General features: G+C 49.1%; 58 protein-coding genes (2 of these 58 cut by a window edge). 29 read left to right on the plus strand and 29 right to left on the minus strand.

All coding sequences use genetic code 11. From position 1 onward, the window contains the following. The 6 genes from NX722_RS23435 to NX722_RS23460 form a co-directional block, all read right to left on the minus strand. Positions 1–4,160 carry the 5' portion of a JAB domain-containing protein gene (locus NX722_RS23435; protein ID WP_262565272.1) on the minus strand. Its footprint begins 2,599 nt before the window's first position, so the window shows 4,160 of its 6,759 coding nt (coding positions 1–4,160); the start codon lies at positions 4,158–4,160; its stop codon lies off the left edge, out of view. Next, positions 4,157–5,260 carry a hypothetical protein gene (locus NX722_RS23440; RefSeq protein WP_262565273.1) on the minus strand — a complete coding sequence of 368 codons (1,104 nt, stop codon included), beginning with the start codon at positions 5,258–5,260 and terminating at the stop codon, positions 4,157–4,159. The genes NX722_RS23435 and NX722_RS23440 overlap by 4 nt, the downstream gene beginning before the upstream one ends. Then, on the minus strand, positions 5,260–5,820 hold the full coding sequence (locus tag NX722_RS23445; protein WP_262565274.1) for a hypothetical protein: 561 nt from the start codon (positions 5,818–5,820) through the stop codon (positions 5,260–5,262). Before NX722_RS23445 ends, NX722_RS23440 begins: the two co-directional genes overlap by 1 nt. After that, the gene (locus NX722_RS23450; protein WP_262565275.1) at positions 5,795–6,244 is read right to left on the minus strand and encodes a hypothetical protein; all 450 of its coding nucleotides are present in this window, start codon (positions 6,242–6,244) and stop codon (positions 5,795–5,797) included. The genes NX722_RS23445 and NX722_RS23450 overlap by 26 nt, the downstream gene beginning before the upstream one ends. 1 nt (position 6,245) lies before the next feature. Continuing rightward, positions 6,246–6,755, minus strand: coding sequence for a hypothetical protein (locus NX722_RS23455; protein WP_262565276.1), 510 nt, complete (start codon positions 6,753–6,755; stop codon positions 6,246–6,248). A 77-nt stretch (positions 6,756–6,832) separates the two neighbouring features. Next, positions 6,833–7,054, minus strand: coding sequence for a hypothetical protein (locus NX722_RS23460; RefSeq protein WP_262565277.1), 222 nt, complete (start codon positions 7,052–7,054; stop codon positions 6,833–6,835). A 458-nt stretch (positions 7,055–7,512) separates the two neighbouring features. Between NX722_RS23460 and NX722_RS23465 the strand changes: the two genes are divergently transcribed. Beyond that, positions 7,513–8,874: an IS110 family RNA-guided transposase gene (locus NX722_RS23465; RefSeq protein ID WP_262563664.1), complete on the plus strand. Its 1,362-nt coding sequence runs from the start codon at positions 7,513–7,515 to the stop codon at positions 8,872–8,874. Positions 8,875–8,903: 29 nt separating this feature from the next. On the opposite strand, the gene NX722_RS23470 is transcribed toward NX722_RS23465, so the two are convergent. The 19 genes from NX722_RS23470 to NX722_RS23560 all read right to left on the minus strand — a co-directional run bounded on the left by NX722_RS23470 (position 8,904) and on the right by NX722_RS23560 (position 28,043). Further along, a complete protein-coding gene (locus NX722_RS23470; RefSeq protein WP_262565278.1) occupies positions 8,904–9,314 on the minus strand; it encodes a phage baseplate protein in 411 nt (136 codons plus the stop codon). Between the two features lie 2 nt (positions 9,315–9,316). Continuing rightward, positions 9,317–10,696, minus strand: coding sequence for a hypothetical protein (locus NX722_RS23475; RefSeq protein WP_262565279.1), 1,380 nt, complete (start codon positions 10,694–10,696; stop codon positions 9,317–9,319). After that, complete coding sequence (locus NX722_RS23480; RefSeq protein WP_262565280.1) at positions 10,696–11,067, minus strand: hypothetical protein; 372 nt, start codon at positions 11,065–11,067, stop codon at positions 10,696–10,698. The genes NX722_RS23475 and NX722_RS23480 overlap by 1 nt, the downstream gene beginning before the upstream one ends. Before the next feature lie 5 nt (positions 11,068–11,072). Next, positions 11,073–12,515 (minus strand): phage head spike fiber domain-containing protein, encoded by a 1,443-nt coding sequence (locus tag NX722_RS23485; RefSeq protein ID WP_262565281.1) that lies wholly within the window; start codon positions 12,513–12,515, stop codon positions 11,073–11,075. A gap of 24 nt (positions 12,516–12,539) precedes the next feature. Continuing rightward, the gene (locus NX722_RS23490; RefSeq protein ID WP_262565282.1) at positions 12,540–13,526 is read right to left on the minus strand and encodes a hypothetical protein; all 987 of its coding nucleotides are present in this window, start codon (positions 13,524–13,526) and stop codon (positions 12,540–12,542) included. Continuing rightward, on the minus strand, positions 13,523–14,365 hold the full coding sequence (locus NX722_RS23495) for a phage adaptor protein (protein WP_262565283.1): 843 nt from the start codon (positions 14,363–14,365) through the stop codon (positions 13,523–13,525). Before NX722_RS23495 ends, NX722_RS23490 begins: the two co-directional genes overlap by 4 nt. Positions 14,366–14,448: 83 nt before the next feature. Further along, positions 14,449–15,450 carry a phage major capsid protein gene (locus NX722_RS23500; RefSeq protein ID WP_262565284.1) on the minus strand — a complete coding sequence of 334 codons (1,002 nt, stop codon included), beginning with the start codon at positions 15,448–15,450 and terminating at the stop codon, positions 14,449–14,451. A 5-nt stretch (positions 15,451–15,455) separates the two neighbouring features. After that, on the minus strand, positions 15,456–16,499 hold the full coding sequence (locus NX722_RS23505; protein WP_262565285.1) for a prolipoprotein diacylglyceryl transferase: 1,044 nt from the start codon (positions 16,497–16,499) through the stop codon (positions 15,456–15,458). Between the two features lie 88 nt (positions 16,500–16,587). Next, positions 16,588–18,426, minus strand: coding sequence for a portal protein (locus tag NX722_RS23510; RefSeq protein ID WP_262565286.1), 1,839 nt, complete (start codon positions 18,424–18,426; stop codon positions 16,588–16,590). After that, the gene (locus NX722_RS23515; protein ID WP_262565287.1) at positions 18,423–18,722 is read right to left on the minus strand and encodes a hypothetical protein; all 300 of its coding nucleotides are present in this window, start codon (positions 18,720–18,722) and stop codon (positions 18,423–18,425) included. Before NX722_RS23515 ends, NX722_RS23510 begins: the two co-directional genes overlap by 4 nt. Positions 18,723–18,736: 14 nt before the next feature. Continuing rightward, positions 18,737–19,216 carry a hypothetical protein gene (locus tag NX722_RS23520; protein WP_262565288.1) on the minus strand — a complete coding sequence of 160 codons (480 nt, stop codon included), beginning with the start codon at positions 19,214–19,216 and terminating at the stop codon, positions 18,737–18,739. After that, positions 19,213–19,794, minus strand: a complete 582-nt coding sequence (locus tag NX722_RS23525) for a transglycosylase SLT domain-containing protein (protein WP_262565289.1) — start codon at positions 19,792–19,794, stop codon at positions 19,213–19,215. The genes NX722_RS23520 and NX722_RS23525 overlap by 4 nt, the downstream gene beginning before the upstream one ends. Further along, positions 19,791–21,575: a hypothetical protein gene (locus NX722_RS23530; RefSeq protein WP_262565290.1), complete on the minus strand. Its 1,785-nt coding sequence runs from the start codon at positions 21,573–21,575 to the stop codon at positions 19,791–19,793. Before NX722_RS23530 ends, NX722_RS23525 begins: the two co-directional genes overlap by 4 nt. Further along, a complete protein-coding gene (locus NX722_RS23535; protein ID WP_262565291.1) occupies positions 21,575–22,216 on the minus strand; it encodes a hypothetical protein in 642 nt (213 codons plus the stop codon). Before NX722_RS23535 ends, NX722_RS23530 begins: the two co-directional genes overlap by 1 nt. A 642-nt stretch (positions 22,217–22,858) precedes the next feature. After that, positions 22,859–23,416 (minus strand): 3'-5' exonuclease, encoded by a 558-nt coding sequence (locus tag NX722_RS23540; RefSeq protein WP_262565292.1) that lies wholly within the window; start codon positions 23,414–23,416, stop codon positions 22,859–22,861. After that, entirely contained in the window at positions 23,409–23,627 is a 219-nt protein-coding gene (locus NX722_RS23545) for a hypothetical protein (RefSeq protein WP_262565293.1), read from the minus strand. The genes NX722_RS23540 and NX722_RS23545 overlap by 8 nt, the downstream gene beginning before the upstream one ends. Before the next feature lie 28 nt (positions 23,628–23,655). Further along, positions 23,656–24,567 carry a VanZ family protein gene (locus NX722_RS23550; protein WP_262565294.1) on the minus strand — a complete coding sequence of 304 codons (912 nt, stop codon included), beginning with the start codon at positions 24,565–24,567 and terminating at the stop codon, positions 23,656–23,658. Positions 24,568–24,591: 24 nt separating this feature from the next. After that, the gene (locus NX722_RS23555) at positions 24,592–27,810 is read right to left on the minus strand and encodes a DUF927 domain-containing protein (RefSeq protein WP_262565295.1); all 3,219 of its coding nucleotides are present in this window, start codon (positions 27,808–27,810) and stop codon (positions 24,592–24,594) included. After that, on the minus strand, positions 27,807–28,043 hold the full coding sequence (locus NX722_RS23560) for a hypothetical protein (RefSeq protein WP_262565296.1): 237 nt from the start codon (positions 28,041–28,043) through the stop codon (positions 27,807–27,809). Before NX722_RS23560 ends, NX722_RS23555 begins: the two co-directional genes overlap by 4 nt. Here NX722_RS23560 and NX722_RS23565 point away from each other — a divergent pair. The 17 genes from NX722_RS23565 (at position 28,036) to NX722_RS23645 (ending at position 42,280) form a co-directional block, all read left to right on the plus strand. Beyond that, positions 28,036–28,500: a helix-turn-helix domain-containing protein gene (locus tag NX722_RS23565; protein WP_262565297.1), complete on the plus strand. Its 465-nt coding sequence runs from the start codon at positions 28,036–28,038 to the stop codon at positions 28,498–28,500. The genes NX722_RS23560 and NX722_RS23565 overlap by 8 nt on opposite strands. 182 nt (positions 28,501–28,682) lie before the next feature. Beyond that, a complete protein-coding gene (locus NX722_RS23570) occupies positions 28,683–29,030 on the plus strand; it encodes an excisionase family DNA-binding protein (protein WP_262568716.1) in 348 nt (115 codons plus the stop codon). Continuing rightward, positions 29,030–30,202, plus strand: coding sequence for a tyrosine-type recombinase/integrase (locus tag NX722_RS23575; RefSeq protein WP_262565298.1), 1,173 nt, complete (start codon positions 29,030–29,032; stop codon positions 30,200–30,202). Before NX722_RS23570 ends, NX722_RS23575 begins: the two co-directional genes overlap by 1 nt. Continuing rightward, positions 30,121–30,654: a hypothetical protein gene (locus NX722_RS23580; protein WP_262565299.1), complete on the plus strand. Its 534-nt coding sequence runs from the start codon at positions 30,121–30,123 to the stop codon at positions 30,652–30,654. The genes NX722_RS23575 and NX722_RS23580 overlap by 82 nt, the downstream gene beginning before the upstream one ends. 17 nt (positions 30,655–30,671) lie before the next feature. Then, complete coding sequence (locus NX722_RS23585; RefSeq protein WP_262565300.1) at positions 30,672–30,890, plus strand: hypothetical protein; 219 nt, start codon at positions 30,672–30,674, stop codon at positions 30,888–30,890. Continuing rightward, entirely contained in the window at positions 30,887–31,093 is a 207-nt protein-coding gene (locus NX722_RS23590; RefSeq protein ID WP_262565301.1) for a hypothetical protein, read from the plus strand. Before NX722_RS23585 ends, NX722_RS23590 begins: the two co-directional genes overlap by 4 nt. 12 nt (positions 31,094–31,105) lie before the next feature. Next, a complete protein-coding gene (locus NX722_RS23595) occupies positions 31,106–31,660 on the plus strand; it encodes a hypothetical protein (RefSeq protein ID WP_262565302.1) in 555 nt (184 codons plus the stop codon). Positions 31,661–31,673: 13 nt separating this feature from the next. Further along, positions 31,674–31,946 (plus strand): hypothetical protein, encoded by a 273-nt coding sequence (locus NX722_RS23600; RefSeq protein ID WP_262565303.1) that lies wholly within the window; start codon positions 31,674–31,676, stop codon positions 31,944–31,946. Next, the gene (locus NX722_RS23605) at positions 31,939–32,184 is read left to right on the plus strand and encodes a hypothetical protein (RefSeq protein WP_262565304.1); all 246 of its coding nucleotides are present in this window, start codon (positions 31,939–31,941) and stop codon (positions 32,182–32,184) included. The genes NX722_RS23600 and NX722_RS23605 overlap by 8 nt, the downstream gene beginning before the upstream one ends. Before the next feature lie 3 nt (positions 32,185–32,187). Beyond that, the gene (locus tag NX722_RS23610; RefSeq protein WP_262565305.1) at positions 32,188–32,466 is read left to right on the plus strand and encodes a hypothetical protein; all 279 of its coding nucleotides are present in this window, start codon (positions 32,188–32,190) and stop codon (positions 32,464–32,466) included. Further along, a complete protein-coding gene (locus NX722_RS23615; protein ID WP_262565306.1) occupies positions 32,456–32,857 on the plus strand; it encodes a hypothetical protein in 402 nt (133 codons plus the stop codon). Before NX722_RS23610 ends, NX722_RS23615 begins: the two co-directional genes overlap by 11 nt. A 1-nt stretch (position 32,858) precedes the next feature. Beyond that, entirely contained in the window at positions 32,859–33,098 is a 240-nt protein-coding gene (locus NX722_RS23620; RefSeq protein ID WP_262565307.1) for a hypothetical protein, read from the plus strand. Positions 33,099–33,279: 181 nt separating this feature from the next. Next, positions 33,280–33,597, plus strand: a complete 318-nt coding sequence (locus tag NX722_RS23625; protein WP_262565308.1) for a Gp49 family protein — start codon at positions 33,280–33,282, stop codon at positions 33,595–33,597. Positions 33,598–34,578: 981 nt separating this feature from the next. Next, on the plus strand, positions 34,579–37,590 hold the full coding sequence (locus NX722_RS23630; RefSeq protein WP_262565309.1) for a hypothetical protein: 3,012 nt from the start codon (positions 34,579–34,581) through the stop codon (positions 37,588–37,590). A gap of 244 nt (positions 37,591–37,834) precedes the next feature. After that, entirely contained in the window at positions 37,835–39,058 is a 1,224-nt protein-coding gene (locus NX722_RS23635; protein WP_262564054.1) for an IS110 family RNA-guided transposase, read from the plus strand. 189 nt (positions 39,059–39,247) lie between these two features. After that, the gene (locus NX722_RS23640; protein WP_262565310.1) at positions 39,248–39,910 is read left to right on the plus strand and encodes a hypothetical protein; all 663 of its coding nucleotides are present in this window, start codon (positions 39,248–39,250) and stop codon (positions 39,908–39,910) included. Positions 39,911–40,270: 360 nt separating this feature from the next. Beyond that, the gene (locus NX722_RS23645; RefSeq protein ID WP_262565311.1) at positions 40,271–42,280 is read left to right on the plus strand and encodes a hypothetical protein; all 2,010 of its coding nucleotides are present in this window, start codon (positions 40,271–40,273) and stop codon (positions 42,278–42,280) included. Positions 42,281–42,519: 239 nt separating this feature from the next. Here NX722_RS23645 and NX722_RS23650 read toward each other — a convergent pair whose 3' ends face one another. Further along, positions 42,520–43,722 (minus strand): ISL3 family transposase, encoded by a 1,203-nt coding sequence (locus NX722_RS23650; RefSeq protein ID WP_262565312.1) that lies wholly within the window; start codon positions 43,720–43,722, stop codon positions 42,520–42,522. Positions 43,723–44,035: 313 nt separating this feature from the next. On the opposite strand from NX722_RS23650, the gene NX722_RS23655 reads away from it, so the two are divergent. The 3 genes from NX722_RS23655 (at position 44,036) to NX722_RS23665 (ending at position 45,487) form a co-directional block, all read left to right on the plus strand. Beyond that, complete coding sequence (locus NX722_RS23655; RefSeq protein ID WP_262565313.1) at positions 44,036–44,344, plus strand: hypothetical protein; 309 nt, start codon at positions 44,036–44,038, stop codon at positions 44,342–44,344. 119 nt (positions 44,345–44,463) lie between these two features. Then, positions 44,464–44,859: a hypothetical protein gene (locus tag NX722_RS23660; RefSeq protein ID WP_262565314.1), complete on the plus strand. Its 396-nt coding sequence runs from the start codon at positions 44,464–44,466 to the stop codon at positions 44,857–44,859. Between the two features lie 391 nt (positions 44,860–45,250). Beyond that, the gene (locus NX722_RS23665; RefSeq protein WP_262565315.1) at positions 45,251–45,487 is read left to right on the plus strand and encodes a hypothetical protein; all 237 of its coding nucleotides are present in this window, start codon (positions 45,251–45,253) and stop codon (positions 45,485–45,487) included. A 5-nt stretch (positions 45,488–45,492) separates the two neighbouring features. Here NX722_RS23665 and arcC read toward each other — a convergent pair whose 3' ends face one another. After that, positions 45,493–46,401: a carbamate kinase gene (arcC, locus tag NX722_RS23670; RefSeq protein ID WP_262565316.1), complete on the minus strand. Its 909-nt coding sequence runs from the start codon at positions 46,399–46,401 to the stop codon at positions 45,493–45,495. Positions 46,402–46,495: 94 nt separating this feature from the next. Then, entirely contained in the window at positions 46,496–47,542 is a 1,047-nt protein-coding gene (gene ptcA, locus NX722_RS23675; RefSeq protein WP_262565317.1) for a putrescine carbamoyltransferase, read from the minus strand. Between the two features lie 518 nt (positions 47,543–48,060). Between ptcA and NX722_RS23680 the strand changes: the two genes are divergently transcribed. From NX722_RS23680 to tnpC, 8 genes are all read left to right on the plus strand, one after another. Further along, positions 48,061–49,452 (plus strand): APC family permease, encoded by a 1,392-nt coding sequence (locus tag NX722_RS23680; protein WP_262565318.1) that lies wholly within the window; start codon positions 48,061–48,063, stop codon positions 49,450–49,452. Positions 49,453–49,481: 29 nt separating this feature from the next. Continuing rightward, the gene (gene aguA / locus NX722_RS23685) at positions 49,482–50,573 is read left to right on the plus strand and encodes an agmatine deiminase (RefSeq protein WP_262565319.1); all 1,092 of its coding nucleotides are present in this window, start codon (positions 49,482–49,484) and stop codon (positions 50,571–50,573) included. Between the two features lie 72 nt (positions 50,574–50,645). Next, complete coding sequence (locus NX722_RS23690) at positions 50,646–52,037, plus strand: APC family permease (RefSeq protein WP_262565320.1); 1,392 nt, start codon at positions 50,646–50,648, stop codon at positions 52,035–52,037. After that, complete coding sequence (locus tag NX722_RS23695; protein ID WP_262565321.1) at positions 52,018–52,719, plus strand: TetR/AcrR family transcriptional regulator; 702 nt, start codon at positions 52,018–52,020, stop codon at positions 52,717–52,719. The genes NX722_RS23690 and NX722_RS23695 overlap by 20 nt, the downstream gene beginning before the upstream one ends. Positions 52,720–52,762: 43 nt before the next feature. After that, on the plus strand, positions 52,763–53,422 hold the full coding sequence (locus tag NX722_RS23700; RefSeq protein ID WP_262565322.1) for a TetR/AcrR family transcriptional regulator: 660 nt from the start codon (positions 52,763–52,765) through the stop codon (positions 53,420–53,422). A gap of 486 nt (positions 53,423–53,908) precedes the next feature. Beyond that, the gene (gene tnpA, locus NX722_RS23705; RefSeq protein ID WP_262565323.1) at positions 53,909–54,250 is read left to right on the plus strand and encodes an IS66 family insertion sequence element accessory protein TnpA; all 342 of its coding nucleotides are present in this window, start codon (positions 53,909–53,911) and stop codon (positions 54,248–54,250) included. Continuing rightward, complete coding sequence (gene tnpB, locus NX722_RS23710; RefSeq protein WP_262565324.1) at positions 54,247–54,606, plus strand: IS66 family insertion sequence element accessory protein TnpB; 360 nt, start codon at positions 54,247–54,249, stop codon at positions 54,604–54,606. Before tnpA ends, tnpB begins: the two co-directional genes overlap by 4 nt. A gap of 56 nt (positions 54,607–54,662) precedes the next feature. Next, positions 54,663–56,216: an IS66 family transposase gene (gene tnpC / locus NX722_RS23715; protein WP_262565325.1), complete on the plus strand. Its 1,554-nt coding sequence runs from the start codon at positions 54,663–54,665 to the stop codon at positions 56,214–56,216. Positions 56,217–56,352: 136 nt separating this feature from the next. Here the strand turns inward: tnpC and pglZ are convergent, their stop codons facing one another. After that, on the minus strand, positions 56,353–57,671 hold the 3' portion of the coding sequence (gene pglZ, locus NX722_RS23720) for a BREX-1 system phosphatase PglZ type A (RefSeq protein ID WP_262565326.1). It continues 1,294 nt past the right edge of the window; 1,319 of the gene's 2,613 nt are visible here — the last part of the coding sequence; its start codon lies off the right edge, out of view; it ends in the stop codon at positions 56,353–56,355.

A 57,671-nucleotide genomic window follows, 5' to 3' on the forward strand; every position in this document is an offset into this window, starting at 1 on the left:
GCCATTATTGCCCGTTCTGAAGGTGTAAAGCTCTCCATCAGAACCTTACCCACCTGTTCCGTCTGGCGATCAATCACCTGCTTCATCAGCTGCTGCTTTTTCTTTAGGTCACGAACTTCAGCGTTACCACGGCCAATCAGTGGCAGTTCATCCAGAGCCTTACCCAGCTTTTCAAAATAACGTCCGGTGATGCTATCTACACCAATCACTTTCGCTTTACGCAGTCCCCAGCTGGCAGCGCCGCCCATCGCAGCACCTTCCATCACATCTTGCCACCAGGTACCCGAAAAGGTTTCCTGATCGGAACTCACGCCACCGTAAACACCACCGGCTGCGGCTGAGAAGCCACCTTCCAGCCCCAGTTCTTTTCCCACTTCCCGAAAGGCGACACCCACAGGGTTTGCATAGAACGTACTCTGGCTGGGAATATCCTGACGGGTACCCAAAGCTTTTCCCTGTCCATCCACGACATCAACCAGGCGAACATTCGCCTGCTGACTGAAACCGTTTAAATTACCGGCGATCTGGGAAACTTCGGAGTTTTGGGCACTGTCCACCCGTGCACCAATATAAGAGGCATTGGTCTGGTCAATGGCTGAAAGCAGTTGACGGGAACCACCACTCTCACCAGTGCGCAGGCTGCGCATTTCATCTTTAGACAAAGATAAAAAGCCAACGGGCCGAGCTTGGTTATCCAGAAGAACCACACCCTCTTTCTGTTGATCATTAGTGGTGAAGTACCGCTCCAGATCGTCACCACTCAATACCGGAGGCTGATCGGTACTTTTTCCTGTCAGTTTTCGTTCGGTCAGATCCAGAGATTCACGACGGCCATAAGCTGGTATAGGTGCTTCTATCTCGCCATCAATATCCAGCTGATCCGCTGCCATTTCATTTCCAAACTCACCCTGTCGGTTAGTTGGGTGGTAATAGCTGTACTTGTTAGAGGGGCCGATCACTACTGAGCCCTGGGCTTCAATGCCGGTCCCGTCCAGAAGGTCATGAAGCTGAGCGGTCAGGTCTCTGTCCATAGGGCTCTGAGATACATTGCCGGAAGGGTGGTTATGAGCGAACCATGCCTTCTTTGCGCCCGGTGTATTACTGATCAGTCCAGCCACTGCGCCCGGGTTCACCATCGTATTATCACGATCACCCGTGAACATTTTGGCGACTCGTAACACTTCACCATTGTCGTCCGTCACAACGGTGATAAACGACTCCTGAGCGTCTTTCCTGAACGGTGCGGTAATATGAGCCATATCACTGGGTTCGCTGATCACTTTTTTACCGGTCGGGAGTCTGCTGGTTTTCACATGACGGACAGAGCGCCCCATCACTTCCAGACCATCACCTGAGTCACCGGTTTTCAGGTAGACTCTGGCTTCTCCGTCACTGACGGGAGTGGATTCAGCGACAGCGGCTCTTCGTCCAGCTCCAACTTGTTCGCCTGCTCCACGGCCTGCTTTATCATCTGTTCGTAAAGACGCGCCTTCTTCCTTTCGGAAGGGTTGAGACGGGTTATTTTTTGTGGGAATGGTTTGCGCTGCTTCGCCATGACGCCCTCTCAAGGTTCGATTGGTTGAATCAATAAAGTCCGATTTGCTGACCGTGGACGCTCCAAACAGATCATCACCGCCCTTGATGACATGATTTTCTAACTGGAGCCCCAGCTCTTTCAGGGCTTCACCCATACGACGGGGAGAGCGCATATTGTTATCCAGGAAACGAGCTAACTGACCAGTGACTTCTTCGGTTTCTTGCAGCAGGGATTTCTGATCAAGAATTTCGCTCACGGCCTGACGATCACGGCGAGACGTGCGAATTATATCCACAGCGTCCATGAGGTTCGTAACAATGTTCACGTCACTGCCACCCAGTGCCTGATCCATGGAACGGGCTCGGGCAAAAGCAGGGCTGGCGGTATTTAGTGCGTTCAGCAGGTTCCTGACATCAGGGTCGGCTTCTTCTGCGAACAGGGTAATCAACCGGTCATCATCGTAGGCTTTAGAAAACACAGCGGCCTGAACCCGCTTCACCATATCGGCGTTGGGTCTGCCCTGACTGTCAATCATGGAGCCTGCTTCCATCTCGCCTACACGATCCACAAAGGCTCTCAGGAACGCATGATTTTCAGTGTTAGACATACCGCCATCACTGTCCGGCGCATACATCAGAATATCTTCATCCTGAAGTAACTCCGCGTCCATTCGTGCCTGCTCCGTAGGGCTGAGCCGGGCTATATCACTCTGGTTGGCTTCCCGGGTAAACTGAGCCCGTTGAAGCTCATTCATCGGTGTCTTGCGAACACGAACCAGAACAGGCTGTTTCATACCGGCTATCTGTTGCTGATCCATACCATAAAAGCCAGCGTTTCCTTCAAGCCAGTTTCGATACTCTGCCCCTTTCTCACCCTGGTAGGCATACCGTAATGCGGATACACGGCCATTACCGGATTCAACCACACCATCGGGCCCCACAATAGGAGCCCCGTCGGACGCTTTGGGAGAGGCTGACAACCATTCAGGCCGTAGGGTTGCAGCCAGCTTTCTCAACTGCGCTTCACTGGCTCCCCGGCCCCTGTCCCTTGGTTGCAGGGCTGAAGGATAATCCGGATTCTCAATACCGTTTTCCTGATGAGAAGTGATCAGGTCTTCAGCTTCAACCACACGATACTCAATATCGACCGGTGTTCCCCGAATGGTGGTCACTCGGCTCATGGGGCTTGCTGGGGTAGCGGAGCTTACAGATCCGGAAGCCTGAACGCCGGAAAGTGGGTCTGTTACAGGAACTTTGGATCCGGATTCTGGGGAATCAACTGTCTCAGCCGTTTGCGCACTGACTTGCTCAGTGGATAAGGTTTCAGACTCTTCTGTGTTTTTTGGCTGGCTTGGTTCATCGAATATTTCCTTTTTTGGTTTTACAAACGCGCCTTCATCGGTCTGGATCACTTCAACCAGATCACTGATAAAATCTTCCGGATCGTCATAACCTGCTTTTCTCGCCTGATTTCGGATCTGCTTGTCTTTAGCCAGTTTCGGTGCCGCTTTCAGCCATTGGCTCATTTTCACCAGACCTTCACCGGCTTTTACTGCGGACGCATCAAACACTGCTCCCGCGCCCACTTCGATCAATGCGTTCTGAAGACGAGCCTGAACGTTTTCACCCGGGCTCATGCTTTCAGCACCTTCCGGACGACGCAGAAAACCTAACGGGCCACCGACTGCCGCACCTTCCACAACGGCACCAGTAGCGCCTGCGCCAACAGGAGTCAGGCCACGAGCCACCCTTAATGCTCTCAGCCCGGCTACACCTGCGCCAAAGGGTAAGAGTGTTCCAACGGCTTCACCCAGAAAGTTCTGTAAAGGGTGATTAGTGGCTTCCTCGTTTCGGATCAGTTGCTCAGCTCGCTCAAGGGCTGCTACCTGAAGATCGTCACTGTTTAGCCTGTCTTCGTCAGGTGCGTTTGCGTAGCCAAACGTCAAATCGTTATAAAAGCCCCGGCGGAAAACATCCTGTTTACGGTCTTCGTCGGTGGTCAGTTGATTAGAGATATGACGCTGCTTATTGAGTTCCTCGCCGGTTAATTGGGCCAGTTGTAAAATGCTTTGTGCTTCCGGGGTTAACCCAGAGCCAAGTTGTTTAACCAGCGTCCGGCCTTCATAACCGGGGTAATAACCCTGCTCCAGATCATTCACAATCTGGCTGAACTCACTTTCTCTCAGGTATTGCAAACCCAGTTCATAATCACTCTGAATGGTAGCCAGATCACGAACAGATAATTCAGGACGAACCGGTTCAGCCAGAGTGTGGGAAGCCATAACGGGCAGAGCCTGTTCTGCCTGATAATCGGCCAGTGCCAGCTCATAGTCAGCCATGGCCGCCTGATGTTGCTCTTCTTCTGTCATCAGGTCGTTATAGCGAGTGTCGTAGGGTGACAGTTGTGGCTGTGCAGGGGGTTCAGGTTGAATGCCTTCAGTGGGTGAACGACTGCCTTCAAGTTCCGCCAGGAGGGAGGGGTCAGAAACATAATTCCGCCCTGTTGCCGGAGTGCTTTCACCATTGAGTTGGGCCAGAAGGGCGGGGTCATTAATATACTGTTTTTGGTTGCTGTCGCCGTTAAGTTCGTCCAGAAGTGCCGGATCGGAAATATACTCTTTCACTTCCTGTACCACCCGTTCTTGTCCCGATAATAAGTTACGCCGTTGACGGTTCTGGTTTCCAGAGGTTCTTCTGTGGAGTCTTCGCTTTGAACGCCTTGATGTTGTGAAGCAGAACCCCCCTGATTTATCTTGTCCACCATGGAAGGAATGGACTCATCAGGTCGGGCGATAGTGAACAGTTCAGTAGCGAACTGTTTTACTTTTTCGGGGTTAGAGCCAAAGCCGGTTGAAGGTGAAGTGCTGGCCTGCTTAATAAATTCTTCCCAGAGTTGGCTGGATGTTTTGCGGCGGGTACTGGTAAGAATTTGAAGAGCCTCGCCACCGCTATAGCCATAGTCTTTCATCAGTTCAATGTTCTTCTCCAGGGAAGTCGCACTCTCGCTAGCGGCGATTCGGAGAGGTTGTCCGTTGTTATCCTGAGCAGGGGTATAATCAATTCCACCGTTTAGATTAGGAGTAGCGTTATAGTAAGTCGCGTTACCATCAGCACCTTCCACCTTAACCCTTTCAGGTTTGAACAGAGATTTGTTATTGGCTGCGTCTACCTTCATCAAACCGGGGACGTTTCCATTAGTCAGGAAGTCTGCCAGTACCTGATTACGCATTTCTTCCTGCTTGCCTTTTGCCAGAGCCTCCAGACCTTCACCTTTGAGCTTGTCGGTAAAATGAAGAATGGCTTCTGTCGAATCACGGCCAAAGCGGTTATAGGTCAGGCCACCACTGTGACGAACTGGAGAAATATCCAACCCGTTAGCCAGATTGCCTTGTGCATAAGCATTGTCACCAAGGCCATTCTTGGCTATTCGGAAAGAATCTCGTTTATCTTGTGCCAGATCACCCAGCATCATCTCTTTTTTGTTGAGTCCTGCCAGTGCCATTTGCTGAGCCAGCTTTAATTCATCGCCGCTGTTCCAGGTCTGTGGTCGAAGTGGTATCTGTGGATTTTTGGCCTGACGACGCTGGGCGTCCAGTGCCAAAACATTATCCAGAGCGTCATTAAGCTGCTGCTGTTTTAATTCCTGCTGAAGTTCTAAAAGAGGCCGTTGAGTTCGTGCCTTAATGTCCCCGGCCCAGTCAGCTATGTCCTGAAAGAGAGGCATTATATTTTAACACCTCCACTAAAGTTCCAACTGCTACCGGATCCGCTGCTCTGACTGCTGCTCTTCTGCCCTTTGCCGCCAAAGAAAATAGAGGCTATTGCTGCAAGATCTTCACGGGGGATCAGACTGTTCTGCAGGGCAGCCTGGTACTGCCGCATCCGATCCTGACTGACCAGTGCCGACATACTGGCTTCCACTTCCTTGTTGATTCCATCCAGAGACTTGCTGGCAGATTCATTCGCCACCTGCTGGCCTCTCATGCGTTGGGCTACAGTCAGGGATGAGTCGTTCTTAATAGTGTCCATCTGATTATTAAGAAGCTCTTTTGTTGCCTGCCTTCGGGTCTCCCCTGCGCCGCCAATAGCTGACAGTTCCTCCTTAGTCAGAGGGTTGTAATTAACCGCAGCGGTGCCATTAGTTGCCCAGTCATTCAGGCGGCCTCCGCTGTTTTTGTTGATCATCTCGAAATACTTTTGAACCTCATCAGGGGATAGAGGGCTGCTTTCCGATGAACTCTGGCTTTTGCTTTTACTCTTACCGCCGCCCAGGCTGATTCCCATGGTGCTTTCCCTCCCGCGAATACCACCGAACACGGCCGCGCCGGTTTATCAGGTGTGCATTGAATGATTGAGCCTCCGGGTTGCGCGCTTCTGCCAGAATGCGGAGCCGTCGATAGGTGTTCCTGGGCGCGTCCGGAGATGTAATACAGTGGGTGTAATAAATATGGTTACCAGGCCAGAGAATGAACTCTGAACGAATACATTGAATCAGACCGTCTTCCTTAATGACTTCAAGGCTTTTGTCGTCCAACGCCATCCAGCCAAGCCAACCATAAAGCTCGTTATCTGATCCGGTCAGGATGACCCATTGACCAGTATTCCAGTTATGACGAATGAGGGCGTCCAGAGTCAAATGATCAAACCCGGCGTAACTGGAGCTAGGTTTGTTAATCATCAGCTCGACCAGTTCAGACACCCTGTCCATATCAGCGCCAGTATTCGATCAGGTAACCACGAAACGCGATAACCAGCTTGCCTTTTGCTTTGTTCAGATCGTTACCAATATTGCGGATGAAGACGGACTCTTTACCCAGATACTGACCTTCTGGAATCACATCCTTTCCTTTAATAGAGATCCGCTTAACGTGGGTTCCGTTAATAGCGAAAGCTGCCAGAAGTTGCCCACTTTCTGTTTCCAGAGCCAACAGAACTTCATTTTCCACCGCTTCTACTGCGTGCAGGTCTAAGCGTTCAAGAACATAGCCTTCTGGCGTATCTGTGAAATAACCCAGCTGCCCGGGCAACAATCGAACGATAGGCAGTTCAAGGTACTGAGGGGCACAGACTACACGGGGGTTCGATGGCCAGTTGATGCTCAACGTCATGGAGAGGTCAGGTCGGCGGCCTTCAGGTTCTTCCGGAACTTCAAACACTTCAGGAAATTCTTCAGAGGTAGTGGGGTCTTGTGGCTTCTGCTTAGTTTCTTTGCTGGACATGCTAAAAAGCTCCGGTAAGTATTGGTGGATACTCACTGAAGCCTATTAGATTGTTGATATGAGATCAACGCGAGCAGTCAGAGAAGCAGGATCGACAAGGTACAGCTTTGATTACAGGTCAGAACCAGCTTGCCCGTGCCATTCTCCCCGCTACGCCAGACAGTGCAGGCTGCCGTCCGGTCAACCACTACCCAGCCAGCCACCGGACGACCCAACCCATGTTCAATAGCAAAAGGCCGGTTCGCCGTGACGCTGACAGTAATAGGGCGAGTCTGGAAGGAAGGAAGCAGGTTACTCATGCGGTGCGCTGCCATTTGTAGATGACTTCATAGGGTTGCATGTTGTTGTGTGGCTTGCTTCCGCCAGTTGTTCTGGTTTTTTGTGCAGTGTCGTCTTGCTTGTAACTGGTTCGTTTGCCGCCCACGGTGTATATTCTTTTTCCACTTTCACCGTAGTCCCAATCCGGAAGCTGAGTGGTTTGTGAGTGATCGTGTTTAGCGGACTAGCCCGCCCGGCGGGCACACAACCCAGAGTAACTCTTAGCTGCCAACCTCAATTCTTCGTCCTACGATAAGGAAGGAGGCATATCCGAGCCAGAGACCGAACGCACACTGGTGCTCTTGCCCGAAGTTTAGCGTGGTCGGGAGGCTGGCGACCGCATCACTGATGACGCCTGGCGATCTCGTTCAGAAGACTGCATATGATCGACAGCCCCATACCCGGATATGCCTTCGTTCAGTAGTGTAGGAACGCAGTCATGAAACACAACCCAAATCCGGCTAAAGTTCAAAAGCGGATATCTGGCCATCTAAAAACCGTGAACCTCTATGCTGCAGGCATTGATATTGGTTCAGAGTTCCACTTTGTTGCTGTCCCTAAAGAGCTCGATGAACAGTCGGTTCGGTCTTTTGCCTGCTTTACCTCTGATCTCGAAATGATGACTCAATGGCTCGTGAAAATCGGAATTACGACCGTGGTCATGGAGTCTACCGGAATCTATTGGATTCCCGCTTTCGAAATGCTTGAAGAGCACGGCCTTGACGTCAAACTGGTGAATGCTCGTCATGTTAAAAACGTCCCTGGTCGTAAAAGTGATGTGCAGGACTGTCAGTGGTTACAACAACTGCATACTCATGGCCTGCTTGAGGGAGCTTTTCGCCCTGAAGATCAGGTGTGTGCCTTGCGTGCCTATATGCGTCAGCGTGAAACCCTGATCCGTTACCGGGCGTCGCACATACAGCACATGCAGAAAGCTTTACGGCAAATGAACCTGTTGTTGGACAATGTCGTTGCGGATATCACTGGCAAAACGGGGATGGGTATCATTCTCTCCATTCTCGCGGGAGAGCGTGACCCAGAGGTACTGGCCAAACACCGGGACTCTCATTGTAAAAAATCAGAGAAAGTCATTGCTAAGTCACTGCATGGGCATTACCGGGTGGAACACCTATTTGCCTTAAAGCAGTCTGTTGAGCTTTATGATTTTTACGAAAAGCAAATTGAAGCTTGTGACAAGGCATTGGAAGACCAGTTGAACCAGTTTGATGATAAGTCCGAGAGTATCTCTCTGCCTGCAAAACGCAAATCAGCCAGCGCCCCTGCTTTTGATGTAAGAACTCACCTTTACCGGGTGACAGGGGTAGATCTGACATCGATTGAGGGAATAGAGGAAAATACCGCCCTGAAGGTAGTTTCTGAAATTGGTACAGACATGAGTCGCTGGCCGACAGTGAAGCACTTTTGTTCCTGGCTGGGACTGAGCCCGGGAAACAAGATATCAGGAGGCAAAGTGTTGAGCAGCAAGACCAAAAGAATCCCTAACCGGGCCGCTTCTGCTCTGCGTATGGCTGCACTGACTCTGGTGAGTTCGAAAAGTGCGCTGGGAGCCTATTATCGTCGAATGAGAAGTAAGCTGGGGGCACCAAAAGCGATTACAGCGACTGCACATAAACTTGCCCGGCTGATTTACAGCATGCTGAAAAACGGCTCAGAGTACGTAGATAGAGGTCAGGATTACTACGAGGAGCAATACCGTGACCGAGTCATTAAAAACATGAGAAAGCGCGCTGAAGACATGGGTTACAAACTGGTCGAAATTGAAACAGCCTCACCATCTTGACTCTATGCAAATAACTAGTCCCGAAGGAGTTACTCAGAAGGTATTTGATCGACACTCAGTATATGTTGGAATTCTCCTCCGGTTTGTCCCCCTGAAAAGGATTTTTTCTCATTACGGCTATCCGTAGTCGTACCCGCTCCGATCTCAACCCGGCCACTGCTCACGAGTGTCCAGGTTCCATACCCGAACAATTCTTTAGGGTTCTTGTCGCTGCTGGAGTAATAGCGTCCACCCACGGGAATTTTCAGCTTATTCACTTCGTCCTGAAGCTTTTTAACTTCTTCTGACATCTCCGTCTCAGTCACCAGATCCTCATAACCCACAATCTGGCTGATAGCGATAGAACCGCCCTGCAGGGCAGTCAGGGCTTCGTTCAATCGCTGAAGATTAGCCATAATGGCTTCCGGTGAAGTGATGGGGTCAAGAATCACGCCGCTCATGGTCAGCTCCCTTGATGCGTATAACTGGGTTCAAAACTGATCAGCTGAAAATAACCTTCTGTGACCAGTTCATGTTCAAACTGTTCATTGGCGGTGTTTACGGGAATTTCATCGTAAACCCGCTGGGGCTTCTCTTTGTAGAGCTTGTGGGAACCGATCTGAAGAAAGTCCGGTTCCTTCCGGTACAGGTCAAACGGTTCCGAAACAATGGCGGTGTCCTCGTCGTCCTCATAGACCGAATAACTGCCCGTGTTCTGGTAAACACCCAGCATCGAAATATAAGAACGATTCAGGCTGGTCATGCCGTAAGGATTCGGCTGAACCGGCCATGTACGCAAATGGCTGCGAACCGCTTGCTGTGAACCATCGTGCAAAACATCCGGCGCATAGCGGGAACCCATCAGCCATAAGCCAGTCTTGCCATACCAGCCCATCCGGTCACCCGCCTTGATAAGCCCCTTGGCTTCCACGTCCAGCTGACCCCAGCCACCTTTCAGAGTGTTATACACATAAATGTGGCGGTCATAGAGCAGATAAAGAAACACACCCATTGGGTCAAGCATGAGTTCCGCGTCGTTATCCGGCGCGCGAAAAAGGTCTTCGATAGCGCCGCTTAACGGTTCATCCTGTCCCAGTTCAAAAACGCCGTTACGATCCAGGTAATAAAGCCGCTGGCCATCGGTGGTGATACAACGTTGGTTCACGGCTCCGTTGCCGTTAACAATCTTGTCCCGCTGAAAGTTGTATTTGCTATCACCGGTAACGGCCCAAAGGCTGGACGGCGTAGCGACGATCAGGCTATCCCCGAACGGACACAAAGCGGTTACATCGTTCTGGGTACCACTCTGAAATTCAATGGCGTTCAGTGGGTCCCATAAATGCGGTTTGTCGTGTTCCGTATGGTAAACCGTATGTGTTCCATCCCCCGCCCAGAGCCGGTTACGCCAGCTGGCGATGGCTCGGGTCTGGGGCAGTTGGTAGGGGTTGTTATCAGCGTCTTTCACTTCATTGGTGATAGTCACCGACTCATACAGCGTCGGGTTTTCGGTGGTATTGGTCCGACGGCGCAGGTAGAAAATATCCTTGCCTGAACCGATATAAAGACGTTCCTCCCGGTCACCGTATTTGATCAAGCTCTGGAAAGTCGCCCCGCACATCTGAAGGTTAGCGGTACGGGGGCGAAGGTTGGTTTCAATGGCGTCCTGAACAAACAGATAACCGTACTTCTCATAAGCAATCCGGTTGCCCCAGCCGATGGCGCGGTTAATGTTGCCGGTAATCAGCTGCCGCGCCCCCGGCCGTGTTTCCATGCGGTTATCGCCCAGGGGGAACAGGTTCAGGGCAATACGCATGGCACCGGGGTTATAGCGCAGGCTTAACATCAGGCAAAAGCTCCGTGCCATTTAGGTGGGGTGTAGGTTACTGTCTCGCCGGTTTCCGGGTCGGTGTAGGTGACGGGATCACGGCTGTACCCCTCTTTATACTTGGCAGTCTTCGCCGGATCAGCGTCGACTTCTTCTTTAGTCCCTAACACCTCAAGATATTGCAGATCGTTTAACAGCGTGCGTTCTTCTTCCGAACAGATACGGCACAGGGTAACTGAATGCAGTACATCGCCGTGCTGGACGGGGGTCATGCAAACAGGCAGGTAGGGACTGCCATCTTCGTTTTTATAACCCTTTTTGACCAGTTCTTTTTTTAGTTCTGGCAGGTTGGCGGTATAGGTGATCAGGTCGGTAAAAGTCCGTTTCATGATAGTTACCCCAGAGATGCTACTTGTTCAGGTGTGAGGGCTTTGTGCCAAATGCGGAAGTCACGTAAATGCCCCCACCAATTCTCATCTTTATAGAAATTACTCCAGTGCCCCAGGCCGCATGTTTTCCTTTTTATCAGTCCCCTACTTCTTGAGTTACCCCCGAAACTGCTCTTGCCAAAATAAAGTTTTTGTGTTTCATCAAGAACTACGCACAGTGTTCCTGCTCCTGAGTCCGTTCTTCCAAAAACATTATTATGAATCCCGAAGGATTTCCAAGTCTTTCCTATTCGGGCAATTATTTCTCGATCAGTTCCAACGCCATCACTTAGAGAAACAGGTACTTGGTAATTCGCAAGGTTATCTATCAGCGGATGGATATTAATAGCGTATGTATAATCTGAGTTTGTAGGTGGAAAGTATATCGCATCGACTTTTAATATATCTGATGCTCGGGTAACTGCTGTATCTTGAGTGGGAATATACGACGACGCAAATGGAAGCGATTCCACTTGTGAGTAGAACGCCTCAAACTCCACTGCAATGTTCAAGTTGGCGCTTCGTATCTGTGATTGGAGATTAACAGAATCGTCATTCTGTATTGTGTGGGTCACTGAAACCCGCCGCCACTTGCCGTCTGGAACTAAAGTTTCTAACGTACTTTTGTCGTTAGAAGAATTAGCATTGGACTCGTAGAGGCCAATTGCGGCCTCACCTGCAATCAATCGTATCCAAACAGAATGGGTATACTCTTGCCCAGTTGTTAATCCACTAACCGGAATAACTTGCCTAACCGTCTGGACACTTCCTGATCCATCACCAGTGAATTTCGTTGTTTTTTTACCGAACAAAATACTGCCGTCGCTTTTTGTCACTCTGGACAAGTCATTGTAGGACGATTGAGTTTCACTGAAGAGGTGGATATTTGTGCTGCTCCCTTCAATCAACATCCCCTGTTTTTCAAACCTCGGTTCATCAATTGCGGCGGTTGTAAGTTCGCCACATTTATTAATGTACGTCGCAGTACTCGCCCGACTAAACGACGCCGACCGAGTAGGCAAGTCCACCATCGTCGACCCATCCTGAGCAGCCGACACATCAATCTGATCCGCTGGTCCAAACCCTTCCCGAATCTGAAGATCAGAAATCAACGGCAGATGAAAATCCGGCGCAGGCACAGCTGCCAGCCTCAGCGCATCAGTCACCGTGTCCAGCTCGCTGATCTGCTTCGCCCGGTTCGCCTGAGCCAGGGATTGCTGGTAATAGTTATAACTCTGGTCCCGGTTCTCCTGGGTAGACTGCCGGCCAGCGGCGGTTTTGGCTGCGTCCACTTTGGCACTGGCTGCGCTGTCTTCCAGAACCTGCTTGCGCTCTTTGACAATATCCACCATTTCGGTGGTGCTCTTGGTCAGCTTGTCAACCGACTCGACCAGTTGTTGTGTGCCCATTCTTGCTCCCTCTTAGACTGTGATTTATTCAAAAGCGTGACGGTCAATAAAGGCAGCCTGGATAGACACCAGTGCTGCCGCCTGAACCACCTGCGAATGAGCCAGGAATTCAAAAGGCCCGGTGATAATCTCGTTGGCTCTGTCTGCCGCTGCCTTGGCCTGCGCTTCGGATTCGGCGACTTTAGTTTCTGACTCTTTGACCTCGGTTCTGATATCACCGGCTTCCTGAACCAGTCTTTCAGCGTCGTCTTTCAGTGCCGTTGTGGTGTCATTAACCGCCTTCGCTTCGTCCAGATACGTCTTGGTGGTGTCCCGGGCCTCTTCAGTTTTCTGAAGCGCTGCTTCGGTTTTGGCCAGGTTGCTGGCGGTGTCGGTTTTGTCCTGAGCCGTAGCGTTTTTGTTCGCTAAAGATTCACCGGCGGAAACCGCTGCTTTGTCCGCTTCCGCTTTGGCAAGGGCTATTTTTTCATCGCCTTTGGTTTCAACCCGGCTCACCTGCTGGTCACCGGTCTGTGTCAGACGTGAAACCTGATCATTGCCTTCGGTAGTCACCCGGCTTACTTGCTGAGTGCCAGTGCTGACTACTGAATCTCTCTGGGTCTTACCTTCATCTTTAATGGCATTGATCTGGGCAGTCCCTTCTGCCTGAACCAGAGGCACCTGTTCAGCGGAACGATCCGCTTCTGTCTTAGACCGGTTTGCCTCGCTGGTAGCCAGTGCCGCCTTGTTCTCTGCCACCTGCCGATCCTGCCCGGTAGCGGTGCGGTCTGCGCTGGTCTGTTGTGCGTCGGCGGTGGTTTTCAGCTGCTTGGCGGTTACGTCCTGCCGATCCAGCTCTACTTCATTGGCAAACTGTTCTACTTCGATGCGCTTCTCAGCCACTCTGGCTGCGTCGTCGGCGACGTCGAACATGCCGTTAATCATGCCGTGAAACGCAGACGCTGGGGGAACCTTGCCCGCGCTGAAGTCCTTGAGCATCTTTTCACGGGGAGTCAGGTTCTCATTACTCATGGCTGTTCATCTCCCGGAATCTGAAGGAAAGGCGTACCGTGGGTATTCTCAGAATCATCGTCGGCGAGTACCTGCGCGGTTTTCCCTGCCACGCCCTGATAAGCCGGAGTAACAATATTGTCCGGATCATCCAGATAGTTACCGCTGTTCACCTTGGCCAGTGCGGTGGAGAGGTTTTCGCCGGACGTATGGGCACTGAAACTGTAATTGGTGCGACGCTCAATAATATCTATGTCGTGGTTATTGCTGTTCGCGTACTTGATGCTGCTCCAGAAACGGTTAGCGAACTCCTGAGGCTCGCCGATCATGCCGCTTTTATCAAAGTGCGCGCCATAAAGACCAATTACGCCATCAACCAGAAAAGTTTCCCACTCATCAGGCACGATGTCAGAAGTCATAGGAACAGTGAAACAGAGATGAAGCATCATCTTTTTATCCGGTGCGGGCCAGATGTGGAGGCGGCCGCCAAACTCTGCGTATATTTTTGGCTCGCCTCGGTTTGTATTGCCGTTGTCATAAGCATGGCTGCGATAGGCCATAATCTGGTCAACAGGCTTTTTCAGAATTTTATCTTTACCGTGAAGACTGATCAGGGAATCAATGCTGCCCTTCAGATCAAAGACATCCTGGCCCGGATAAGCAATAAACGAAAATACCCGTTTGGTGAACCACCAGGGTCTTCTGGAGTGTTTCTGTGCTTTGATGAGTGTGTGATGGAGCCAACGGCCAACTTTTGCCCGGGTATCGTCGTCATCCCGAATTTTGAGCAGCCCCGTCACATCGGTGATGATCCGCTCTTTCCGCTCGCTGTCTGGTTTGGGGTATTGAGGATCGATCATTTAGCTTACCGTTTTATAAAACAGCGCGCCCTCTGGGGAGAAGGTAGAGGGCGCGCCGAACACCTCACGCAAGGAGCTAGTTGTTAGCTGAACTTCAGTACGCCGTTGAGGTTACGACGACGACACACCACAGCCATATAAAGCAGGCAGTAACGATGCTTGGCAACTTTGCCATTCGTCCACTGCCACGGAGTCATGACAAAGTTGGTTTTCTTGTCCACACGGACTTCAATGGCTTTATCCCGGAAGTTCAGAGCCCAGGTGGTTTTCGCATCCAGATCCTTGTCATAGATATAAACCAGGTTGTTATGGGCGAAGGCTTCATGACCTTCAAACATCTGTTCTTCTTTTGGAGACATGCGAATCTTGCCTTCCAGATCTTCCAGCACAGCGTCGTAAACATCTTCACCACACATGTAAACATCCGGGCTCATGCCGTTGTGGGTACAGTCACGACGCAGCTTACGCATGCCTTTACGCATTTCACTGGATAGAGCGAACTTGGTACTGTTCGCATCGTCCTTAAATGTCTGCTGGACATCCCAGTAACCAAAGCCCTTATGACTGGGGTCAATACCTCCAACAGTCGCGCCGGGGGTCATAATGCGTCCGATGCCCATAAAGTCACGACCATTACAGTCCTGAGCGCCAACGATCCGCTCACCCACCTTGTTATTCATGGAGGTGTGAAGCTGTTCGGTTTTGGTTTGAGTCAGGTCAATGATCTGGCTTTCGCCTTCGTTCTTGCGCATTTCTTCATGGGAATACATCTGAACGCCGCCCGCATGACCCCAGAGGAATTTGGCATTATGGGTTGCACTTTGCGGGTTCAGATCCATGTCATCGTAACCAGTGAAAAACTTCACAGTAGAGTTTTCCTTGGCCAGCAGGGGGATGCTGATATTAGTGGAGATGGTACCCATTTCCCTGATCAGTCTCTTTTCCTTCAGGTAGTTGTAAAGCGCATGATCTACCTTGACCAGGTTGGGAAGATCTTTATCCACTTCTTCCATTGTGGCGAGGAACATATCCTCGGTGTCTTCGGTTCCCGCAAACAGCGGGAGGTTGTGTCGTCTAACGGCCATGATCGTTATCCTTGATTAAGTCTGCGTTTAGCCAGAATGTGCGCACGTTCAAAGGGGTCACTGGGTAATTCGTCAGTGTTGTCCCTGCTGCCGGAGCCACCAACGGGTGGCCGGGTTCCGTTTTTCTTCAGCTTCTCAATCTCTGCCGTCTTTTTCTCCAGAGCAGCTTTTGCTTCCTGAGCCTCTGCGGCCAGTTTGCTCAAACCTTCCCAGGTCGCCAGCCGATACGCCGATTCCACAGAGACACCTTCAGCGGCCATGGTTTTCACCACGTCGTCTCTGTGGTCAGCCAGGTCGGGATGAGCCTGATGAGCTTCAGCGAATTGCTTCTGAATTGTGCTGTTCAGCTCTTCCTGCGCTCGCTCCCTGGCTCGCTCCCGGCTTTTCTCGGCCAGTGCCTGGTTCACCTCCCGTTTCTGCTTGTCCGCTAACCACTGGGTTTGCTCCTGCTGGCTGTCAAACTCCGGAATCTGTTCATCACCCTGGGGAGTGAAGAAAATTTCAATTCCGGCGGATTCAGCCAGCTGGGTAATTACAGGTACGGGATCGGATTCAAAGTTCTGGGCTTTTTCGATCAGCTGACGAATAGCGTCCGGATCGGCTCCGAAGTTATCCCTCATCTGCTTGCGCTCATTACCGAGCTTTTCCAGTGCTTTATTCAGACCGGTTTCCATCTCCTTGTAAGAATCAAGAAACGCAGTCTGGGCCTCACGGGGGAGATGACTGAACATCTCTTTCCGTTTGTCCGGCCAGCTTCCGGGGGCTTCTGGTGATTCTGTTGAAGTGCTGTCATCAGTTGCCTGATCGCTTGCCCCATCACCTTCAGTCGCAGCCTCAACCGTTTCCTCCTGACTGCTGGCTCCGTCATTGCTGTCGGACGCTTGGCCGTCGGTATCGGTGTCGGTACTGTTCGGATCAGTGCCGGTGTCCTGATCTTCCTGGTCAATCGCGTCTCTGGCGCGCTCATAAGCCGAAGCAAAAGGGTTTGCGGAGCTTGAGGAACCAGTGTCAGTCGCTTGTGTTTCCGTGGAAGTATCAGGGTTGTCCATTGATCATTCTCTTCTGGGTTAAGTTGATCTCATATCAACACTGTTTATACATAAACTTCCATGCTCAGGTAAAGCCGAGCATTCAAAGTTATTCCATTGGGTTGATCGCTGAACGAATAGTCTGACCGTTGTTGATGGCATCCGGTGAAGGAATACTGCCCTGTTGCGGCTGTAAGGGTTGCTCTGGGGGAATAACGTGACGGCGTGCTGCTTCCATAATGCCGTTCACGTTTCTGATATCCATCTGAGTCAGAATTTCCCGAGTTAAGATCAGCGATGCTTCCGGGCCTACCCTGTCACCTAACATTCCGGCTGCTTCAATCAACATTTTCTGACGAACAGGACTGATCTGGGTAGGGCCTCCACCAGGGCCAACATCAATGACGAATTTGCCGTCAAAGGCCGTGCGACCATACTCGAGAATCTTCTCTTCACCGTTAGCCAGAGTGACACGCATGGTCTGACCATCCGGTGTGAAACGCGCCAGAAAAGCGAAGTGGGTTCTGGCCAGATTGTTCAGGAACTTGAACAGTTTGGAACGCTTGCGGTTGACACGGGCCTGACCGATCCGCTGCTGGTTCTCAGATTCGGTTGCGGTTTCCGCACCGCCAAAAGGTACTTCTGACACCCCGGAGTTTTCCCGAACATCATCAGCAGGCTGGTTAGCGAACTGAAGCAGGGCATCAGGCAGGTTTGCGGTCTGGACTTCCTTGAAGATCCGACTGATATCAGCGTCATCCTGAACGTCCATTCCCACCGCTTCCGTGGTGTTTTTGCTTCTCAGGGCGTTGTTAACATCAGTCTCTTCAATTTTGTTTTTGTCATAGAGCATCAGTCGCTTCTGGTCTCTGGCCAGATTGGAGCGACGTGTTCTGAGAATGTCAGCTTCCAGTGCTGGAATACGAATATGCTCGACCTGACTAACTCCAAATGGATCATCCTGACCAGGTATCGGAATAAAGCTGTTGAATGGGGAATCATCCGGATGAACAAAACGAACCGGATACTGGTCAGCCCGGATTCGGGTTAACGTGGTTTTCTCTCCATCACTGTTGATCGGTTTATCCTGATCAGTTGGAGAGGCACTTTCCATGAATGTAATCAGTTCCCGTGTATCACGGTCATAAACCACAATCACTTTTACTGAATCTTCCTGATAATACTCGCTGCCTTCTTCCATCTCGCCAGCCAGCGTTTTGATCCGGAAAGAAGACGGCTCAATGTCATCAGGCAGGTTGTAACGATCATCAGCCTTTAGAACTGCCAGACGGGTTACTCGTTCAAAGCCATGCCATCTGGATTCACCAATAGCGGTTGCACCAGAGTCAAACAAAAATTCCATGGGGCTGATACGCTCATCATTCACCCCTTCAAATACGGTTTCTTTAGTGGTAACTGGTTCAAAAACCGGAAAACCATCATCGCCCAGCTTGGGAACAAAGCGACCATCTTTTTCAACCATAACGGCAATCTGATCCTGTTCCACTTCCTCTTCTTCCGTACGCCACCAGGAGTAACTGATTCCGTGGCCACAGATCAGCGCATCCAGTTTTATCCGGTCTATTCGTTCAGGACCGTTAACCATGCCTGATGAATAGAGACTGTTATAAACACCCTGTTCAACCACAGACTCTCTGTGAGTGTCCATGTTATCCAGTTGCCGACTCATGGAGGCAGCGCGAGCGGTTACACCAATATCTTCGATTTCCAGATAGCCCATGGTCTGCTCAAGGTTCCTGAAGATCAGGGAAACCTTAACGATATCACCTTGAGGAAGTTCTACTTTTGAGTCTTTGACTTCTCCGTGCCAGGCGTCTTTACCTTCCGAGTGAAGACTGGCGTAGTGTTGCCACATTGCCTCACGGGCTTCCCGTCTGGATCGGGAAGCCTGTATCCGTTTATGCCAGGTCTTATCGTCTGTTTTCATTTGTCCGCCTTAGAGTCCAGTTTATCCAGAATCTTTTGGAGCATGCCTTGAATGGTTTTAATCTCGTCAACGTACCGGCTCAAACTGACGTATTTGTCAGGCAGTTCAGCCCTAAGGTCGTTGTATCGCTGCTGAAGGTCTTCCAGATCCCCACGCAGTTCGGCCAGAGAATGGCTGTTTGTTCTCTTATGTTCGTCATAGTCCTTAGTCAACCGACGTACAATCCAGCCAATCGGCCCCCAAAGAACCAGGTTAAAAACAGCCATGGCAATGATAATGATCTGGTAAATAGTCACATGCCACTCCTTGCCTAATCTCTGCTAGTTTTTCCAAATAGTCGAACCAACAGCGGCTCCAGATTCTTTAAGGCTCGCTCTCCAAAAAGAAATGGGAGTACAAGAAGGTTGATGGCTATCATTGCTGTTTGTTGCTGTTGGGAAAGTTCCCAGGAGCTGAACCACATGACATCCAGATACATGGTTAAGTATCCCCACAGTGGGCGCTGACAACCGCGCAGGAAAATCACTAGCGGGCCCAACACTGGAATGGTTTTCAGGTCAGCTGCTGTTCCTTCTAAATCCCGTATCCGCTGGTTGAACTCTTGAAGTGCCTGAGTCTCGGCTTCCTGGGTCTGAAGTTCTTTTTTGTCCTGAAGCTGCTTCAGCGTAACCTGAAGTTTTGCCTGATCCTGTTCACTCATTGACGGAGGCAGATAGGCTTTTACCAGTCCGAAAACTTCCCCGGCAAGATCACCTGTCACAGCGTTAAGAGCTTTTGATAGCCAGCTCATACCACTGCCTCCTCGTTTTTTACCAGAGGCTGAGTAAAAAGTTCTGCGGCACCATTTCTGGCTACTGTGTCTACGTAGTGCTGATTGACTAGCTCACACTCTGAGCTGAATCGAACCGAACCGGCGTTGTAAGCCGCTGCCACACCTTTCCAGCCGTAGCGGTCATACCAGACTTTTTTCAGTGAGAGCAGGTGACGACAGCCATAAAAAATACCCTGTGCAGAACACAGCTCTGGAAACGGGCCGCTGAAACCATACTCTCTGGCCACCGCGCCCATTACTTGCATTGGTCCCCAGCTGGCTTGTTGACCAATCCACTCTGTGTTGCGGCTGGAGATGTTTCTCAGGTATGGGAAATCTTTGGGAGCCACTTCGTTGTTCTTTTCAGAGCTTTTCAAACTTCTGAAAGGTGCGTGCTGCTTAATGTTAAACAGATAGCGATAATGGGCTTCGGTACGGTAGGCATAGAGGCTACCGGCTGATTCAGTCTGAATGATTGCCAGAATCAGCTCCTCCGGAATTTCAAACAACGCTGAGTAGTTTTTGACTTCCTGCTTCAATAGGTCTTCCGTTTTCATCGTATGATCCTCATATTATTTTGCTTGTTTCGAATCCGGTTGAAGTGCTCCTGAAAGACGACTGGAGTACTCGGAGCCTCGTCTTTTTTTTCTGCCTGGTTGGTGGTATTCGGGGTGTGAATCATCAGGGTATGAAGCAGGGAGTCCGCGATATTGCCAGACTCAAAACCCCGCTTTTTCATATCCGATTTGGTTTCCGCTTTGATCCGTCGTGACTTGGCATCTTCGTGATAACCTGTTGCGGTCAGCTGAGATTTCAGCCTCGGGAATTGAATCAGGTGACAGCGGGGGTTAGATACCCAGCTGCGGCCTGCTTTGTGCCACATCTCATCACGGCGCAGGTAGTAGCGCTTTTTGTCGTGAGCCTGTTTACCAGAATTGAAATGGATGACAGTGACGTCTTTTTTGTTCTGGTAGTAACGGGACAGATACTCCATAGCTCCACGACCAACGCCGTTCGAATCGCCGATGATATAGCGAGCCCCCAGACGTTCCTGATACTCAATAGCCAGGTCAGCAGCTTTCAGGGTGATGTCTTTCGGCTTATCCGGTGGAAGCCATTCTTCACCATCCAGCATGTTGAAACCCTGACGTACAGCCAGAGAGTGCTTATCACTGAACAGACCAAAGTCGAGACCGATGATAATGGGGTCTTTCTGGCTGGCTTCATCTTTGGGTCTGGCCATGGCCTCATCCACCCAGTGCGTCTTGATACATTGAGTGAATGCTGAACGTGGCTTCATACCTTTAACACGAACCCGGAACACATCGTGATCGTCATCACCGTCACAATCTTCCAGAATTTCTTCCCAGTAGCTCGGACGAACAAAGCCACGAAGCGTCAGTTTGTGAACCCGTCCTGCGGTGTCCCGGTAAGGAATCTGATACATTTTTTCGCGGTTACTGTCACGACAATCCAGGTTGTGAATGGCGTAACGGTGTGTCTTCTGACAGTCTTCAGCGAACCAGCCATCAGGCCGGGTCGGGTTAGCCGGAGCGATAAGGCGAGCACCTTCTTCTGACAGAGCACCCTTCAACACTTCACGGATGGCGTCGGAAACACCTGACGCTTCATCAATCACCACCATGATTCCGCCTGAAGCACTTTCTTCCCGATCGTCACCAAAGATTGCGGCCAGCTGACCATCTGCGTCATCGTCGTCCATGGCGTGCGCCCCCTGAAGACCTTCCGGCTTTTCTTCCCGGGCTGTTCGGGCGACAGTGGCCCAGTCACTGAAGTCGCTGTCAATGTGTGCGATCCGGTCACGCTGAACTTCCCACTGGTCAGCGAGCATCGGCCAGGCTTTTTTCAGGCGACGGTACATCTTGCGGATTTCATCCCACAGGCGACCAGTCAGCTGAGTGGCTGTTGGTGCGGTACAAAGGTTGTAGGTGTATTTGATGGTGAGTTTATGCCACCAGGTTGCTATAGCGAGCACCCGGGTTTTACCCATGCCGTGGCCAGACGGAATCAAAACCTGACGCTTTGGTTTATTTGGATCAACACCATAAAACTGATACAGCTCAATCGGCGCGTCTGCCAAATCCAGAAGAATCGCCACCTGATAAGGAGCTAGTTTTACTCTCAGGGCTTCCACTGCGAAGCAAACCGGATCAACCCGCCACCGAACCAGCATCCACGACAGGCGCTGGAACGCTTTATCTTCTTCGGGTACAGAAGCCAGTAAACGCTCGGCTCCTTCAGGCCAGTACCACGCCATAGCCTCCTGTTCTGTCATGGGGCGACATTTGGAGTGGTGTTTTGGAGTGAATGCGCCCATCACCCGAACCTTCCTTCAGCATCAGGGCACGTTCCACCCTGACGGGATTCGGAATTTTCAAAATTTTTAGTGTCAGGGTAAATACAATCCACGGTATCGCCCAGGGGGGGGTGGGGGGTGTCGCTGCCGCTCTGGCCATCGTCCATCACCTGGTCATACTCCAGTGCCGGAACGTCGACCAGCAGACCTTGCTGAGGTGTGAAAAAGGTTCCATTTTGGGGGGCAACTAATCCGTTATCAGTAGCGCAGGCTTCATAAGTGTCTGAATCTTCGGCGGTTTCTGTTTCTGGCTGTGTCTCTTGTGGCATGTTTGCGCCATCGGGCAGGCTCGGAAGGGCTGAAAGTGCATCAGCAAGGGTGCCGGATCCTGAGCCTGGATTGCTCTCTTTGGCTCCGGTTGAGATAGCGGCCCAGAGTTTCACGACATCCTTTCCATCACCAGAGTTGATCATGTCAGATACGATCATTGCTCCAGTGCGAACCGCATCTTCCTCCAACTGGCCGGTCATATGCTCCGGGTACTTGGATCGACCAGCATGCGCCAGCCCTTCAGTTATCGCAATTTCCAGCAGTCGCCGGGTCTGGCTGATTCCGCCCTTTGGTCGTCCTGCTCCTGTTCTCGCTCCACCATGGCCTGCCATAACGTTGCCTTGATTCCCCTTGATTCCCCTTGATTACCCTGCGCGGGCAGCTCTCTACCTCGTTTTGATGATTTTACGGGGTTAGTTGATCTCATATCAACAGCGAGCATAGGCCGACCTCCACAGAGCCGCTGTAAAAGCCTGTCCCGTAAAAAATGCGATTTGTCCCGTCATTGTCCCGAAAGCTTTTCAAGTGTGCGCTATGGCTGTTCTATTAAAGAAATAGGTGTCTATCACCACTAAACACCTATAAATAAAGGCGGCCAGAACCCGAGCTGCTTACTAGCCAACAACGCCGCCACGATTTCCACGGTGGTCACGGTATCCGAGACCCTACGACGCGACTGACCATTTTTTCCAATCTGGCGGCCGGTTCGGTGTATAGGGTTGTATCTGGCTGAATAACAACGGGACAACCGGTAAAATCGTGGAAGCAGAGTAAAAAGCGATTATAAAACAGTATGTTGTGTCTTTGCCCCGATTGTTGAAAGGCCGAGGAATCGCCGTGACAACTTTGCCGGTATCGGGACAGGGTGTGGATTTGGGATAAACGAATTTGGTGTTAGAGGTGCTTTGTTTGAGTCTCAACCAGAAAAACCCCGCGTGTTAAGCGAGGTTTTTGAATGCTGGCGGATGGTTTGGTTATACAGGACTATCAGCCCCAGACTTCAACCGCTGATAAATCTCCGAAACATACCGGGCCTGATGCTTAGCATCATCAAGCGCATGATGACGAACACCTTCAAAGGGCATATCCCGTTTAGGGTCAAAATCCAGAATACTGCGACCCAGTTCCACCATGGTTCTGACATCCCTGTCATTCCAGAAATTCCAGGGTATTGCCATTCCACAAGTGTTTAATGCATTTCTGAGAATCACATTGTCGAAGCTGGAGCCATTCCCCCAGACTTTCAGGTGGCTTTGCCGAGCAAAACGGATGAATCGTGCGAGGGCTTTATCCAGGGTCGTTCCTTTTTCTTTGAAAATAGCTCTGGCCTCATTGCTCTGGCTCATCCACCAGGTAACCGTGGCAGGATCCATCGCCAGCCCTTTTTCAACTGCGCTATCCAACTGGATTGACTGATAGAAGCTGTGACCAACCTCCCCAGTATCCAGATCAAAAAAACAGGCACCAATCGCAATGATTGCCGCATTGCTACCATTACCCATGGTTTCAAGGTCTACCATCAAATTATCCATACTGTTCTTCTCTCCGTTTCACTGGATAAATGTTTACTGTCCCGTTCCACTTCGGTTCCTGGACCGGGAAGCAGTCAAGCCGAATAAATTCCGAACCATCTTCCCGTTCAAATACCCGGCCAACAGTTAGCCTTCGGGTTCGGGTTTGCCCCTGTCTGTCCTGATAACTGTCCAGTGTTGCCACCAGATTTTTAGTGTGTTTCGCTGCCACGTTTGCTCCTGTTTCACACTTCGTTTGGTTATTGTGGGTTGATGTACTCATAGCCCCGGCCCTTGCCCAGACTACGAATAATTCCTTCCTGCTCTAGCTGGTCATACAATGCTTTTACTTTCGGGTAACGCCAGCCTGTTTCCTTCATAACGTTTCGGAGACTGGGTGGTTTGTTACCGTAAAGCTGAGACTTGATCGCTGAATGAATTACTATGTAGTTACTGGCTTCTTTGCCCGCTGCTTCATTGTTCTGTTGCGCTGGTGTTTCCGGTGTTTCTGCTTCAGGTGTTGCGTTGCGCTGTTGCGGGCGAAACAGTGTTAACGCAACACTTCCAGCCGTTGCGCACACATCCATAAGAAAAGACATCAGCCACCAGGCTATGGCTCTTGCTCTATCGCTGGTTATGCCGGTCAGTGCTGCGAAGGCGATAAAAGGTGAACTGCTTGCGACTGTTTCTGTTACTGCTGTGTCACGGGTGTTGCTCTCCTGAATTGACACCACTTCCTTCAGAGTCTCGACACCACGGCCACGGTAAACCTTGCTTTCAATATCCTGTTGCGCTGCGAGGATGGCTAAATCAGAAATACGGTCTTTGCGCTCTTTGTTCTTCTGTTGCGCCAACACTGTTTCACTGCTAGCTACCCGCTTCTGATAGGAGTACTCAAGAAAAGCGACACTGGCTCCATTGCTGACCAGAAAGAGCAGGAATCCAATGACCAGAAACAGCCAGCCGGAACAGTTTCGTTTTCTCAGCAACAGGAACCCCAGAGGGATGAAGCCAAACTGACACAACTGAAGCGCGCCGCCGGTAATCGCCGCTGGCCATTCCATCCAGCCTTCCGGAGCCATAGCAGAAACCAGTAAGGCCGTCAGAGCGATAGAGGCACCCATTAAAATCAAAACGGGAATCAGTGTTAGTGTTGCCAGAGTCTTATTCATTATTCTGTCCTCCGTGCTCAGGGTTTACAGATACTTGGCTGCTTCTCGATAAGCTGCCTGTTCTTCTGCGTTAGGATCAGGTGTGTTATCCACGTCACCCAGGAAAGAAATATTTACCCAGTAAACTGACGGTCTGGACTTCTCCCCCTTGGCAGTGCAGAGCTTGTATGTCAGCCGGTCTTTTTCGTGCTTCAGCTTTCCCTGCTTCTTGATCTCTTTCAGGATGGTGTTCTTGTCGAAGTCTCCGGCCAAGTGGTTCATTGCTTTGGGGAGAACCATCACATAGTCCTCGTTACGCCAGCCCAAACGATTCTGAACCATCACTTCATGATTGACGTTCTGGAAGAACGCCATGTTGGAAAGAAGCTCACTGCGGAAATGTGCCAGGGCCCGATCAGTTTCGCTGCGTTCTTCACCCAGCTCTTTCAGCCAGAGGTTGCGGATATGAGCCAGAGCCAGAAAGATATCTTTCAGTTCCCAGCTGAGAATTTCAGCGCCCTTCAGGTTCTCAAGCTGGATATTGCTGGCGTACATTCCCGCCACACCCACAATGGCTAAGCGTCGAATCACCCTCATGCCATCATTGGGCAGGTCGTTGATACCTTCACAGAGTTTCTGCTCCAGATCTCGAACCCGCTCTTTCAGTTCACCTATCAACTGAAGAGATCCCTTTTCTTTCATCAGGGCTATCAGATAGCTGACAAAGGTGGGGCCAGCAGAACCGAAATAGCTGCCACAAGCATCCTTGATATCATCAACAAACACCTTCGGGTTCTGCTTGTGATAGTCGAGAAAAACACCGGAGCCATTGCCGTCCGGTTGGTCACAGGGGATATCCGGCAGGCGATGACGCTGACCACCTTTCTCAGCCTGTCCCACCTGCTGGAGAATCTGCCCGATGGTCTTTTCACCATTGGAAAGGAATAGAACCCGCCAGGTGTTTTGCTTCTTCAGACCACCTTCAATCTGTGAACGGGCTTTCGGTTGACCCCCTGACAACATATAAATGATGTTCCCCAGTTCAGCGGGGTCCACTTGGGAGATCTCGTCCAGACAAAGCACTATGTCGTTGTGCATCTGAGCGGTAGCTTCCAGAGCGTTGCCGGTAGAGTGCCATTTCCTGATAGAAGTATGTTCAGCGCCTTCCTGTGGGTCAGTGCCATCACCCCAGACGCTAGCCGCCATCTGAATTAACGTGGTTTTACCACCGGAGGTAGTGCCATAGAAATGAAAGCCTGCGCTCTCACCCCGCCCCAACTTCACCAGAGGCCCAGCCAGTGCACACATAATGGCAAACATGGGAATCGGATTACCCAGAGCAGGATCAGCGATATGTTTCTGCCATTCCGTCAAAGTTCCCTTGGGACTAAGACACTTGGCATCACTGGCCATCGAGGTCTGAAAAATAATCTCCTGATCGGTGTTCCCGATAATGTGTTCGGGCATTACGAACACATGCTCCCGGTCCTTCTCGAACCAACCCAGCTTGGTTGCTGCCAAACTGAACTTCTGGTTCTGGCTGGCCATAAAGTCGAAGTAACGACAGAGCCACTTCTCTTTACCGGCCACCAGGGCCGCGCCCTGATTACGTAATTCCATGCCCAGCTTCCCGCCCGACTCAGAAAGCCGTGACATAGGAAAGGCCAGGCTCTTGATGTTCCAGCGGAAGTCAAAGAACTTCACCACCATGCCCCATTCATGGAAAGCATCAGTGGTCAGGCTATCTACCCATATTGGTTTGGTGGCTATAAAGGTACCGGGCTCTCCCGCGCGGTTAGCCATTTGAAGGCCATCGTTAGACAGAAACCACTGACTACCAGTATCAGGCCAGGGCTGACCGGTCTCCTCATAAATCTCAAGCTCATCTTTATCGGTTTTATTCCAGGGAGTGCCTTCAATAGGATCAAAGCCGGTCAACTCCACATCCACAGAACGGTTGTTAGCTTTTGTCGGAGTCTTTCTGGGAGTTTCATTGATCTCTGCTTCCGGTGGAGCATCAGCGAAGGCGGCACCGGGATCATAAGTATCTTCCCGTTTCGGTCTTGCCCAGGCTCCTAATCCTGCAGGGGATTTGGTTATCTCTCCGGAAGGCAGAGCGCAACCACCTTTCGGACAGTTGCCAAAACCATCACTACAGACCACCTTACAGGTTCTGGGTCCACTGGTTCTGGCTGTGGCGATCTTGTTACCGGTTTCAAGGGCGGAATAAGAACCATGATAACGACTGGCCTCATGGAGCCGGTCTTCATCATCAAACCGGGCACCATTAGAGATCATGGAATACCAGAGCGGTTCTGAAACTTCTGGCTGAACCACGGGGTCGGACGCCCAGTTCATAAATTTACAACGGGCAAACACCTGTTCCAGTTCTTCTTTTGTTCCCAGCTTTTCATCACCGGTTCGGGCTGACCTTGTGTAAACATCCTCTTTCTTTTCCAGAGTGATGCTGTCTGGATCCTCGTTTATAAACTCGTCCACCATGCCAGCGGGAACACGGCCATTAGCGAGAATGGTGCAGATATAATCAATCGGTTCCTGGATGGTGTCACCGGACTGAGGGTCTACCCATGCACTTTTTCCCTGAGTGTATTCCCGCTGACCAAACATCGGTAAGCCAATCAGATTTCCAAAGCCTTTACCGGATCGGAACGGTTGAGAAGGGAAAAAACGATCAAAAGTACTGAAGTCTTCGTCATCACGAATCGCTCCAGCGTCTTCCATCAAATAGCGGCCAATGCCACGGACTTTTACCGCCGGTACAAAGTCGTCAAAGAAGATCCAGACATGATAGCCAGTGCCTGATTTACTGCGCTCAATATGTGCGCTAAAGCCATTGGCTTCACAAATCTCCCAGAAATTCCTGACCTCGTTCCAGACCATTGCCGGGTCAAGGGTTCCGGAATGATCGTCAAAATCAGTAGCGAGAAGCTTCACCTGATCGTTATCATCCAGCGGGTAAACACCCAAGCGCTTCTTACCTTGAAGGTGACTGTGAAGGCTCTCTTCATCCAGCTTTCTTAACAGGTAGCGCTGACCATTTTTACGAGTCTCTTTCTCACCTTCCTGAAGTTGGTAATCATTGGCCAGCCTGCGTCCACGCCACGGCGACCAGCCCTTTATTCGTTCACCGTCATCATTGGTAAAGTCGTAGTGAGCGGGAGCAACATCACGCCGTCCACCAATCAGTTCCAGTATCTGCCCGGCCAGTGCCAGGTATTCATCCTGAGTGCGAGGCCAGCTCATTGCTTATCCCTGATTTCGATAGTTGGTTCATAAATGGAGTTGTAATCCATAGGGATGCTGTATTGCCCATACAGATCAATAATTCGATCAGCTGTCAGCTTGTTGGGAAATTGCTCGCCTTTCTTCCATCGGTTGATCGAACTACGATCACAACCTAGATGTCTCGTAATGTCGGAGTAAGGAATACTCTTCTGACGTAAATAAAACTGAAATTTGGTGATAAATATGGCCATGGCTCACTCATCTAACGTCTATCATGTAGATATGAAAAACACGATTACCCGCACTATCGATATCGATAATGGTGGAGTAGCTGCTGTTTATACTTTTCCGAGTCTTGGGGAAAATGGTGTGAAGAAATCCACAAGTTTTGAAATCCCTATGCCGATTTACGCTGACAACCTCAAGAAGCGACGAACCGAAGCGGGTTTGTCCTACAGAAAACTGGCGGAGAAGTGCCGGCCAGCTATTGATCACACCACGATTGCGCGGGTTGAAAAAGGACTTGGCTTTACGAATGACACGCTGGAGCGGCTTGCGGTTGCGCTCAACTGTCAGGTAGAGGACTTCTTCCTGCCTCCGGAACTCGACGGGTGGTATACCCTCTCCAGTGAGACCAAAGAGCGGCTGGGCAGTATTATTCAGGACGCCATCACTGCTGAAAAATTCCGGAACGCTGGCTCTCTTTAAGTCCTCTCTTTTCTCTTCCGTGTAGCCCATTTCCACTTCCCCTTCCTGAAAGCACCAATCGGTGCTTTTATTTTTTTTGTTATGTAGATTTGAAATCAACAACCGTTATGAGCTAATCTAAGCACAGTGTTGATTTGAAATCAACGTGAGCGAGAGAGAAGAAGGAGAGGGAATTGGAACTGATGGAATTTTCTGATGACCCAAATCTCACCGTCACTGATATCTGTCAGCGCCTGAGCTTTGGAAAGAGCTTTATTTATCAGGCTATCGCCGACGGCAGGCTGGAGCATTACTGCCTGGGAAGAGGCCGGAGAAAGAAAAGCGGAATCCGGATCAGTGAGCGGCAGTTGCAGAAATTTAAACGTGAAAACCTGGGGAGTGGAACATGGCAAGGGCAGCAAAACCCTGGTGTAGGGATCCAAAGACGGGACGATTTAAGTACGACTACAAAAACACTCGGTGGGGTATCCGCCGCACTCGGCGCACTTTTGACACCGACGCAGAAGCCGAGGCGTTCCACGAAGCACTGATGGCCAATGCCTTTAGGGTAGCCCGTGGAGAAAAAATCATTCGTCCCTTTGGTGAAGCACTGGCGGAATATCTGGAAGTGGTCAGCCCTGGAAAGCTCAGCCACGCCGACAACCTGAGCAACGCCGCCGCCCTGCGCTGGCCGTTTCATTACCGCAATCAGTTCTACCTGCTGGAAGAACTGCCTATGGATGATTCTGAATACGGAATTGTGGTGGGGCTGGAGCGTTACATCAACGACCTGAAGAAGGTAGAAAAACGGTCACGCCTGAACAAGGAACTCTATCACCTGCGTCGTGAAGGTAAAGAGCTGGTCTGGTATCACCAGCCAAACCCCAGAAGCACTGCCCGACCCATGCCGCGACAGCGGGTGACTAATGAGCGCCTGCTGAAACGCCTTGATGACACCAAAGGGCGCGGGCCTTTCAGTCAAGACACATTGCGCCTTCGCCAGGGGCTGGTTTCTACGGTACTGGGTTGCGCCCATACCAAGTGGCGCTGGACTGACAAAAACCTTAAAGAGCTGATCGACAAGATCGAGGCCGGTGAAGGCCGGACAGCTTACCTGAATCGTGAACAGTTCATGAAACTTCGGGAAGTCTGTCAGGAAGAAGGCGGGGAAATGCTGACGTTTCTGTTGCTCGGTGCTGCGTGGATTGGCTGGCGTCGATCCAATCTGATCGGCCTAACCTGGGAGCGGGTGGTCTGGTCTCAGACTGAAATGACTGAAGACGGCCCAATTAAAAGCCCTGGCTTTCTCTTTATTCGCAGAACCAAGGGCCAGCGGTTCGATCCCTTTGACCGCTCCCAGAGAAAGAATCGAACCAAGAACGGTAAAGAGCTGATCACAGTGATGTCTGACCGGGTTGAAAACCTGCTTCGCCAGTTAGAGCAGCGCCGTCACCCAGAGTCAGAACTGGTTTTTCACAAAGGGGATGGGAAGGAGTGGGGTGACTTTCGCAAACGTTGGTCACGTTTGAAGAAACTTGCAGGGATTGATCCGGGTTTCCGTTGGCATGATCTCCGTCATACCTGGGCCAGTGAACAGCTGAACAGTGGTGTTGAGAAACATTTAATCATGGAGCAGCAAGGATGGAAGGACATAAGAATGGTGGATCGCTATGGCCATCTGGAATTGGAGAGTCGTTTCGCTGGGATCAACAAGGTCAAGTAAAGCCGGTTCTGACCAAAGCCGTTGAACTACCCAAGAAGAAGTTAAGGCCAGAAACGGTGGTCTGGGGAGAACGAACCCTGATCAGAGTTCCTGATCAATTCAGGGCACTGGCCGGAGAGTGGGTTTCACCGGTTATCTGGCGTCACCTTAATGAACCAGTAAAAGAAGAAGTTGTGCGGCTTGTTGGATTTGTTGAAGGCGACAGTGAACAAGTACCGGTTAGCTGGTTAAGACCAGTAACCAGTAAACCACTGCAGGGATGGTTATCACACGACTTTAAGCCAGTGATAAAAACTGCGTTTTTTACCGAGTACCAGTGCCACCAGTGCAAAGCTCGTTTTCAGACTGGCGGCCCCGGAGCGGTGAACTATCAGGATTGGGATCTCAACCGCCAGTGCAAACCAATACCTGAGCGTAACCGCCTGACTACAGCCCTTGCGAGAACCAGATAAAGATAAAGGTGAAGGCGATGGAGGAAAAAAAGAAAAAACCCTGCCAGTTCGCAGAAGAAATCCAGCAACGGGTAAGCAGAGGTGACAGCCATCGGGAAATAGCCAAAGCCCTTGACCTGAATCCAGACAGTACCCGGATTTATATTGCCCGAAAGAAGTTGCGGCCAGTCAAGCAACAAAAAAACAACAGGAAACTGTCGTCCATAGAACTACTCCTGAGGAGTAGCTGGACATGATCTGTGAAAAACAGTGCAGCTTGAATTTCAGTCAGGCACTCAAAAAGAAACCATCAGAAAAGAAGAAGGTGATTTCTCTCTCAGCTGAGTCTGAAGACCAGGAAGTACTCCTATCCAGAGGCCGAAGCTTCTGGATAGGCTGGCTGAAGGTGAAGTATGGGATGGATCATTACCAGAATCACATTAAACAGTTAGATCAATAAAGGGGAAAGATCATGGGTATTGAATTTAAAAATAAAACCTTTGTGGATGGAAATAAAAAAGAAGAGCGGATGGTTCTGAATGGTACCGATCTTGGTTATTTAGTTACCCATTCTGATCTTGAAGGTGGTTACCGTTTCAAGTATCTCGCAGTATTTGAAGTCGTGCTAAATAATTCAAGCCGGATCAGGCTGGCCCACGGTTTCGGAGGTACAAAGGAAGAAGCTATTTCCAATGCGTTCACACAATCTATTGAAGACAGCGAACTCTATATATCGAAATTGAAAAGTCTGAAAAATGAAATAGAAGAAGTGGTAACGGAAACTAAAAAAGTTAAACGACCAGAACTCACAGGACTATGCCCTAAATGTAACAGTGATGTTGTGTTACACACGCCAGTGAATGATGCTCCCGGAATCGTTTCAGATGGTTCTGATGCTACCTGTGAGAACCCTGATTGTAATGCTCTTGGTATTTTCTGTGGTTCTCCGAGTGATGGGATCGGGGTGAACTGGGAATTTTATGATGACAATTCAGAAGATATTAAAGAAGAAGAGATTCCTTATTAGAGGTCATTACAATATGGATATTCCTGTTTTTGTCAGTAAGAAAGATCTTGAGCTGATTCATATAAAGAAACTGGCTCATTACTTTCGCATAAACAGATTGTCCGATGCCGATGCCGAACAATTAGCCGCCGATCTGGAAGCAGTGAACAGATTAAAGGATCGGAGGCTGATCAGCGCAGGTGAGTTGGTGAATTGCCAAAAAAGAATTTACCGACATTACCAGCAACTGGTTCGGGAGTATGGGCACCAGGTCAGAACCCAGTGTGGAAATACTAACAATGGATAATATGATCATAACCACAAATCTGAAAATGCAGTCCGAGATTAGCCAGCTTGAAAAGACTGTTCAGAAAGAGCGGGCGGCAAAAGAGAAGTGCCGTCGGGAAATTCGTGATCTGAAGAAACAGTTAAAAAAAAGAGATCGTTTTGAAAGAGCGATTCAGAACTTTTTTTCCTCTGTTAAAAATCATGGTGGTGTCAGGATGACTGACCTGACCAGTTTGAAGCGTGTTATAAAAGGCTAAAAAATGTCTGAACTATTTTATAGATTCAACCCGTTTACAACGAGGTTCGACACCCTCAAGTATCAGGAGGCCGACTGGGCTACGGATGATGATTTTCCCGGTGAAGAACAACTTTGCATGTTGATCACAGGGTATGAGCTTCCAGACGGGAAATGGGTATCAGTTCATTACTATGAAACAAAAGAGCGCGCCATTCTGGCAGCCCAGGACGAAATCAAAGAACACATTAAAAAGCTAGAGTCGTTTTTGTTGGAAGAAGAGGATAAAAACAATGGACATTGAATACGCCAAAAGAATATTGGTTCACTATTTCAAACTCGCTGGTGTTGCTGACAGTTACGATAATATTTCTGAAATAGAGTGTGCTGTAGATGCGATCTATCAAGCTGCGGTACGAGAAGCCAAGAGCCAGATAAGAATCGGTGACAAGCTGGAAGAAGGGCAGGAAGAAAAAATGTTAATTAAAGGGACTATCTGTAAGAACTGTGGGAATAAGGAAGGAATGGGAAACGAGTGTCAATTAGAGACAACCAGGAAAGGTAACTTTTATATTCATTGTCCAGATTGTGGTGTTGAATCTGGTGTGCATGATACGACTCAAAAAGCAGCTGATGACTTCTTTCAAAAGCCACATAACCCTGTGGTGATAACTCCAAAATACGAGACTGAATAAAATGGGAATGAAAATAATGGGACAAGATAAATATAAACATATAGTTGTTAGCTTTGCTTTAACGCTATTTTGTTATTGGGTATTTGGTGTAATTGCTGGTTCAGCTTTACTGGCATTCTTAATTGGTGTTGCCAAAGAAGTATATGATTATAACGATTATGGTGTGTTTGATCATTGGGATATATTAGCTAATACCTTTGGTATTGCATCTGCTGTGTCTCTTTTGTATTTAACTGTATAGCTCCCTTCGGGAGCTTTTTGACTCAGGAGTACGAGATGACTATGAGTTCGAATGCGAAGAACTGACAAAGATCATTGAGTACACCTAACCCCGTTTTCAGGGGCGTGCCGTAGGCACGTCCTTTGGAAAACATTGTTAGGTGTTTTTCACCTGACTTAATTAAAACCAAAAGGTAAAAGTAATGAACGAACAAACTATTGAAAAAGAAATTCAAGACAAAGGCTTAAACGCACCTCGCCTGACTCCTGAACTTATCGACGCTGCCATTGCAAAAACTCAGTTCCATGTCTTTGAAGATTCATGCCTGACAGTTTGTTGCCTGACGTTGCAGAATGGTTTTACTGTTACTGGCGAAAGTGCTTGCGCCAGTCCCGAAAACTTCAATGCTGAGATCGGTCAGAAAATTGCTAAAGAGAATGCCAGAAAGAAGATATGGATGCTGGAAGGCTATTTGCTGAAGCAGCGTATTAATGAGGGAAAATACACAGAACCAGCGTAGACACCTAACCCGTATTAGAAGGACTGGTTCTGGATAATGAAAAATCACGGGATTATCCAGAACCGTCCGCATAATACTCAAAAAACAACTCAAGGGTGTGAACTATGAATTATAAGAAAGTTGTGTGGGTCGAAATGACACCGGACTTTTCACTCATTGGGTAGGCAAGACCTACTGATAAACAGTCAGTTTTTTAAGAGCAAAATGGCTGGGAATTCCCCGGCCATTTTGCTTTTTAAGAGACAGGGAATGGTGTGGTTACTCCCACAGTGCTCGCAGTGAAAACGGGGTAAATTAGTGCCATAATGCGACACGAATGAGGCACAAGAAGTTAGAAATAGCGGAAAAACAGGACAAGTAAGGAAACATAACCCACTGTTATTAAAGGATTTTATTAAGACCCATCGAGCTTGTAATCAGTGGGTCCCGAGTTCGACTCTTGGTGCCGGCACCATATAAGACGAAGCCCGTAGCGTTAGTAAGCGCTACGGGCTTTTTCATTTCTGGAATTCACTATAGGTAACACTATAGGTTTTTATCCAGCATCAAAAATACTCTATTCCTTACTCACAACTTCTTTCTGTTTTGATCTTTTTGCTGGCAATGAGTTCATTGAAGAACTTCCAAGAGCTGCTAATTACAGACCCTCACCTAATTCTCACCAAGTTCCCTGGCCGTTTCTACAGCCAATTTTACTGCAGATTCCTTTAATTCAGCCGTATAAATTGTTGCCTTCTGTTCTGACATTTGGGCACTCCTGCATTGGGACTCATATTATCCGTGTTTGTGTGTCCGGAGAACGATAACCACTTCACTAAATCCATGAAAAACAGCTACAAGACAATTAAAAAGGAAGCAAAGTCTGTCCTATTGTCGCAGAGTTTAAAGTTGGTACTATGGTACAATTAAGCCAAATCGATAGCTGCTTGCCGGATTTGGCAAGCTAGTCCCGACCATAGCAGTATAAAAAGTAGTCAGTTAATGGAATTTGAGAAAGTATCGTCCTCGCCACTGGCGAAGGTCATTAAGGAAGTTGTAACCGACAAACGGAAAACCGGCGACGGTTTCTTTTACCTGTTGCAATGCCAGACAGGAATCGGCAAAACGTACGAGTCGACTTCCTTCATCATTGAAGAAATGCTCGCCGGTATTCGAGGGGAGCAAGGACCAGAGCCTAAGCCGATAATCTTTATCACCGATACGATAGACAACGTATTCCAGGCTTATAAAGACTTGGAAAAGCGAATCGAGTCGTTACCGGGAACCATAGCAACGGCGGAAGAAGTTGCCGCTATGCTTGACCAGATTCTATACATTCCAAGTAATGCGGATCAGCTCAAAAAGGCAGAGTCTGATCTGGTCGACTCTGTTGTCACGCTCGTCGACGATGATAGAAAGAGCGTTTCTGTCCCCTGGAACAAATACAATTCGTTTCGTTCGTCCATTCCGGAGGAGGAAGGGGCCGGAGCCGTACTTATTGATGAACTTAGCCGACGAGGTTCTGCAGCATATCGAGCAATCGTTGCAGGCATAAAGCGCCACATAAAAAGGACGGGTTCCGTTCCTGCTGGATATAAAAGCCAGTTTGAGACCATCATTCCGGCAATGAGATTTTCGTCTGGTGAGGTTCGCGTTCTGTTTATGACGACCGCTAAGTATCTGACAAAAGTCGAATCGGTTCCTCGAGCGATTAACCTTCCACGCGACTACCCACATCAAATTCTTTTTATCGACGAGGTAGACAAGCAGAACGGCGTTATCATTAATCACTTAGCCAAGAATCGAGCCTCTGGCCTGATAAAAGCTATACGAACCTGTTACCAGGGATTCCAGCTGCACTCCATAGAGGACAGTCGGAGATATGGTGGGGTTCTCGACATTCTGAGCGAAAACATCCAGACCATTTCCGATGTTTGGAACAAATACCGGTTCGGTACATCGTTCGATCTCGACTCCAGCATGACAACCGACCAGAGCTTATCAATGTTCATGGCGTTTGGTTACGCGCAAGGGGTGTCGATCTCAAGGGAGAAAGGAACCAAGACTGTTGCAAAGTTCAACGCCACACTAAATAAGTCAGTTATTTGCAACAGCAACGAGAAAGAGAACAACTTCGTAGACCTGATAAGAGATGCGAGTTTCGCATACCGTCAGATATTAAAGAGCATAAAAAACGCAGTTTTCCGAATAACGAAAAACTCGGAAGCGATCGATCTGGAAACGGGGACTAGAACAGCAACAATCGATGCTAGTGTTTCCTCGATCGTTTCTCAGTATCATCTGTCAGCAATACAGGAGGACATATCGAACGAAATCGGAAACATTTCTCCGACCTCATTTGCTGATTCCGACAGATGGACGCTGTTAAACCGGAATTACCATCTATCCGGGTTCACGTTTAACCAGATCAGCCGCGAAGGGCAGTCGATTGATACCGTCGAATTCTATCGCTATGCACTGAATATGACGCCGACAGGCATGGTTGCCTCAATGGTTAACAATGGAATGGAGGTTATCGGGATTTCAGCGACTGCTGGCGTTGAAACCGTTCTACATAACTTCGATATTCGCTCTCTGAAAAGGCTTATCGGTCCAAAGCTCGCGACGCATTCTCCTGAGCAGGCTCATAGAGTTTACGAATATTATTGTTCGAAACGTGATTACGAGGGAAATAAGGTTGGCATTAATGTCGAGTTTTTCGGAGTTCAACGCCATCGGTTAACCAAGATAATCGAGGAGACGTTTGGTTCGGAAACCGCCGCAATTCATCTAAGTAAGGTATATGGCGATGATGCTGGACATAGGGGGGACTCTCTCAGTCAACTAATGTTAGCGGTTGAGGCTTTCATTAAATCGCCAGATAGTCGCTACATGCTGGCTCTGTCCTCTCGCGTTGTCGGTAAACAGGAAGACGAGCTCGAATTTATTAGACGGATTTTTGCGCAACTGGCTGGGGGCTACGGTGTAGAGTTACACGTCGAGTCAGTGGATGCTAAAAGGCTCCGAGGCGGAGCTTATGACACTGTCAGGAGCAAACTGTCTGAAGGAGCTGGAAAGGTTCTTGTCCTGTCCTCTTATCCATCAATGGGGGCGGGCAAAAACCCCGATTATGAGTCGAATCCAGACATTGAGCCGATTCCTGTTATATGTGTCGGGGACGAGCTTGAAGCCGCAGGAAAAGTGAGAGTCGATATAGATTCTATTTACCTCGATAAACCGACGAATCTGTTTGTCGGTATGTTTCAGGAAAACGGGGTTCCGGACCCATCTGTTACGAAAATCCTCGCATTGAATGCAATTATGTTGTTGCAGGTTTCCAACGAAATCGACGCGAATCAATCCAGAAAACTAGCCAGCAGAATACTGTCAACGAAGGACTTGAAAGTCGAACTCGACCGGATCCGGAATAGCTGTTACTACAAAACGAGCGACTATTTCCTCGCAGCCCTTAAATATATCGAGCAGGCTGTCGGGCGTATGTCGAGAACGGCTTTTAAGCGGAGCCAGATAAACATATTCGCAGACAGTCAACTCGAAGGGGTGCTTTGCCACGAAACCAGATCGCCGGACTTATTCACACATGAATATAACGCACTGGTTCAAGCTGGAAAGGCTCAGGGACGGTCTGCTATCGCTGACAGTGACAACCTGAGAAATGAGGCGATTAATAACAACCTGTTTGCTCGCAAAAACCTGGAGGAAACGTACAGAGTAATCCTTTCAAAAGGACGACTTGAGGCATTCATCAAGTTTTCCCTGTTGAATGACCTGATTGAGGAAATGATAAAAGTCAGGGACAAAAGACAGTTCGGGCAGGTTCCGGAGCTGATCAGATCAGCCCTTAATGATCCAAGAGCCGAAGGTATTCCAGAGTTGGAGGAGTCGCTAGAAATAGCTCGTTCCGGTAGCTTTTCCGATTCACTGGTCGAGGTTCTTACTCCTGTTGTCGAACCTAAACGTTCATGGCCGGTAACTGGCCACCCCGAAGCATGAAAATATTGAAGCCTTCATCCAGACTTGGAGTGGGCGGCAAGGCCTGATCATGGTCGACAAATTTTTCAGAGGCTTTTGACCCTGAACCTAAACTGACCTGGACGGATCGCTCGTACCCCTAATCGTTTCCCGCCTTACGACGTTGAACGGATAGTAAAAAGACCTCTGCTGATCCTCGGCTTATGGCCCACGATCAATCCATCAGACCTTGCCATCTTCCATGATCCATAGGGAGATTAGTCTGATGCAGTCAATTTTGAAATGTTGTGCTGGCCTCGATGTTCACAAGATGATGGTCATGGCGACTGTTCAGACCGAAGATGAAAACGGCGAAATCAAAGAGATCACTCAGTCGTTCAAGACGTATCGACGTGAACGCAGGAAGCTTCGCGACTTCCTGGTGAAACATCAGGTTGAGCTCGTAGTCATGGAAAGTACTGGCGTTTACTGGAAATGCGTTCACGAAACTCTGATTAAAGCAGGCCTCAAGGTCTGGGTTGTCAATGCCCGTCACGTCAAGAATGTGCCCGGTCGCAAGACTGATGTCCAGGACAGTCAGTGGCTGGCAACACTGGGTCGGTGTGGTTTGCTTCGCCCCAGCTTTGTACCGCCCCCTGATATCGAGCAGCTGAGGTTGCTGTTTCGCCGTCGTCAGAAACTGGTGGGGCAGCTTGCCGGTGAAAAGACCCGTCTGCATAAAGTTCTGGACGATGCCGGCATCCGTCTCGGTGGTGTAGTGAGTGACATACATGGCAAGTCCGCACAGGAAATGATTCAGGGACTGATTGACGGCCTGCCTCCGCAAGAGCTGGTGAAGTTTGCCCGTGGCAAGCTGAAGAGCAAAACCAAAGAGTTATTCGACAGCATGGAAGGCTCGCTGTCTTCAGCACATCTGACAGTGCTTAAGAGCATCCGGAAACATATTCAGTATCTGGATGATGAGGTTGCCGAATTGGATGCGGGAATACGCAATATTGTACAAACTCAGTACCGGGAACCCTGGCAGCTATTGCAAACCCTTCCGGGAGTCGATGAGATCGCAGCAGCAGGGTTGATTGCTGAGATCGGTGATGACATGAGTGCCTTTGGCAGCCGGGAGTCTCTGGCATCCTGGGCAGGCCTATGTCCGGGCAACAATGAAAGTGCCGGTAAGCGTAAGAGTGGTAAAACTCGTAAGGGCAACCAGTCCTTACGACGGCTGATGTGTGAGATCAGTCAGGCAGCTGTAAAGACCAAAAGCCAGTTCAAAGGCAAACATCAAAGCCTGACCATTCGCCGTGGATATAAGCGCAGCATCATTGCCATCGGACATAAAATGTTGCGGGTGATCTACTGCATCCTCACCAGGCTTACGCCCTACAAGGATCCAGAGATTGATTACGAAGCACTGACGGTTCACAGGAATGCACCGCGCTGGTTACAGATGCTCCAGAAATATAATTATCTGCCAGCTTTAACTAAAGAATAAAAGCTCATCAGAGGCTGCGAGTAAGAACCTTGCCTGTCGGTGAGGATGGAGTGCTTTGCGAGTTCGGAGCACTATTTTCATAGTAAAAAGGCCGCACGCAGACAGCTTAACCAGTGGGAGTGGCGCGTTGATTTCTGGGAGTCTGTTCGCGAACAGTGTTTAAGGTTCCCGACCGTTAATACTCGTCCATTGGAACTTCAAGAACTCTATATCGAGGTTCCGGAGTGGTCCAGAGAATCAGTGAAGTATGATTACTACGGCAACCCAGATGGGAAACAGAGTTACCAGTTTTTTGATAACCTGCCAACTGTTATGGAAATGTCCTCCAAAGAAATCGGACTCGACGCGATTATGAAAAGCAACATTGTGCAGAGGCATTTTGAGGGAAAAGGGTTCGCGACCAAGTGGAAGCCGGGTCGCTATATGCTTGCGCCGTGGGTTGCAACGAACATATACAAGGGCGCTCTTGGGGAACAGGCAGGTGAGGCGATATTAACTCGACTAGGGTTCCACGTTGAGCCAATGCCGAAAGGGTTAGAGGAGAGATTTGACGCCGTTATATCACTTCCTGGTGGAGAGAAAGCGTTCGTCGATTTTAAATACTGGATGACGGCTCGGGATAACAAAGACGGGGCTGAAGACAAAATCGAGGATATGCTGTCCGGTAAATATGGAATCAGAAAGCTGATTTATATAAATGTGTTCGATCTTGTCCACGCTGCTGGTTCTGAGTCAAAACAAATCATTGGAGCCACGCCGGACAATCGAGTAATCGAGGTTCCTGGACTTATCCACATGGATGGAAGCGTTATTGTTGAACACGTAGACGCCGTTCGCGAGTTCCTTTCCTGATTCACCTAACCAGGGACCGAACAGCCGGTTCCCTGACTTCCGACTTTTGAGTAGAGCCAACAAATGCAGAATGGCATTAAGACTAACTACGCGAACCTATGGTTCGATTCTTTCCGCCTTCCGGAGCTGTATAGCTTCGCGATTGTCAGCTATGGCGAATTGTCTGACGATGACTTTAGAAAGACCCATATCGAGGTTAACAAACGCCTTAACAGAGATGGTGCTGTTGTGTCGAAGTTTACCGACAATTCCTCCAGGTTAACCTATGCCATGCTCCGGGCTGGCGAAAAACTGGCGACGGAAACAACGAACGAATTTGATATTCAGTCCTGCGATCTGGAAGACATCAAGAGCCAGTGGGTGATTCCAAAATTGCTAGTTCGAGGTGTCGCGAACCTGATTCCATTGGAAGACATCAAAACGGGAAAGCTAATGGACGCCGACTGTCCATTTTATTGTGTGGAACCGTTGAAGACGCAGGAGGATATCAAGGAAAGCGCCTTTATAACGGTCGGGATCGATTACTTCGGGGAGTGGGTGACAGCAACAGGAGCCAGGCCAGACAAACATATATTGAAGGCTTACACAACGACATTCGTCCCACTGTCTCTGGTTAAGGAGAAAATGAAAGGGAAACGCCAGAAAGCCTACTTACGTCGGCCACGATATAATGTTGATGAACTGACATTCACAATAAAAAAGGACGTTCGCGGGGAGTATGTGAAGGGAACCATTTTCTGCAACGAAAAAAACTCCGCGTCAGCCTATAACTTGGATGCAAAAAAGCCCGATGCTCGAAAACTGACACGCTCTGGAATACTTTTCCGGTTCATTAAGGATATGAAAAAAGCATATGGCGACCTTATAGAAATAAGTCTGTCGTCCCTGTCTGGTGGTGAATACAGAACATTTGGAAATAGCCGGATCGATAAGGAATACAAAGAAATCAGCGAGGCTGTTAAAGAATTTCCTATTCGCTTGGAGAACTTAGCAGGTTCAGATCAGATCAAGGAGTTATTACAGTCCCGAACCGGAATAAAATTCGTTCAGGATGAAGACGTAGCGACAATTGCTGTTGTCCATCCTGAGAGCTACTACAGAGAGCAGAAAGTGACGGATCCTTATAAAGTGTGGAAGTCCGTGAATGTTGGCAGAGCCTCACAGGCGGTAACACTCGACGCATCACTAAAGGAGCTTAAAAATTTCAAAGCCAGGCGTGAGGAAAACGAACAGCGCCGGAAGAACGGTAAAAAACCGAAGCCGGATGAAAAAACGACCATAATAGATACCGTCCTCGCAAATTTGTTGGTTAAACAGGAAATTGTTGAGGGCCGACCGCTAATCAGTCGACCATCGCTTCCGAATGGCTGGTTTGTTCTTCCGGTTCAGATCGAAGGAGACAAAGAAACGCCGTGGCGTTGGTTCCGGGTGGCTGTTGATAATGGCCGTTACGAATTCGCAGAGTTAAGCAAAAAGGAACTGTCGGAGCTGTCTGCAATTGCTGGCAATGACGACCGCTATCTATTGGGGAAGCCGAGCAGATCGAAAGGCCGCTCGAATGACCGTTTTCCGATGTTCTGCAACATAGAGACCCGTGAGTATATGTTCTTTGTCAGAACCGGTGCTTCGGTGATTCCCGATGACAGCATGATCGGGGCAATGCTGGAAAAAGTGGACCAAGACAAAATAAGTCCGCTAACCAGAGAACAAGTCGAGGAATTGGCGGCGGAGTTGGCAGAAGAAAGGAGCGGCGCGAACCTGTCCCGGTTGTTAGAGCAGTTTGCAGAAATGTCGGCTTTCTACCTCGACGATATTTCTAAGGCTATCGGGACAAAGGCTGGAGACAAAGATAAAAGGTTTCAAAATATCAGCTCGGCCAAAGTTTCCGACTTTTTCGAGCTGGTAACAGAGCGGACGGGTCTGTCCTGGCGTAACACGTTAAAACGGACAAATAATCCGGCCCTTAATGCGATTTACGGATTCTACTTCGACAAGTTATCTGGTGAGTATTTCGCCGGAAATGCTCAAAACCGGAACACAGAGGACTACAGTAGATTTAATTCGCTGTACCAGATCATCCACAGCTTTACAGAGTTGCCAGATGAATTGCCAGAGTGGTTTAACTCTCTATCTGTAAGAACTAAACAGTCGACCGTTTACCCATTCATTTTCAAGCATGTCCGGGAGTTCGCGATAATGCAGGGCATCAATCCAGTGTCGGAGAATGTTATCGAGGAACCCAAAGACACGCCTGCCTATTCGAAGGGTGAGCAACTTGGTTTCGGTTTTGGGGATATAGAGAAAGGTCTGAAAAATCATGCTGAGCCATTGACGGAGGCGAAGACTCTGGAAGACCTTTTCCTGTTATAGAGGTTCTCCAATAAAAGTGGATGGGCATCCGGCAACGCACTTTCAGTCGTTTTATTACGGCAGAAACAAGCACTCCAACCCCCTATGGAGCGACCCACGGAGACGCACCAGCGGCAACCATGGTGTTTATGGTGCTGAGGCAGCTTGGGCGGTCAACGGCAAGCTCTGCGTGACACCACAGTGCCTCGTGGATGAGCGCCATGACGGCACAAAAAGAGGCTCTTTTACAGGTTGGCTGATCATTTTACAGCCTCCTGCCTGATTTTAAGATAGAGGTAATCAAGATCATTGTAGCCACAAGCTTTGTAGATAATCCGTTTGATGACTCCATTGAAAGCTTCAATCTTCGCGCTGGTTATACGATGATGGCAGTACGACAGCAAGCCCTCTCTTGCCCTGTCCAAGCCCTTAGCAAACCTCTTAAGTTCTGCAATTCCGGTTTCTTTTGCTAACTCTATCCATCTATCCAGAAACTTGCCGGCACACGCTTTGTACGTGTACGTCCATAGCTGTTTGAGCATGTCTTTCAGGATGTAAGCCTGATTGAGATCCTCGTTCATGCTCAAGAGCTCTTTCAGACTGCTTTCTCGCTTTGGAGTCAGGTTCTCAGGGTTCATGAACAGGTTGAACCGCTGACCCTTGATAAAGGGCTTGTTCTCTTCTTCAGCCTGACGCCACTCCCTGCGCCTTATCTGATCTATCACATCATTATAATTGGCAATAATGTGAAACTTGTCGTATACAATATCCGCATTGGGCAAGTGCTCTTTCACCGAAGCCTGATAGCTGCCACCACGGTCTATGCCAACACACTCGATGCTCGCTTTTTGCTCTTCAGTCAGGCTGCTCAAGAACTCATCCAGAGTCTCTTTTCGCTTGCCTTCACCAAGGAAGAGGGTTTCTCCTGAGTCGGCGTTAAGAACAACGGTAAGATACTGATGGCCTTTGCCAATGGATTTTTCGTCAATGAGCAGAGCGCGAATACCGTCACGCTTTGGAGCTGAAAGCATTCTCAGCAGCATCTCTTTATCCCAACGACGGGCAGTACCACCGGATATAGTAATGAATTCAGGCACCTTGTCGCAGGGCATATAGCGACATAAATGGCTGACGTGTCGTTTAAGGCGATCGGTTGCCTGAGCCTTGGGAGTTAAACCAGGAATAGTAACGGTTTCAATATTGTTGCAGTGTGAGCAGCGGCCCTGAAAAGCTGTGAAGAGAAGATTTACCTGTAGAACTCCCAGTGGTAAATCCTGGACACACCGATCTTTTGTCTTCATTTGTCCCATAGGGGTTTCACATTGACTGCATTTCTCGTGCTGAATTCGGCCATCCCTGCGGAGATAGACAAAAGCTTGTTTGACTTCCCAATCAATATCAATCTGCTCGATTACCCAGCCGGGAAATGCGAACATAGGACGTAGTGAGGGTGTTGTACACATGTCTGATCCTTCAGAAATTTTGATCTGTTCAAATCAATCTTTCCTGAAAGGCTATTTCTGTTGCAACCCCTCATTTTCCATCAGCCAACCTGTAAAAGCCCCCAAAAAGAGGCCTGACCCCCTGGGCTGGCTATACCCGCTGGGATCGCAGCTACAACGGCAAGAAGCTCTCTTTTTACCCCGACAGCGTAATTGGTCTTGCGAAAAACGTTGTTTACAGATATGGCAATCACTTCAACGAACTCACTACCAACCAGCACTTGGAAACATGCTGGCCGCTGCCGGAGGAAGTGCGGCTCATATGCAGGGGTATATGGATAATGTTTGCCCCGCCATTGTTGCAGGCGTCTCCGGAGCAATTAAGCTCGGAAACAAGCTGTACCTTCACGCATGGAATATTGAGTATCGCTTCCTTATTGGTGAATCCGGAAGAATGGTTGGCAGCAAAATGGTGCACAGCATTATGGACAGATCAAAACACAAGTACGAATACCGATCCATGTGGGCTATTATTATTCAGGATCGCTACGTACCGGAGTGGACGCGAAAAGGTGAGTATCGTGATCACAGAGGAGTGCTTCGCAAGATTGATATAAAAATCCCAACACCACTGCTCAGATAAAACAGTGAACTTAACTGATGATTGCGGGTCAGAAGTATTGCTGAAAACGGGCCATCTCAAAGCGGAGTTGACGCCAAAAACCAGAACCAGAAACAAAAACAGATGTCAGGGTGGCTCAAATGAAAAAATCTGAACTAGCAAAATATCTCAAAGATCGCGTTCACAGCAAACAGCTACATATTGCAATGCCACTGCTCGGCTGGTCTTTTGCCTCAGACAATGCCGACCACATTGAGGAGGCTTTCAGCAGGATCTACGAAGATACGGCCATGGTTGTTCGCCAATTTACAAACATTCAAAGCGAAGAGCCCTTTGCAAACAATCCGGAAAAATTTCTTCCCATGAAACGAATGGCAGGGTTTTATGTTTTTGCTGAGGACATCGATGTAATTATGTTGAGCAAGCAGGATATTGTTCACAGCTACAGTACTTGTGCTGAGACCGGGGAGCCAATCGATCCACCCCTGGACCTTGCCTTCACTGACGCCAAAGAGTTTTTGAGATTAATCGAGTAGGATTGCCTGACTGGCTGAACTTGAGGCCCGGCACCTTCCGTCACCCGAGGTTACCCGCATGCTGTCAGTGCCTGGTGCAAACGGTAAGTTTCGAGTTATCCACATTTTCTGTGGAATTCTATGTGGAAAAGTCGGTAGAAGCCGACCCTGAAAGGACTTCTGAGTTGTCAACCCTGCGATGCAAAATCATGTAACTGCTCAGCTCATGAACAGCTCTGCCTACAGTTTCTGAGCAGTTACGTGAAAATCTCATATTGACCCTTTTTTCGGAGCTTGCAGCCAAAGGGATATACAGCAGCAACAAACTTTCCCCAAACCTGCAGGGGAAACAGTCAAACACCGCTATGATGTTTACTGAAACACAACGGCATATTAGTGAGAGATTGCCCCGATGGAAGTATGTCAGCCACTGAATGAAGTTGCCAATTATTCTTGCCATGCAATTCAACAGCTTGATCAGCAGTTGTCGGTTCTGCGCCAGCAATACGACCCCATTCAACACTTTGAAGACTATGAAGGTGAAAGTATGGTTTGGCAGGCAGAGCTTTGGGAAAAACCAAAGCTCACTGACTTTGTTGACAAACACCGGTCACGTAGAGCCATTGGGTCGTTTAGGGAAGCGAGTTAAACCGCTTACGGGAAAATTCGGGTTCCGGTGGTGCGATTCATGACATCCAGTGCCTGATGCAGGTCGCCGATATTTCCTGTGCCGCCAGTCTGTTCGGCAAAATCACAACAGGCGTCTACTTTGGGACCCATGGAACCAGCAGCAAATTCATAACTTTTCATTTCAGCTACAGTAGCATCTGTCAAAGCCCGCTCATTGGGTTTACCCCAGTTCAGACATACATGGCTGCCATCAGTCAGTATTAACAACTCAGCCGCGTTAATTTCTTTGGCAAGTAAAGCGGCAGTAGCATCTTTATCGATAACCGCTTCAAAGCCCTCAATATTCAGATCGTTCTTTATGACAGGAGCACCGCCGCCACCGCCACATATCACAATATGATCTTTTGCAAGCAGTGTTTTAATGGCATCTGATTCCATGATTTTTGCTGGTGCTGGAGATGGCACTACACGACGCCAGTATTCGCCATCAGGTTTGATGGTCCAGCCGTGCTGCTTTGCGAGCTTATGAGCTGTTTCTTTGTCATAAACCGGGCCTATAAATTTTGATGGATCTGCAATAGCTGGGTCATTGGCATCCACTATTACCTGAGTAACCAGGGTGGTGACATTTTCAGCAGGAAGCTCTCTCTTGATGCTCTGTTGCATGAGATAGCCAATCATGCCCTGAGTTTCCGCTCCCAGAACATCCATAGGGTATGGAGGACAGTCTCTATACGACAGGTTTTGTAATGCAAGCAGACCAACCTGAGGACCATTGCCATGCACAATCACCAGGCGGTATTTTTCATGAAGTTTGGCAAGTGAGCGTGCGGTGGATGTAATACTTTTCTTTTGGTTCTCGCAGCTCATGAGTTCACCACGTTGAAGCAGGGCATTCCCGCCAACAGCGACAACCAGAATGGGCTTTTCCATCAAAACCTCTCAAATTCATCTTTTCAGTTTTTATGCACGGGTGGGATTTTTAAATAGAACAGCCCGGAGAACCGGGCTGTTTATCAGAGCTGGATTAAATGCGGCTCAAAAGTGTATCAATGCGATCTTTGTGGAATGCGGTAGTTTCTTCTGAAGGCTTTTTGATGGACTTATGGGTCAGGTAAACCAGCAAGGCCATCTGGGCAGTCAGGCGGTTTTCAGCTTCGTCAAAGATGACAGAGCGTGGGCCATCCATCACTTCGCGGGTACACTCACGCTTGTCATTAGCTGGTAGACAGTGCATGAAGATGCTGTTCTCACCCGCTTTAGCCATCAGCTCTTCAGTGATAACGAACTTAGGCATAAAGGCAGCCAGACGTTCTTCTTTCTCATCTTCCTGACCAAACCAGTAGAAGCTGTCCGCAACCAGTATGTCACAGCCTTCTACTTCATCAATGTTGTCGGTAACTGTCAGCTTGCCGCCGTAAGTCTTGATATTTTCGCTGGCGATATCTTGCCATGCTTGAGGAGCCTGATATTTTTCCGGGCCAATGTGTTTGAAGTGCATGCCAAACTTGGTGCAGATGAACATCAAAGAAGAGCATACGTTAGTAGCATCACCCACAAAAGCAACGGTCAGGTCTTCCAGTTTTTTACCTTCAGGAAGATGCTCCATCATTGTGAATATATCTGCCATCATCTGGGTTGGGTGCAGCCAGTCGCACAGGCCGTTGATAACAGGGACAGTAGAGTATTCAGCCAAACCTGCAACAGTCTTGTGGTCGTCTACACGAGCCATGATTACGTCGCACATTCTGGACAGTACACGACCAGTGTCAGCCAGGCTTTCTTTGGCACCCAGGTGAATATCTTTTGGAGACAGGAACAGGCCATGTCCACCCAGGATAGTGGCAGCTGTTTCAAAAGAAACACGGGTACGGGTGGAAGGCTGTTCGAAGATCATGCCAACAGACTTGCCAGCAAACAGCTGTGGAACAGCGTTAGCTTTGCGGGCTTCTTTCAGCATACTCATCAGTTCAAGAATGTCGGTCAGCTCCTGGCGAGTGTAATCCTGAGTCTTGAGGAAGTGTTTCAGCTCAGGCTTGCTCAGTTCGGTAGCGCTGGATGAAGGGATTCTCATGTGATGCTCCTGATCGCTATTTTAGTGCGCGGTATCTGAGCGCACTCTCTTTAATGGCCAACTGCCACAGGCAGTTTTCTTGATTCTTATTTCGAGGCTATACACAAACTGTCGTTCGACTTTGTGACTCTGTGTTGTCTCAAGCAGTTGTCCATCATCATAAAAACTCGATAATTATTCGTATTGATTTGGGTCAATATTCGACTTTTATCTGATAAAAAATCCAATTCACTCTTAATTTTTCTGTTGTTATGGTTCTCTTTGAGTGTTTTTTAAGCAAATAGCGTAAGATTATGTCGGTTGATGCTTTTATTTTGATAAAAATATCGATTAGTGATCCAGATCAATATCAGAATTAAGTCGATATTTATCATGTATAGGAAAGAGGAATAGATAAAAACTGAATTTTTATCGATTCGCTTTTGTTACCAAAGGTGCCTGCCTTGCCTTTGCCGGTAACAGGTGTGTCAGGTGCTGATTTTTTGTGTTCAGGGTCAGGAATGACCGGGGGAAATGAAATGACTACAAAAACAGCGGGGAAGATGGGGCTATCCAGCCTGACCCTGTTCAGTGTATGTGCGGTTCTGGTGGTGGATGGCCTGACAGCCAGTGCCTCTATTGGGCCCTCATCGATTACCTGGTGGCTTATCACTCTGGTACTTTTTGTTATTCCTTATGGTTTGATTTCTTCTGAGCTTGGAACAACTTATCCCGGTGAAGGTGGTATTTACGATTGGGTGAAACGTGCCTTTGGTTTCAAGTGGGCTGTGCGCACTACCTGGTTCTACTGGGTAAACGTAGGTCTCTGGATGCCAGCGGTGTACATCATGTTTGCTGGTATGTTTGCCGAGATGTTCTTCCCGGAAATGAGCCTGTGGTTACAGATTGCTATCTGTGTTGCCCTGACCTGGCTGTCTATCTGGATTTGTAATATCTCTGTCGATGCCGGTGTATGGGTAACGAACCTGGGTGCCCTTTTCAAGGTTGTGGTTATTTCTGTACTGGGTGTCGGTGGCTTCTGGTATGCCAGTCAGAATGGTGTGGCTAACGAGTTTACTTTTTCAACCATGATGCCTTCCATGGATTCCGGCCTTGGCTTCCTTCCTGTCATCATCTTTAACCTGATGGGCTTTGAGCTGATCGCCTGCATGGGTGATGAAATAAAAGACCCTCGTCGTGATATTCCGAAATCTATCCTGATTTCTGCAGTTATTGTTACCGGTCTGTATGTCTTTGGTACGGTCGGAATTTTGATGGCCTTGCCAGTAGAAGAAATTGGTCTGGTGGCGGGTATCGTTTCTACCCTGAGAACCTTGTTCGGTGACGGTGCCTTTGGTCAGGCCATGGTCTATATCATTGGCTCTATGGCTCTGGTTACCTTTGTCGCCAACATGACTACCTGGACGATGGGAGCCAGCCGCGCCGCCATGGAAGCTGCCCAGGAGGGTGAGTTGCCTGAAGTGTTTGCCAAGGAAGACTCTGTTCACGGAACTCCAATTGGCGCCAACGTGATGACCGGCATCGTATCCACTGCCGTTATCCTGCTGTACGGTCTGACTTCTGGTGAAAGTGATGAGCTGTTCTGGTCTATCTTCGCCTTCTCTTCCTGCGTTTTTCTGCTGCCATACCTGTTCATGTTCCCGGCTTACCTCAAGCTACGCATGACCGACCCGAATGCAGAGCGTCCTTATAAAGTGCCTGGCGGCATGAGGACGCAAGTGCTTCTGAGTGTTATGTGTTTCCTCTTTATTGTTCAGGCTGTTGTTCTGTTCATTTTCCCTGACATTGGTGCTGGTACCGTGGATTGGAACTACACCATTCCTGTGGCTCTGGGCATCGCGATCACTATCGGGATCGGTGAGTGGATTTTGAGCAGGGCAACCAAACGACTACAGACCACTGCTGCTTAATATAAATAAATATTGAAGGACTAATTACAATGAGCATTTCCTACACCACCACCCCAAAAGAAGACGGCTTTCGTATGCCAGGTGAGCACGACGCTCACAAAGAAATCTGGATGGCCTGGCCGGAGCGTTCTGATAACTGGCGCTTGGGCGGCAAACCTGCACAACAGGTGTTTGTTAATGTTGCAAAAGCTATTGCAGAAGTCACTCCAGTCACTATGGCTGTCACTGCTGCCCAGTATGATAACGCCCGCACTATGCTGCCGGAAAATATTCGGGTGATAGAAATGGCAACCGATGACTCCTGGATGCGTGATATCGCTCCAAGCTACGTGGTGAATGATAAGGGCGAGCGCCGGGGTGTCGATTGGGAGTTCAATGCCTGGGGCGGCCTCGTGGATGGTTTGTATTTCCCATGGAACCGTGATGACCAGGTAGCCCGAAAGATTTGTGAAATTCATCGGGATGGTCACTACAGGGCACCGATTGTTCTGGAAGGGGGCTCTATCCACGTGGATGGTGAAGGCACTCTCTACACCACTGAAGAATGCCTGCTGCACGAAAGCCGGAACCCGGATCTGTCCAGGGAAGAGATCGAGAAGGTATTGGGCGATTATCTGAATATTGAAAAGGTCATCTGGATTCCAAGAGGTCTTTATAACGACGAAACCAATGGTCATGTTGATAACCTGATCCACGTTGTTCGTCCGGGTGAAGTGATTCTGTCCTGGTGTGATGATGAGAATGATCCACAGTATGAAATCTCTCAGGAAGCCTATAAAATCCTGAGCGAAGCAACAGACGCCCGTGGTCGTAAGCTGAAAATTCACAAGATGCAAATCCCGGGGCCGCTTTATATTCGTGAAGATGAAGCAGGTGGTATCGATGCCTGTGATGGGATGGAGCGTGCTGCAGGTGAGCGACTGGCTGGTTCTTATGCGAATTTTCTGATCACCAACAAACGCATTATTCTGCCTTTGCTGGATCCAGCTTGCGACGATGCGGCTAAAGCTCTGTTGGAGGATGTTTATCCCGGCTATGAAGTTGTTGGGGTGGACGCTCGTGAAATCCTGTTGGGGGGAGGTAATATTCACTGCATTACCCAGCAGGTGCCTGCGGTGTAATGCAAAAACGGGCCGGAGTTTATCTCCGGCCACTGGTATTTAAAAACGATAAACCACTGGCTGGAGAACTTTATGGCCCTGTCCCGACGCCTGACTCGCCGAGATATTACTTTATTTACCATCAGTGCGATTCTCACCATTGATGGCCTCGCAGCGGCAGCGGCTATTGGGGTTCAGTCTCTGACCTGGTGGTTTTTGTCATTTATCTGTTTTGCTGCACCTTATGCACTGATCAGTGTTGAGCTGGGTACCCGCTGGCCTTCCCGGGGAGGTATTGTGCATTGGGTGAAGCTGGCCTTTGGCCACCAGTGGGCGGCTCGTGCCAGCTGGTTTTACTGGCTTAATGTCGCACTCTGGATGCCTGCTGTCTTTATCATGATGGCCGGGGTGTTCAGCCAGATATTCTGGCCTTCAATGCCTCTGAATATACAGATTATTTTTGCCCTGGTAGCGACCTGGCTGACGGTGCTGGCCAGCAGCCTGTCTCTGGAAGCCGGTAAATGGATTCCGAATATCGGTGCCCTGTGTAAAATCATTGTTGTTCTTTTTCTTGGGGTTGGAGGTCTCATTACCGCCTGGAATGATGGCATTGCCAATCCCATCAATTTTACAACCCTGATGCCCCAGTGGGATCGGGGACTACAGTTCTTTCCTGTTATTATTTTTTCACTGATGGGATTTGACCTGGTGTGCTGTGCCGGTGATGAAATAAAAAACCCCCGCAAAGACCTGCCCGTCTCTTTGCTGTTTGCCGGTATTATTATTACCGGACTGTACCTGTTTGCTGTATTCGGTTTGCTGGTTGCGCTGCCTGTTGAGGAGATCGGGTTGATTTCCGGTTTGCTGACAACTCTCGAACGCATGCTCTCCCCTTTACCCGGCAGTGAGTGGCTGGTAATGATTCTCGGCTTTCTGATTATGTTCAGCTTTATTGCCAACACGGTGACCTGGAGCATGGGTTCAAACCGTGCTGCTGCCGAAGCTGCCCATGACCGGGATATGCCCGCTGTGTTTGGTATTGAACACCCGGTTCACGGTACTCCGGTGGGTGCCAGTGTACTCAGTGGTATCGTCGCTTCTGCGGCAATCCTGTTGTATGGTTTGATGGCAAATTCTGCAGAAAGCCTTTACTGGTCGTTGTTCTCTTTTTCCAGTCTGGTTCTTTTACTGCCCTATTTGCTTCTCTTTCCAGCTTACATGGTTTTGAAAAAAGAGGGGCAGTCCGATTCGGAAGGCTGGCAGATATCTGAAAGCCTGTGGAAGGCGCGTATAGTTGCCTTTCTGCCAACATTATTTACCGCTCAGGCTGTGGTCTTTTTTGTTTTGCCTCCCGGTACCTTTGATCCTGTGCAAACATCATCTACACTGCTCGGCCTGGCCGTAGTGACAGGGGTGGGGGAATGGCTATGTAATCGTAATACCCTGCCTGCTAAGGAGAAGTTAAGTGAGTGCCCTGCCCGCTGAAAAGCTTGAAAAAGAAGTAGTGACGTCGGCTTTAAAAGGTCGGCGTCCACAAGCCAGAAGCCTGGAAAGGCGCAAAAAAATAATGGATGCTGCCCGTGAATTAATCACATTGAAGTCTGTTTCGAGTTTGTCTTTGTATGACATTGCTCGCAAGGCAGAGATTCCGCCATCCTCCCTCTATCACTTCTTTCCAAAAATTGAACTGTTATTTCAGGCTTTGGCAGAAGAGTCATTTGCTGCGTTTGATGCCTGCGTTTCTGAACCTTTACCACCGCAAGCCGTACATCACTGGAGTGATGTTGGTTATACCCTGGAAGCCCGGATGGTTCAGTATTATCAGCAAAACGACATGGCCAGAGCGTTGATTCTTGGTCAGCATTTGCACAGTGATATTCTGGCTGCCGACCACAAACACGACGATAGGATTGGTAAACAGATAGAGCAGATTTACCGCCAGTATTTTCAGTTGCCTCCGCTGCCTGAAGGCTACAATATTTTTGCTATTGCCCTGCAGATTGCCGATAAAGTTTATGCTATGTCACATCAGGAATATGGCAATATTACTCCTGCTATGGCCTGTGAAGGATGGCTTGCTGCCCGCTCATATCTGGGTATCTACCTTCCCGACCAGTTGCAACGGGCAAAACAGGCTGAAGGATTGGACATGGCAGAGCATTTTTAGGGAAAATGCCCCTCTTATTTTATCCTCAGATATAGCCGGTTAAATGACAGACGATAAAGCATTAGCTGCCCCCAAAGCTCAACAGCCCCAGCGTAAGCCGCAGGCACGAAGTCTTGAGCGTCGCCGTGCAATTCTGGATGCGACCCGAAAGTTACTGGAAACGAATACCGTCAGTGAGATTTCCCTATATCAGGTTGCTGAAAAAGCAGAAATACCACCGTCGTCTGTTTACCACTTTTTCCCAAAAGTGGATGCCTTACTTAATACTCTGGTTAAAGAGGTTTTTGCTGAGTTTGATACGATTCTTGATCAACCACTGAAAGTAGAAAACATTGGTCACTGGTCAGATATTATGCGGCAAATACAGGCACGTTACATTGATTATTATCAGCAGCATCAATATGCCCGGGATCTGATTCTTGGACAGCATATTGTTAGCGCCATTCATCATGCTGACTACCTGCATGATGAACAGCTTGGATGTCGTATCCGGCATTTTCACGAACAGTTTTATCAACTTCCACCCTTGCCAGAAGAGTACAATATCTTCGCTATAGCCTTGCAAATAGCTGATAAGGTGTATTCAATTTCTCATCAGGAATTTGGCAATATCACCGACACTATGGCTCAAGAAGGAATCAATGCTTGTCTGGCTTATCTCAGACAGTACCTTCCTGAAAATATGTGCCTCCAAAATAACTAAACTTCCAATTTTTTTTGAAATCATAAGGCCTTAACTCACCGCATTTCGTTTCTAACAGATTACGGCTAAACCAGCCATCTTGGTATAGTCACGTTTGACATTTTTGGTTGCAATGAGAATTTTTCAGGCTTTTGAAATAGTGTGGCCACGGCAAATCGTCTTATTCCAAGCGAAGCAGGCCATATAAAGCAGCTGACCTCATCAAACTCTGGCTCATTCTGAAGTCGATCAAGAAGGTGTGGATGCCGTTCTATTATTTCAGTATCACTTAACCCGGAACATGGCTTGTTGTGTTGTTGTAAATACCCTCGAAAAATTTCAGCAACCCTCTGTTTTGAGCGTACTGATAGCTGACGGAAATCATAAACATTTTGCCCCTGAACTCCGCCCGACCAGTTTTTTTCTGTAAGCGTCAGGCCAACTCCATCTACTACCCCACTGTAAAATCCTGAACACTAATGCTTCTAAACATTCAGGAATGTTGCCATGACAACCCATCGCCCCACCGATTTCTGGAAACACCATATCCGAGCCTGGAACAAAAGCGGGCTCTCCCAGTCCGAATATGCCCGCAGGCATGAACTCCCGGTTAAAACATTCGGATACCATAAAAGACGCCTCGATAATCAAAGGATCATTCAGTCCGCTCTCAATTCAGAAGAGCAGAAGCCTTTGATTCCTGTTTCTGTCGCACAAGAACCGGAACCTCAAAAAACATCGGAAACAGGCATCACCCTTGTCAGCCCCGGCGGGCTTCGTGTTGAGCTAGCCTCCGGATTTGACGCAACGGCTTTAAAGCAGGTTCTCAATATTTTGGAGGTCGCATGATTGGTGCATCTTCATCTCTCAGCGTTTACCTGGTACCCGGCGTGACGGATATGCGCAAGTCTATTGACGGCCTGTCTCTCATCGTCAGTGAAGTGCTGGAACTGGACCCGTTTTCCGAAAGCCTGTTTGTCTTCTGCAACCGGGGGCGCAATAAGCTCAAGATTTTGCACTGGCAAACCAATGGCTTCTGGCTCTACTATCGCCGCCTGGAAAAGGGCTGTTTTAACTGGCCTCGTCAGGACGCTCCGGATCAGGCCATCGCATTAACCCGCCGTGAACTAAACTGGCTTCTGGACGGGTTGCCGGTAGAGCAGAAAAAAGCCCATCAACCTCTGCACTACCAGCCTGCCGCCTGAATTTCCATGACCTGCTTCAATGCAAACTACAGGGCACTTGTCGGATAATAAACGACATGAATACGATCACTACGCCAGACAGCCCGACCTTTGAATCGCTTCAGTTGGAAATTATCCAGCTGAAGACGAAACTGGCGTGGTATGAAGAACAGTTCCGGTTATATCAGCATAAGAAATTTGGTTCCTCCAGCGAACGTTTTGAAGATCAGGGACTGCTCTTTAATGAAGCGGAAGAACTGGCTGAAGAAGCCACTGAAGAAGAGCAAGAGCCTGAAACCCAAACCATTGAGGCTCACCAGCGGAAAAAGCCTGTCAGAAAAACATTATCTGAAGACCTGCCCCGTGATGTTGTAACGCTGGATGTCTCCGAAGAAGAAAAACAATGCGACTGCTGTGGCAAAGAGCTTCAGGCGTTTGGTCACGAAAGCAGCTGCAAGCTGGATATTGTTCCGGCCCAGGTTAAAGTCATTGAATTTCAGCGGTTAAAGTATCGCTGTGAGTGCGAGTCTGGCGTCAAGACCGCGCCGATGCCGAAACTGCCTATCCCCAAGAGTATTGCCACCCCCGGCCTGCTGGCCTGGATTATCACCAGTAAATACTGTGACGCCCTGCCACTGTACCGTCAGGAGTTTATCCTCAAGCGCATGGGCGTAGAGATCCGTCGTGCGTCAATGGCTGAATGGATGATCAGGGTGTCGGTTTTACTTCAGCCACTGTACGACACTTTACAGAAGATGCTGGTTAAGCAGCCATGCATCCAGGCGGATGAAACACCACTACAGGTATTGAACGAACCTGATCGTACACCGCAAAACAAGTCCTACATGTGGCTGTATCGTACGACAGGACAGCTGGGCTCTCCCGTTGTGTTGTACAACTACCAGTCAGGTCGGGATCACGGACGACCACAGGCATTTTTGTCGGGTTTTAGCGGCTATTTACAATGTGACGGCTTGCCTGCCTATAAAACCCTGAGCAGCAAGCAGCCGGAGATTGAACTGGTTGGCTGCCTGGCGCACGCCCGCAGAAAATTCAAGGAAGCTCTGGACGCCATCCCAAAAAAGAAGGGCGTACCACAGACTAAAGTCAGCAAACCGGCCCAGGTGCTGAACATGATCCAGACGCTCTACGCCATAGAGCGAAGGATCAAAGACAAATCCGTTGAAGAACGCTTCCAGATCCGGCAATCGGAAAGCCGACCGGTTATGGATAAGCTGAAAAAATGGCTGGACAGGCAGCAACCCAAAATAGCCCCGAAAAGCAGGCTTGGCAAAGCCATTACTTATGCACAAAATCAGTGGTCTTACCTGATGCGCTACCTTGATAGTGGGCTGCTGGACATTGACAACAATGCCGCAGAGCGAGCGATAAAACCCTTTGTGATCGGTCGCAAAAACTGGCTCTTCGCCCAATGCGTAGATGGAGCCAAAGCCAGCGCAGTGTTGTACAGCCTGATCGAAACGGCCAAAGCCAACGGTCTGGAGCCTTATGCATGGTTCCGCTACGTACTGTCTAAATTACCTCAGCTATCCAAAGGCAGCAGTGTCGAACACCTGTTGCCTATGAAGCTCACACAGGATGATTTAAAAATAGCGGATTGGTGGAAATAGGGGTAGATGGAGTTCACCAACCGCTTACGTACATGGGCTTGCTCTACGCAAGCCTCGCTATCCATCTCCATCCAAACCTTCAAAGGTCGCTCCGCTCTCAATGAGAGGCTAGGGATGGAGAATTTCGCAAGGTTTGTTAAAAGTCCATACCAAAGGCCAGGTTGATAGTCACACTTACCCGGGCTTCCTCAACGCCGGTTTCTGCATTGTGAATTACCAATGCATATTGTCCCTGACTGTCGTAATCCCTGTTCTTCAGGGTCAGCCATAACGTTTGCAGCTTGTCATCCAGACTGCTCGAAGTGCTGGATAACTTTAACATTTCAACATTACTCACGGGCTCCTGCCCGGAACTCAGGTCATACAGACCAACTTTAATGGTCAAAGGTTTAACTCTTTCGCTTACCGATTCTGTCTGAACCAGCTGGAATCGATAACGCAGAGTGGAAATACGGAAGTTTTGCCCCATAACCGTGACGCCTGTGGTTCTGCTGACAGCCCCTTCAGCATGTTTGCCTTTCAGCTGCTTAACATTCAACACCGGCACCACCACTTCCTGTGGCATAGCTCCGCCGTGAACAAAGCGAGCCCCGCCAATGAAGTGAAAACGGCCAATGCCTTTTGGAATCCAGAAACCCATATCAGTATCTGCGTCCGAAGTATCAGAAACCTGCCCCGCATAAGCACTGTTATTGACAGGCAGATTACGTCCCAGAACATAACGTTTTTTCTGTTCAACCAGATCGGCAGCCTCTGCACGACCAAGGTTGTTGATCTCTGTTGGCGCACTTTCCTGATAAAGGAAACCATGATCAGCGGTGACAAACACCTGGGTGCCGTTAAGGCTTTTCAGAATCCGGTTGCAAATGGCCGACAGTTCGTCAATCGAGTCACGTACCGCATCAAAAGTGCCGCTTTCTGTACTGCCGCTGTCTCCTACCGCATCGACCTTATTGTGATAGATGTATACCACCTGCCAGGGCTTAATAAATGCCCGGCCTTCATCTTTACGCATCGCCATAAAGGTTTCCGCTTTAATGGCCGTACCCTTCACTTTTGCCAGCAAATTACAGCGGTCTTCCAGCGAGGCCGATGACTGACCATCAACCATGACCCTTTTATCTTTATAGGTAATGCTACTGTGCGGGAGCAGTGCTGCCATACCCAGTTTTGTGTAGGAAGGTAAGACACCCAGCTGGGCACCAAGGTCTGCACTTATCCGATTACTGCCATTAAGTTCCCGTGCCAGCTCTTCAGCGGCTTCATATCGGAAAGCATCGCTGATCACCACAAATACCCGGCGATCTCCCGGCTTGTCGAGAACAGGCTGAACTTTTGTACGGAAAAAGTGCTGTTGAGGTGCAACACCATTAATACGCCAGTGTTCCAGCAATGAACGACCAGTGTCCGATTTTTCTTCCAGCACTTTTCCCCAGGCCAGAGAAAACGGTGTTA

It is taken from the genome of Endozoicomonas gorgoniicola (genome assembly GCF_025562715.2).
In the GTDB taxonomy this organism is placed as follows: domain Bacteria; phylum Pseudomonadota; class Gammaproteobacteria; order Pseudomonadales; family Endozoicomonadaceae; genus Endozoicomonas_A; species Endozoicomonas_A gorgoniicola.

Bases quoted from the DNA above. Each gene is read 5' to 3' on its own strand.
- NX722_RS23465 (WP_262563664.1), top strand. From the start codon at position 7,513: ATGAAACACAACCCAAATCCGGCTAAAGTTCAAAAGCGGATATCTGGC.
- NX722_RS23470 (WP_262565278.1), bottom strand. From the start codon at position 9,314: ATGAGCGGCGTGATTCTTGACCCCATCACTTCACCGGAAGCCATTATG.
- aguA (WP_262565319.1), top strand. From the start codon at position 49,482: ATGAGCATTTCCTACACCACCACCCCAAAAGAAGACGGCTTTCGTATG.
- ptcA (WP_262565317.1), bottom strand. From the start codon at position 47,542: ATGAGAATCCCTTCATCCAGCGCTACCGAACTGAGCAAGCCTGAGCTG.
- NX722_RS23560 (WP_262565296.1), bottom strand. From the start codon at position 28,043: ATGGCCATATTTATCACCAAATTTCAGTTTTATTTACGTCAGAAGAGT.
- NX722_RS23500 (WP_262565284.1), bottom strand. From the start codon at position 15,450: ATGGCCGTTAGACGACACAACCTCCCGCTGTTTGCGGGAACCGAAGAC.
- NX722_RS23575 (WP_262565298.1), top strand. From the start codon at position 29,030: ATGGCCAATGCCTTTAGGGTAGCCCGTGGAGAAAAAATCATTCGTCCC.
- NX722_RS23610 (WP_262565305.1), top strand. From the start codon at position 32,188: ATGTCTGAACTATTTTATAGATTCAACCCGTTTACAACGAGGTTCGAC.
- NX722_RS23650 (WP_262565312.1), bottom strand. From the start codon at position 43,722: ATGTGTACAACACCCTCACTACGTCCTATGTTCGCATTTCCCGGCTGG.
- NX722_RS23615 (WP_262565306.1), top strand. From the start codon at position 32,456: ATGGACATTGAATACGCCAAAAGAATATTGGTTCACTATTTCAAACTC.
- arcC (WP_262565316.1), bottom strand. From the start codon at position 46,401: ATGGAAAAGCCCATTCTGGTTGTCGCTGTTGGCGGGAATGCCCTGCTT.
- NX722_RS23445 (WP_262565274.1), bottom strand. From the start codon at position 5,820: ATGGGAATCAGCCTGGGCGGCGGTAAGAGTAAAAGCAAAAGCCAGAGT.
- NX722_RS23635 (WP_262564054.1), top strand. From the start codon at position 37,835: ATGCAGTCAATTTTGAAATGTTGTGCTGGCCTCGATGTTCACAAGATG.
- NX722_RS23580 (WP_262565299.1), top strand. From the start codon at position 30,121: ATGGAAGGACATAAGAATGGTGGATCGCTATGGCCATCTGGAATTGGA.
- NX722_RS23535 (WP_262565291.1), bottom strand. From the start codon at position 22,216: ATGGCAGGCCATGGTGGAGCGAGAACAGGAGCAGGACGACCAAAGGGC.
- NX722_RS23450 (WP_262565275.1), bottom strand. From the start codon at position 6,244: ATGGACAGGGTGTCTGAACTGGTCGAGCTGATGATTAACAAACCTAGC.
- NX722_RS23700 (WP_262565322.1), top strand. From the start codon at position 52,763: ATGACAGACGATAAAGCATTAGCTGCCCCCAAAGCTCAACAGCCCCAG.
- NX722_RS23540 (WP_262565292.1), bottom strand. From the start codon at position 23,416: ATGGATAATTTGATGGTAGACCTTGAAACCATGGGTAATGGTAGCAAT.
- NX722_RS23565 (WP_262565297.1), top strand. From the start codon at position 28,036: ATGGCCATGGCTCACTCATCTAACGTCTATCATGTAGATATGAAAAAC.
- NX722_RS23550 (WP_262565294.1), bottom strand. From the start codon at position 24,567: ATGAATAAGACTCTGGCAACACTAACACTGATTCCCGTTTTGATTTTA.
- NX722_RS23555 (WP_262565295.1), bottom strand. From the start codon at position 27,810: ATGAGCTGGCCTCGCACTCAGGATGAATACCTGGCACTGGCCGGGCAG.
- NX722_RS23460 (WP_262565277.1), bottom strand. From the start codon at position 7,054: ATGAGTAACCTGCTTCCTTCCTTCCAGACTCGCCCTATTACTGTCAGC.
- NX722_RS23520 (WP_262565288.1), bottom strand. From the start codon at position 19,216: ATGAGCTGGCTATCAAAAGCTCTTAACGCTGTGACAGGTGATCTTGCC.
- NX722_RS23480 (WP_262565280.1), bottom strand. From the start codon at position 11,067: ATGAAACGGACTTTTACCGACCTGATCACCTATACCGCCAACCTGCCA.
- NX722_RS23655 (WP_262565313.1), top strand. From the start codon at position 44,036: ATGGATAATGTTTGCCCCGCCATTGTTGCAGGCGTCTCCGGAGCAATT.
- tnpC (WP_262565325.1), top strand. From the start codon at position 54,663: ATGAATACGATCACTACGCCAGACAGCCCGACCTTTGAATCGCTTCAG.
- NX722_RS23660 (WP_262565314.1), top strand. From the start codon at position 44,464: ATGAAAAAATCTGAACTAGCAAAATATCTCAAAGATCGCGTTCACAGC.
- NX722_RS23455 (WP_262565276.1), bottom strand. From the start codon at position 6,755: ATGTCCAGCAAAGAAACTAAGCAGAAGCCACAAGACCCCACTACCTCT.
- NX722_RS23600 (WP_262565303.1), top strand. From the start codon at position 31,674: ATGGATATTCCTGTTTTTGTCAGTAAGAAAGATCTTGAGCTGATTCAT.
- NX722_RS23530 (WP_262565290.1), bottom strand. From the start codon at position 21,575: ATGGGCGCATTCACTCCAAAACACCACTCCAAATGTCGCCCCATGACA.
- NX722_RS23590 (WP_262565301.1), top strand. From the start codon at position 30,887: ATGATCTGTGAAAAACAGTGCAGCTTGAATTTCAGTCAGGCACTCAAA.
- NX722_RS23620 (WP_262565307.1), top strand. From the start codon at position 32,859: ATGGGAATGAAAATAATGGGACAAGATAAATATAAACATATAGTTGTT.
- NX722_RS23525 (WP_262565289.1), bottom strand. From the start codon at position 19,794: ATGAAAACGGAAGACCTATTGAAGCAGGAAGTCAAAAACTACTCAGCG.
- NX722_RS23630 (WP_262565309.1), top strand. From the start codon at position 34,579: ATGGAATTTGAGAAAGTATCGTCCTCGCCACTGGCGAAGGTCATTAAG.
- NX722_RS23490 (WP_262565282.1), bottom strand. From the start codon at position 13,526: ATGAGTAATGAGAACCTGACTCCCCGTGAAAAGATGCTCAAGGACTTC.
- tnpA (WP_262565323.1), top strand. From the start codon at position 53,909: ATGACAACCCATCGCCCCACCGATTTCTGGAAACACCATATCCGAGCC.
- NX722_RS23440 (WP_262565273.1), bottom strand. From the start codon at position 5,260: ATGCCTCTCTTTCAGGACATAGCTGACTGGGCCGGGGACATTAAGGCA.
- NX722_RS23690 (WP_262565320.1), top strand. From the start codon at position 50,646: ATGGCCCTGTCCCGACGCCTGACTCGCCGAGATATTACTTTATTTACC.
- NX722_RS23585 (WP_262565300.1), top strand. From the start codon at position 30,672: ATGGAGGAAAAAAAGAAAAAACCCTGCCAGTTCGCAGAAGAAATCCAG.
- NX722_RS23665 (WP_262565315.1), top strand. From the start codon at position 45,251: ATGGAAGTATGTCAGCCACTGAATGAAGTTGCCAATTATTCTTGCCAT.
- NX722_RS23625 (WP_262565308.1), top strand. From the start codon at position 33,280: ATGAACGAACAAACTATTGAAAAAGAAATTCAAGACAAAGGCTTAAAC.
- NX722_RS23680 (WP_262565318.1), top strand. From the start codon at position 48,061: ATGACTACAAAAACAGCGGGGAAGATGGGGCTATCCAGCCTGACCCTG.
- NX722_RS23495 (WP_262565283.1), bottom strand. From the start codon at position 14,365: ATGATCGATCCTCAATACCCCAAACCAGACAGCGAGCGGAAAGAGCGG.
- NX722_RS23605 (WP_262565304.1), top strand. From the start codon at position 31,939: ATGGATAATATGATCATAACCACAAATCTGAAAATGCAGTCCGAGATT.
- NX722_RS23505 (WP_262565285.1), bottom strand. From the start codon at position 16,499: ATGGACAACCCTGATACTTCCACGGAAACACAAGCGACTGACACTGGT.
- NX722_RS23510 (WP_262565286.1), bottom strand. From the start codon at position 18,426: ATGAAAACAGACGATAAGACCTGGCATAAACGGATACAGGCTTCCCGA.
- NX722_RS23475 (WP_262565279.1), bottom strand. From the start codon at position 10,696: ATGTTAAGCCTGCGCTATAACCCCGGTGCCATGCGTATTGCCCTGAAC.
- NX722_RS23570 (WP_262568716.1), top strand. From the start codon at position 28,683: ATGGAATTTTCTGATGACCCAAATCTCACCGTCACTGATATCTGTCAG.
- NX722_RS23595 (WP_262565302.1), top strand. From the start codon at position 31,106: ATGGGTATTGAATTTAAAAATAAAACCTTTGTGGATGGAAATAAAAAA.
- NX722_RS23485 (WP_262565281.1), bottom strand. From the start codon at position 12,515: ATGGGCACACAACAACTGGTCGAGTCGGTTGACAAGCTGACCAAGAGC.
- tnpB (WP_262565324.1), top strand. From the start codon at position 54,247: ATGATTGGTGCATCTTCATCTCTCAGCGTTTACCTGGTACCCGGCGTG.